We start from the raw sequence: 55213 nt of genomic DNA on the forward strand, positions 1-55213 counted from the left end.
CACCTCCGGGGCGTGCCAGGAGCACCCGAGCGCGTAACGCTCAGGTCCTCGAAAGGAATCTTTGACAATCCCTTCCTGACACCCCCGGAGGCGTTTGTGAAGGACTACCTCAACTCATATCAACGCGCCGCGGCGTGTGCACCCGCGCGTCTGGCTGCGTGCTCACCCGCCCGCCGCCCGAAGAACGACCCTTCGCCGAGTTGGGTTCCGCTGGCGTAGCCCTTGCCGTCCTGGGCGATGTTGGACGCGCACGCTCCCGCCGCATAGAGGCCTGAGACGGCGGAGCCGTCCTCGCGCAGGACCTCTCCGTCGATCGACACCGCCAGCCCGCCCATGGTGAAACCCGAGTACATCGCGCGCCCCAGCGACAGGTCGAACGCCGCGAACGGGCCGGTGTCCTGGGCAGCGACGTAGTCGGGTTGTTTGTGGAAGTCGGGATCCTCGCCGCGAGCGGCGAATTCGTTGTACCGATTCAGGGTCGCGACCAGGTTGCCCTGCGGAATTCCCAGCGCCGCTTCCATTTCCTCCACGGTCTCCCAACCGTCGATGAATTTGATCAACGGCATCTCGGGCATCTCCATGTGGGCCTCGTCGACGACGAGGTAGGCCGTCTGCTCGGGCTGTTCGAGCACGAAAGCCGAAGTGCGCGAATGATATGAGTCCTCGGCGACGAAGCGGTTGCCGTCCTTGTTGACGATCACACCGGTGAGCAGGATCTCCGGTGGATACGCCGCGGCGGTGATGAAAAGCTGATCCATGTTCTTGGCGACGCCGCCCGCCGAGATGCCCATTCGAATGCCCAGACCGTCGTCGTTCGGATTGCCCAGGATGTAGGGCTCCACCTCGCCGTGGTGCTTGGTCTTGCGCTTCTGGCCGAGTGCCGGCGTGAGCTCGGCGACCATCTCGGTGTTCATCGCGAATCCGCCCGCGGCGATGATCACCGCCTTGGCCTTTATCGCACCCGTGTCGCCGAAGTGCTTCCATCGCACGCCGGCGACCGATCCGTCGTCGACGACCAGGTTGGTCACCCCTGTCTCGTAGCGGATCTGCACACCGAGCTCGGTGGCGCGCTTGACCAACAGATCGATGACCATCGCGGCTCCCCCGAGCTCACCGGGCACCGGCACCGAATGGCCGCGCGGTGCCGGTTTGGCCTGCTCGCAGAACGGCCAGACCTTCTCGTTGCCGGTGTACGAAAGGCCTTCGGTCCCCGGTGGCACCACAACCTTGCCCGGGTAGAAGCTGCGCTCGAACTGAAAACCCAAGTCCTCCAGCCAGTTGAAGTGTTCAACGCTGCCGTCGCAGTAGGCGCGGATCTTGTCGAGCTCGGGATCACAGGACACTGCGACGAGGTAGGAGTACATCTCGTCGGCGCTGTCCTCGTGACCGGTGGCCTGCTGCACAGCGGTCCCGCCACCCAGATAGAAGTGTCCGCCGGCCATCGAGCTGGTTCCGCCGGCGTCGGCGGCCTTCTCCAGCACCAGCACCCGGGCGCCCGCGGCGGCGGCGCTGACCGCGGCACACCCGCCCGCGATGCCGAATCCGACCACTACGACATCGAATTCATCGGACCACGACGCGACATCGGCGGCGTCGACGGTGTCGGGAATCTCACTGGTGCTCACTGCTGCTCCTGTTTGATGTAGTCGAAGAATGCCCTGATCTCTTCGGGGATGTGGGCGATCTCCAGGTACGGCACACCGGCGGCGGCGATGTAGGCGAACTCCATGCCGCCGGGCATCACGCCGCGCTGCACCGCCTCGGCTTTCCGTTCGGTCAGTGCCGCTTCCACGTCGTCGACCTCGATGCAGATGTGGTGTATCCCGGGGCCCGCGGTGTCGAGGAAGTCGGTGTAGATGTTGCGTCCGGAGACCGGTGCGATCAGTTCGAGCTGCATGTCGCCGGCGTAGCTCAGCGAGATGTCCGCCACGAAGTCCGCGGGTTCGCCGCGGTACGTGCACGCGTCCGGGGCGAAGTGCACGCCCGGCATGCGCACCCACTTCTTGGCGCCCAAGATCGAGGTGAGCGCGCCCTCGGTGGCGTCGAGGTCCCGCGTCACCCATGCGATCTGGACAGGTGTCTGGGCAAGCATCGCGTCGAGAATATCCGCGCCCCGTCCGATTGGCTAGAACGTGTTCTAGTTCAGGCCTCGCCGTAGTACGCGCGCAGGCAGCGGTCTGCGGCCTCCCGCGCGGCGGCGGGGTCGGCGCCGGAGGCGATGTTCGCCTCGTACCAGGCGTCGTTGGACAACGCCAGAAAGCGTCGGCCCTCGGCGGTGGTGACCCACTGTGCGCCGAACGCCGGGTCGACCGCCTCGCCGGTGGACAGATGCAGCGCCAGCCCGAGCACCATCGAATCCCAGCCGATGCCCACGGCGCCGGGGCCGAACTGCAGCGACATTTCGTCGCCCACGACAGCGATGTGCTCGATGACCAACTGTGCGCGGTCCGCGCCGTGGTCACCGACGCTGACCTCGATCCAGCTGGTGTTGCCGCCGTACTCCCAGGTGGCGGTGAAGCTCTTCGGCGGGTCGCACGTCAGGATCGTTCCGCCGGCGTTGCCGTGCAATTGATAGCTGCCACCGACCTTCAGGTCGCCCGAGATCGGCATCAACCACCGCGGAATGCGCTCGATGTTGGTCACGGCATCCCACAGATCCGCCTGATCGGTGTCGTAGGTCTGCTTGATGGTGACGACGTGTGCCTCACCCGCGTCGATCGTGCGTTTTCCGACCGTGCGTGCAACGGCATTGATCTGGTGATCCACGTCGATCTCGGTCATGTTGCCTTCTTTCGTCGTTGTCGCTTACCGCGCGCGATCTCGGTGCCGAGCGCGTCGAGCTTCGGCGACCAGAAACGGCGAAAGCCCGCGAGCCACTCGTCGGCATCGCGCAGCGCTGCCCCGTTGACCGCGTAGAGACGACGCTGACCGTCCGGCCGCACCGAGGTGAACCTGTTGTCGCGCAACACTTTCAAGTGCTGCGAGACCGCAGGCTGGGTGATCGCGAACTCGTCGCCGATGGTCTCGGCGATGGCTCCCGCGGGCTGCTCGCCGTCGGCCAACAGTTCGAGGATCCGGCGGCGCACCGGATCGCCGAGGACGTCGAACGCGTGCACGCCTACAAAGTAAAGTCTTTACTTATATAAGTCAATATTTATTCGTTTTGCAGTGCGTCGATCAGCAGCCCGATCTGCAGATCGAAGACCGCCGCGGGATCGGTCAGCGTGTCGGGCCCGTACTGGCCGAACACCTCGAGGCTGATCGCACCGACCAGCGCTGCCCATGCCAGGAAACTCCTGGCGATCGCGCCGTCGTCGCCCGGGAAGTCGAACTCGTTGCGCAACTCCTCGAAATCCGACGACAACGGTTCGCCGACAACCGTTTTCGACAAGGGGATGTCGCCGTCGGCGATACCGGCGGCGACCACGTCGAACAAGGCGCCCACGACGCGGGTCCCCGGGCCGACGGTGCGTTCCCGCGGCGCGCGGTAACCCGGCACCGGGGTGCCGTAGAGCAGCGCCCACGAGGCGGGCCGGTCGACCGCCCATGCGCGCGCGGCGTGCGCCATCGCGCGTAACTGCTCATGCCACGGTCCGCCGTCGCAGCGGGCGCGGTCGACCTGGTCGGCGAGTTCGGAATATGCATCGACTAGCAGCAGCGTCAGCAGTTCGTCGCGGCTGGACACGTAGCGGTACACCGCTGACGACACCATGCCGAGGTCGCGGGCGATCGCCCGAAGCGAGAGCCCGGCCGCGCCGTCGGTCACGAGATGACGCCGACCCAACTCGATGATCTGTTCCTCGATCCTCTGCCGGCTTTCGGCCCGTTTGCCCATATGCCGAGTGTGACAGAAAGCGAGATCACTGCTCTTGATTTCGTCGCGACAAAGTGGCATCCTCGGTAAGAGAGCACCGCTCTCTGATTGAGGAGGTCCCTGTGACGACAACGCACTACGACGAACCGACGCGGGCCGCCCGCGTCGTCAACCACGTCTTCCGCTGGCTGGCCGAGGCCGGTGTCAGTGTCGCCGGGACGACGGCGCTCTCGGTGCGAGGCCGCAAGACGGGCAAGCGCCGAAGCGTGGTGGTCAACGTGCTCACGGTGGGCGGTCGCGACTACCTCGTCTCCCCGCGCGGTCACACCCAGTGGGCCCGCAACGCCAGGGCGGCCGGCGTCGTCGAGGTCGGTCCCCGCTGGCGTCGCCGCGAGGTGCGGATCGCCGAGGTGCCCGATGAGTCGAAGCCCGAGCTGCTCGGCCGCTACCTGAACCGCTGGTTCTGGGAGGTCAAGAGACATGTCGGCGGTCTGACGCCGACGTCCTCACCGGACGAGTTGCGCGCCGCGGCGCCGTCGATTCCGGTGTTCGAGCTCGTGCGTTAAGGCAGGGATACGGAGCCGACGTTGGCGGATGCGGCGGAAATGACGGCCTCGCTGGCCTGCTGGCTCGCCGTCTGCCAGGACACCGCGGCCGGATACTGGCCCCAGGTGCTGTTGAACATGCCGATCAGCACCGCCCGGTTGTCGGGGGTGATCACATACACCGGGCCGCCCGAGTCGCCCTTCTGACTGACCACACCGTTGGCCATCGTGAACCAGCCGTTGTTGACGGCCTCGACGTTGCCGCAACTCTCGCCCGTGACCACGCCGAAATGGCACACTGGCTGCCCGGCCGTAGGCACGACACCGGGGTCATCCACCAGCATCTTGCCGCCCGGAAGCACGTTGTTGACCGCGACGTCGGGTGCGAGCGCGATCGCCTCCCAGTCGGCGATCTGGTGATTGGTGTCGACGGTCGCGCCGTTGGGGGTGTTGTCGCGGTACACCGTCTGCATCCCGATGAGGTTGCCGTTGCGGTCTCGGACCGGTCCGCTGCCTCGGCAATGGCCTGCGGTGAACGCGATGCGGGTTGCCGGATCGACATAACCCAGCGTGCAGACGTTGTTGTCCTGGCGGATCTCCATGCCGGGGTAGACCAGGACACCCGGGTTGGCCTGCGCGGGCGCCGACATCAGCGCGACCGCGGTGATCGGGGCGGCCAGCGCCGCCAGTACCCGTAGCGAATGTCGGCGCACTGTCGTCTCCGCTCGTCGAGCCGATGAAGGTTCGGTACCGGCGCGTTGTGAGCCGCTTACCGGGTCGGGAGAGCTGACAATCACCGCCCGACCAGGAGCAACCACTCGACGATGGTCCCGTCACTTGCCCATCGGTGAAGGTCACAGAGACGTTACGCCCCGGCCGCGGTTTCGGCACGGGACAGCTACGAATCGAAACCGAGGCCTAACGCATCCAGCGTCCGCAGATAGGCGTTCCGTCGTCCGGCGGCGTGGTCGGCGCGGTCGAGCGACCACCGGGTCGCCTGGATACCAACGCTGGCCAGCGGCTCAGGAGGGAACGGCAGCGGGCGCTCGCGCACCATCTGCAGTTCGGTGCGCGGCGTGGGCCGGCCCCCGAGCAGGTCCAGGCACACATCGGCGGCGAACCGGGAAGCACCCACGCCCAGTCCGGTGAAGCCGTTGACGTATGCGACGCGGCCGTCCCTGGCCAGTCCCCAGTGCGCGCAGAACCGGGTGTTGGTGTCGATCGCGCCGGCCCACCGATGACTGAATCGGACGTCGTCGAGTTGCGGAAAGGTCAAAAAGAAGTGCTCGGCCAGCCGGCGGTAGCTCGCGGGCCGGTCCTCGTAGCGGGGCCGCACTTTGCGCCCGAAGTGGTAGACGGCGTCGTACCCGCCCCAGACGATCCGGTTGTCCGCGGTGAGGCGGTAGTAGTGGAACTGGTTGGCGCAGTCGTCGATTCCCTGCCTACCGCGCCAGCCGATGCGGCCCAGTTGGTCGTCGGTGAGCGCTTCGGTGGCCAACACGTAGTCGTAGACCGGCACCGTGTGCAGCCGGTTGCGCTTGAGCAGGCTCGGATAGACGTTGGTCGCGAGCACTGCTTGCCGCGCGGTGACGACGGCCTGGCCGGTCTGCATACGCAACCCGACGCCACCGGAATCCAGCCGGACGGCGTTGGTGTGCTCGTAGATGCGCACACCCGCGTCCTGGCACGCCCTGGCGAGTTCGAACACCAGCTTGGCGGGGTGCACGATCGCGCAGGTGTGGGCGTCGACCAGGCCGGCGAGGTAGGTCGGTGAGGCCACCTCGCCGCGGACCTCGGTGGTGTCGAGGAACTCCCCCTCGCCGTCGGCCGCGGCCTGGCGCAACCACTCGACCTGATGGGGTTCCGTGGCCACTGTCAGGGTGCCGGTGCGCTGCCAGTCGGTGTCGAGGCCCAGCTCGGCGATCTCGGCCTGCATGCCGCCGAGGTTGTCCAAGCCCATTTCCTCGAGAACGTCGAACTCGTTGGGCCAGCGGGTTTTTCCGTTCGTGGCGCCGTGCGTCAGGCTGGCGTCGACGAAGCCTCCATTGCGGCCGGAGGCCGCCCAGCCCACCCGGTTGGCCTCGATGAGCACGATGCGCTGATCGGGGTCGCGTCGCGCGGCGTGCAGCGCGGTCCACAAGCCGGTGTATCCGCCCCCGACGACGATCAGGTCGCAGGTGACGGGCTTCGTCAGGACGGGGAACTGAGGCCGCGGCGGGCCGACGCGCTCGTCCAGCCATACCGAGCCCAACGTGCTTGTCGCCAGCGAACGTTCGACCAGACCGGCGTCGACCGGGGCGTCGAAGACGGTTTCCACACAGCGCAGACTACGGCGCGCAGAGGCGCCGCGTGGCTCAGGCGCTGACGGGGGTCGACCGCTGCTTTGCGACGAGCGGCGGTCGCGCCGGCGCCCACCCGGGCGGGCCGAACATGTAGCCCAGCCTGTCGCGCCACCGCCGCGCCCTTCGGACGTCACGCGCGATCGCCACGTACTCGTGTGTCTGCAACGTCCAGATGTTGTAGGTGTCGACCTGCTTGGTCAGCCCGTAGTGCGGGCGGACCGTCTCGGCCTGGAAGCTGCCGAACAGCCGATCCCACAGGATGAAGATGCCGCCGTAGTTCTTGTCGAGGTACTGCTGGTCCATGCCGTGGTGCACCCGGTGGTGCGACGGCGTGTTGAACACGAATTCGATTGGCCCCCAGAGCTTCCCGATACGTTCGGTGTGGATCCAGAACTGATATATCAGGTTGATGGAGAAGCTGGCGAAGACGATCCACGGCGGTACGCCGAACAGCGGCAGCAGCGCCCGCAGGAACACGTCACCGCTGATGTTCCACTTCTGGCGCAGCGCGGTGGCGAAGTTGAAGTACTGGCTGGAGTGGTGCGCTTGATGGGTGGCCCAGATCAGCCGCACCCGGTGCGCCATCCGGTGATAGACGTAGTAGAGCAGGTCCACCCCGACGATCGCGATCGCCCACGTGTACCACGCGTTCGCGGGTAGCTGCCACGGCGCGACGTAGACGAACAGCGCCGCATAGCCCAGCAGCGCAATGAAGTTCAGCACCCCGCTCGTGCCGATCGAGACCACGCCCATCCAGATGCTGGCCCACGCGTCGGACCGCTGATACGCACCGGCCGGTGCACGATCGGCCTCCTCGTGGGCCAGCTTGCGGGCGGCCGCCCACTCGATGACCAGCAGCAGCAGGAAGAACGGCACCGCGAAGACCACGGGATCGTGCATCAACGGTGGCAAGACGTGCGAAAAGGCGCCATTCACATCCACTTCGAAACCTCCAGGCAAAGCATACGTTTCACCGGAAGCTCAGCACCTGATCGCCCCATGCGGTGCGCAACTCGCGGTCGAGGTCGTCGACCACCTTGTCCTCGGCGTCGATGAGCAAGGTAGCGCGATCGGAGGTGCGGTACGGCCGCCACACCGGGTCGCCAGCGGAACCCGCGGGTGTGCCGTCGACGGCGAAGTTCACCCAGCGCCGCCGGATGCGCGCCGAGACCTTCTTCCCCGCGTTGAGCCCGCCGAGCTTGAAGGTCGGGTCCTTGGGACCGGCGACAAGATTGCCCCAGACATACGGCAATTCAGTCGCGTGCGCGGCGCCGAGCCGCAGCAGCCGCAACATCGGGGTGGCGAAGTCGAATCGGTAGAGGTACACGGGTGCGACCTCGCGATGGCCCTCGGCGAACCAGACCGACGGCATCCGGAAACCGATATCACGCGCGACGCCCATACCGATGGTCTTCCCTCGGCCCCGGTACGCGGCGCGGATCTGCTCTTCGGCGGGCAGCTGCAGGTCGGGTTGTTCGGCCGCGATCTCGGCGAACATCGCCCGGATCGCCTTGGGTGTGATCGGCATCAGCGGCGACTTCATCCAGCGGAAGAGTGCGGCTTCGTGCTTGTTGGTGCCGATGATCAGCGGCACCGGGAGGGTGCGCCCATCCCGGGCGAGCTGCACCGGATGCGCAAGCAACACATCGCCATCGATGATCGGCGCGAACGCCAGTGTGCCCGGGGTGCTCGCCGGGATGTGGTCGAACACGTGCTTGGAGGCGGTCATCAGCGCGGAGGTGGGCACCGAGACCAACTGCTGGGCGTCGCTGGCGCGCAGCCCCAGCTGGTCGAGCAACAGCGCCGCCACCCTTTGCGAGCGCTCGCGGTCGTAGACCGAGGTCGCCGGTGAGCTCTGCGCGATCGCCGCGCCGAACAGGCCGGCTGCGTGCGGGCTGGCCAGCAGCGTGGTGATGATTCCGCCACCGGCGGATTCTCCGAAGACGGTGACGCGGTGCGGGTCTCCCCCGAAACCGGCGATGTTGTCGCGCACCCATTGCAGCGCGAACAGCACGTCGCGCAGGCCGAGGTTGGTGGCGAAGTCGTCGCTCACCGCCGACAGGTCCAGGAAGCCCAGCGCTCCGAGGCGGTAGTTCACCGTGACGATCACGGCGTCGCCGTCGGCGGCGAGCGTGCGGCCGTGATACAGCGGCTGCGCCGACGAACCGAGGACGTAGGCGCCGCCGTGCACCCACACCATCACCGGTTTGCCCGCGCCTGGCTCGACGTTTGATGCCGCCCACACGTTCAGGCTCAGGCAGTCGTCGCCCTGGGGAGCGCCGAGGTCGATTGGGATGCGCGGATCCGTCGGCTGCGGGCACACCGGGCCGACCCTCGTGGCGTCCGCCGGTTCGGACCAGCGCCGCGGCGGTTCGGGTGCCCGCCACCGCAGCTCACCCGCCGGCGGGGCGGCGAACCGGATACCCTTCCACACCTTCACGGTGCCGTCGTCGAGGCCGCGAACCGGTCCGTACGCGGTGTCGACGACGAGCGCGTCGTCGGGGCCCCGGGCCGCTGCGGTCACCGTTGGCCTCCCGGAGCGTGGCGGCGCGCCGAATGAACGGGCATGGAACTCCTCAATCGATGAAGGCAAGCGATATCAGGCTACGCGCGCGCCCATCGGGTGGTATACATGTTGGTATGAGTGTCACATCTATATCGGTACGACGTCTCAAGGCCCGCATTGTCGCGGATTTCGAGAAGTCGGCGGGTCGCCACGACGACCCCGCCGTCTACGGCGGCCCGCCTGGCGACCCAGGGCTGCTCGGCCCTGACAGCATCTCGTGGGAGATTCACGCAGATCTGGCCTCGGTGTCGCAGGCCGGACTGCCCGCGATCGTGCTCGAGATCCTGCACCCGTCGGTGGTGGCGGGCGTCCAGGACCTGTCGAACTACCGGCAGGATCCGTTCCAGCGGGCGCGGGCCACACTCGGTTATGTACTGACGACGACGTTCGGCAACACTGCCGCCGCCACCGCGGTCATCGACCACGTCAGACATGTTCACTCCTTCATCACCGGCACCCGTCCCGACGGGTTGCCGTACCGGGCGCTGGATCCGGAGCTCATCGCCTGGGTGCACACCTGCATCCCATGGATGATCCTGCGGGCCTTCGAGCACACCAAAAGGCCGCTGTCACAAACAGAGCGCGACCGCTATCTCGCCGAGCAGGCCGTCATCGGACGGCTGGGCGGCGCCGACTGGGTGCCCGAGACCGAGGCCGAACTCGACGAGTATGTGACGACGATGCGGCCACGGCTGGCCGTGAACGCTCAGACCCGCGAGTTCCTCGACTTCCTGATGACCTCACCGTTCTTCCCGGATCTGCCGGCGCCGGTCGACCGTCGACTGCATCGATTCGCGATCTACGCGGGTATGAGCCGGGCGCCTCGGTGGGCACAGGAGCTGATCGGGTACGACCGCCCGCCCGCGGTCATGCGCCGATTGATCGAGCCGTCCCTGCAACTCGACGCGCGGCAGCTGCGGTGGGCGCTCGGCACTCCGCGGTACGTCCAGATCGCCCGCGCCCGCGCGGCGGCGGCGACGGATCTTGCCGAGGTCGCGGTCTCGTGATCGACGGGCAGTTGCTCGAAGTGGTCGGCGGTGCTGCGGCCGTCGACAGCGTCGACGAGGCTGCCGATCGGACCAGTCGGCGGATCCTGGACGCGGCCCTGCAGGAGGCGGCCGCCGTCGGCTTACAGCGACTCACCGTCGAAGACGTCGTCCGGCGCGCCGGCGTGTCGAGGATGACGGCGTACCGGCGCTACCCCCGCCGCGACGATCTGGTCGAGGCGTTGGTTCGGAGGGAGACCCAGCGCTTCCTTGCCGCGGTCGCCGACGCCATCGACGCGGCCGAGTGTCCACACGAGGGAGTCGCGGAAGCATTCATCGCGGCGGTGGCCTTCGCCAGGGAACACCCGATGCTGCGGCGCGCAGGCCAGGTGGAATCCGATCCGATCGATGACTCGACAGAACTGCTCGCGATGGGTTCGGCGTTCATCGCCAACTACATCCACGGCGAGACGCCGGGTACCCCGTCTCAACCGGTGCGCTGGGTCGCCGACGTGTTCGCCCGGTTGTTCTTCACCTACATCTCGAAGCCGCCGACCGACCCGGACTTCGGCGACGACAGGGAATTGCGCCGGTTCGCACACGAGGTGCTCACCCCGATGGTCGAACGCGCGGCGGGTTCTGTCGGCTAGCTTGATCGCGTGCGGAAGTGGGCCCTTTTGGCCGGCGCGATCGTCGTCGAGGTCGCCGCGACGCTGTCACTGCGGGCGTCCCAGGACCATTCGGCGTGGCTTCTCGTCGTCGTCGGGGGCTACCTCGCCGCCTTCACATTCCTGACGCTGGTGTTGCGCGCTGGAGTGCCGGTCGGGGTGGCGTACGGAATCTGGGGTGCGGTCGGCACGGCCGGTACCGCGGCTCTCGCCGCTGTCCTGTTCGGCGACCCGTTCACCTGGCCGATCGTCGCCGGCATCGGTCTGATCATCGCCGGTGTGCTGCTTATCGAGTTCGGTTCGCACCGGGCGGTCGAACAGCGGTGATGTACTGGACACTGGCCGCTGCGATCCTCTTCGAGGTGTTCGCGACGCTGTCGCTGCGGGCTTCGGAGGGGTTCCGCAATAAGGCCTGGATCGCACCGATCGTCCTGGGCTACCTGGCGTCGTTCTATCTGCTGTGGTTGACGCTGACGCTCGGGATGCCGGTCGGCATCGCCTACGGCGTGTGGACCGCCTGCGGCGTGGCGCTGGTCGCGGTCATCGCGCGCTTCATGTTCACCGAGCCATTGACCTGGGTGATGGCTCTGGGCATCGCGCTCGTCGTCGGCGGTGTGCTCACGATCGAGCTTGCCGGGGTCGCGCACTGAGCACGCCCGACAACACCACGACCACGATGCCCGCGATCGGCACCACGAGCAGGCCGATGCGCAGGCTCGTCGCGTCCGCGATCACTCCGATCAACACCGGGGCAACGAGGAACCCGATGCGCATCAGCCAGGTGAGGATCGTCAGACCGCTGCCCGGTCGCAGGTCCGGCAGCTGATCCGCGGCGTGCATGGCCGACGGCACCAGGGTGGCCGCGCCGAGGCCGGCCATCGCGAAACCGGCGATCGTGCCCGGAACGGACGGGAACGCGAGCGCGAGGCCCATACCGATCGCGGTGATCGCGCCGCCCGTGCGCACCACGGCGCGTTCTCCGAACCGGTCGACCAGGCGGTCGCCGACCAGTCGCCCGATGAAAAGGAACGTGACGACGGCGATGTAACCCGACACCGCGATCGGCCCGGGCGCACCGAGCGCGTCACGCAGATACAACACGGCCCAGGAGTTGCCGGCGTCCTCGACCATCGCACCGGCCACGGCGATCAGCACCAGCCCGAGCAGCGCGGCGTACACCGCACTGCCGGCACCGCCCGCTCGGTCGGCGCGCCCCTGCCGGTGGACGTCGTGATCGTTCCCGGGCAGCAGGAAGCGGTACGCGACGATCACGACCACGCTGCACAACACCGCCGAGAAGCCGAGATGCAGCACGCGCGGAATGTCCAGCGCGAGCGCCGTCCCGCCCATCACACCGCCGATGATCGCGCCCGCCGCCCACACCGCATGCAGCGAGTTGATGATCGAACGGCCGTAGACGCGTTGCACCCGCAAGCCGTGTGCGTTCTGGGCGACGTCGGTCACCGCATCGCAGGCGCCCGCCGCGAACAGCCCGGCGGCCAACAACACCGGAGACGTCGCCAAGCCCGCGAGCGCCACGAAGACACCGATTCCGATGGTGCCGACGACAGCCACCCGCGACGAGCGGTAACGCCGGATGAGTGCGGCCGCGGTCAGCCCCGCCGCCAGCGCCCCCGCCGAGAACGCCGCGACCGCTGCGCCGTACGCCGAATTGGACAGAGCCAGATCGGTCTTGATCTCGGGGTAGCGCGGCAGCAGGTTCGCGAACACGGCACCGTTGGTCAAGAACAGCGCTGCCACCGCGATACGGGCCCGTCGACTCTGCGCCTCGGCCGTCTCCTGTCGGTCGGGCGCCATACCGGCCGACCCTACCCACCCGGGCCGAGCGCGGATGAGCGCCGGTTGACTTCGCGCAGATCGGGTATGAGCGAGCCTGTGATGAGACGTGGTGACCGATTCCGGGCAAGATTGGCGACATGACAGGGCCCGCAGCGTCGCTAGTGGAGTTGGCGCGACGCTACGGTGTCGCAACCGATTACGAAGACTGGACGGGCACCCGCGTCGCCGTGGCCTCCTCGACGCTGGTCTCGGTGCTGGCGGCGTTGGGTGTCAGCGCGGCCACCGAGGACGACCGCGCCGCCGCACTCACCGCGCACGACCGCGAGTACTGGTCACGCCACCTTCCGCCGACGATCATCGGGCGCACCGGCGCGGCTTCGACGTTCTGGGTGCACGTCACGCACGGAAACCCGGTGTCGCTGCGGATCCGACTGGAGGACGGGTCGGTGCGGACGGACCTACCCCAACTCGAAAACAACAGGCCCCCCTACGAATTGGACGGGCGACTGGTCGGCGAGGCGACCTTCGAGACGCCCGCCGACCTGCCGATCGGATACCACCGCCTGGAGCTGCACGCCGACGGGGCGGACTTCAGCACCCCGATCATCGTCTCCCCCGCGTCGCTACTGCCCCCCTCCGGCAGGAACTGGGGCCTGGCCACCCAGCTCTACAGCGTGCGGTCCGAAAGGTCGTGGGGTATCGGCGATCTGACCGATCTGACCGACCTGGCGGTATGGTCGGCCGCCCAACATGCCGCCGGATTCATCCTCGTCAATCCCCTGCACGCGGCCGCTCCGGTCGCGCCGATGGAACCCTCGCCCTACCTGCCGACCTCGCGCCGGTTCGTCAACCCGATCTATCTGCGGGTCGAAGCGATCCCCGAATACGCCTATGTCCGCCGCCGCAACCGATTACGTAAACTGCGCGAGGCCGTGCAGTCGCGTGCCGCCCGCGCCGAGCAGGTCGACCGTGACGCGGCGTGGAAGGCGAAGCGCTCGGCGCTGGAGGCGGTCTATGAGGTACCGCGCTCGGCGGGACGGGACATGGCCTACGCCGCCTACCGGGAGCGCGAGGGCCGCAGCCTCGACGACTTCGCCACCTGGTGCGCGCTGGCCGAACGGTACGGCGCCGACTGGCACCAATGGCCTCCGAAACTGCAGCATCCTGCGGGTGACGCCGTCGCTGAATTCGCCGCCGAGCACGCCGACTCGGTCGACTTCCATCGCTGGCTGCAGTGGCAGCTCGACGACCAGCTCACCGCGGCGCAGGCCACCGCGCTGCAGACCGGGATGAGCCTGGGCATCATGCACGACCTTGCCGTGGGCGTGGACCCCAACGGCGCGGACTCGTGGGCTCTGCAGGACGTGCTCGCGCTCGGCGTCACAGCGGGCGCTCCTCCCGACGAGTTCAACCAGCTCGGGCAGGACTGGTCGCAACCGCCGTGGCGGCCCGACCAACTCGAGAAGCTCGCTTACGAGCCGTTCCGCGCACTCGTCAACGCGGTGCTGCGGCACGCGGGCGGTGTGCGGATCGACCACATCATCGGGCTGTTCCGGCTGTGGTGGATTCCGAACGGGGCGCGGCCCACCGACGGCACATACGTGCGCTACGACCACGAAGCGATGATCGGCATCGTGGCGCTCGAGGCCCACCGGGCAGGAGCCGTCGTCGTCGGCGAGGACCTCGGCACCGTCGAACCGTGGGTGCGCGACTACCTCAAAGAGCGCGGTCTGTTCGGCACGTCGATCCTGTGGTTCGAGGCCGACCGCGACGGCGCTCACGGACCGGCGGGGGGTCCGCTGGCCGCCGAGCTGTGGCGCGAGTACTGCCTGTCGGCCGTCACCACGCACGACCTGCCTCCCACCGCCGGCTACCTGGCCGGCGAACACGTCCGCCTGCGCGACGAACTCGGGCTGCTGACGCGGCCCGCCGCCGAGGAGCTGGCCGACGACCGCGAGCAGCAGAACAGATGGCTGGACGAACTGCGCCGCGGCGGGCTTCTGGACAGCGACACCGAGGCCGACACCGCCGCGATCGTCGAGGCCCTGCATCGCTATCTCGGCCGCACCCCGTCGCGGTTGCTGTCGCTGTCGCTGGCCGACGCCGTCGGCGAGCTGCGCACCCAGAATCAACCGGGCACCACCGACGAGTATCCGAACTGGCGGGTGCCGCTGGCCGGGCCGGACGGTAAGAAACTGCTGCTCGAGGACGTCTTCGACGACGTTACCGCGGCGCGGCTCGGCGAGGTCATGCGAAAAGCGCTGCGCCCGACGGTGTAACGCCGGCGCCGTCTGCTCCGGTTTCACATTCGTCACGGCTGCGATATGTTCGCACCGCACCGACCTGAGGAGATCACGTGAACAAGCTTGTTGTGCTCAGCGGCGGGCTCGTGGCTGTCGGTTCGGCGGCGCTGGTCGGCGCCGGCATCGCGATGTCGCAACCGAGCAGTCTGAACGTGGTGGGCGAACCGTACAACCGGGCGCTGCAGATCCTGAAGTCCCAGGGCGTCAAAGCCTACTTCGGCGGTTCGGTCGGCAGCGTGCTCCCCCAGGCGGAGTGCCTGGTCGACCAGCAGAAGATCACCTCGGGCGGCCGGATGCTGCTGATGCTGGACTGCAGCCAGAAGGCGGCGGACTTCATCGCCGAGCAAGGTCCCTCGGGCGGTCCGACGGTCGGCCGAAACGGCGTCACCACCGTCACCCCGACCCCGGTGGTACCGATCCAGGGCGCCCCCGGCGCGGGCACCGCGCCGCCGGCCCCGGCGGGCTAACGCGTCAGCCCTCCACCATCTGGCGCAGATTGCTCAGCGTCCGCCCCATCGTGCGGCCGACCTGGCGCGCGGCCACCCGGTCGGCGATCAGGCCCAATAGGTTGCCCGCCGACTCGTAGGACAGCCGGAAAGTCACCTTGGTGCGGCCGTCCCCGGTTTCGCGCAGCCGGAACCGGCCGCGTTGTGAGACCCCGGTGAGCCCGATCCAGGACACCTCACGCGGCGCGTCGAACTCGACGACCTCCACGGTGCCGCCGATCGGCACCGAACCGACCTTCCAGTGCACGGTGTAGCGGGACCCGAGGCCGGCGGGCGGATCGGTCATCGTCTCCCAGCGCTCCAGGCTGGCCATGAAGTCCGGATAGCACTCCGGGTCACTGACCACCTTCCACACCTGGTCGCGGTCGGCGTCGATCACGCACTGGCGTTGAACCCTCATCGTCGTCAGCCCAGAACCGGGAAGCGTCGTGTGGCGGCCAACTTGTCGACTCCTGCCTGCAGGCTGCTCAACACCTTGTCGTTGATGACGTCGTCGTCGCTGGCCGCGATGTCGTCGGCGTCGATCGGATCCTGAACCTCGATCGCGATCTTCGTCGGCAGGGGCAGTCGCGGGATGAAGTCGCTGACGGTCAGCCCCCACGGGGGCGCCAGCAGGATGGGCACGCTCTTGAGGCGGGCCAGCCGGTCGGCTCTCAGCAGGCGCGCCAACCACTGGCCCCGGTCGAGGAACAACGCGGCTTCCTGACCGCCGACGCTGGCGACGGGCACGATCGGCACACCGGCGTCGCGGGCCAGCTTCACGTAGCCCTTGCGGCCGCCGAAATCGACCTCGTGCCGGTGCCACGACGGCCGGAACACCTCGTAGTCGCCGCCCGGGTACACCAGAAGCGCCCCGCCGGACTCCAGCGCCAGCTTGGCGTTGTCGTGGTTGGCGGCCACGGTGCCGAACTTGCGCAGCGAACCCAGGCCCGGCATCGAGACGACGAGATTGTGTGCGAGTTGATAGAAGGGCCGCTCGACGCCGAAGTACGAGCTGAACGCCAGCGTGAACACGAACGTGTCGGGCGGAAGGTTGCCACCGCTGTGGTTGCCCACCAACAGCACGGGGCCGTCGGAGGGGATGCGGTCCAGGCCGCGGACGTCGGCACGGAAGTACAGCGACGCCAACAGCCACAGCCCCGGAAGCTGCTCACGGATGTAGTCCGGATCGCGCTGGTCCAGGTCGGCTTTCGGAACCCGGTCGGCCACCTGCTGCTTGGCCCATCCGAGAACGTCATCGATCGCAGCCATGAACGTGTTATAGACGCGCGCTGCGTACCGCAAACCTCCGTTCCCACCTATCGCACGTAGACTGTGCGGCACGAAGGAGGAGCCGAGATGGCACTATCGCCGGCCCGCCCTGGGGGCCATTTGCCGGCCCGGCCGGCTGGGGCCTTACGTCCACGCCGTTTCGCGCACGAGGTCGACCCCGGCCCCGTCCAGATCCAGGCCCGCAAGGTCCATTTCGACCTGTCCGGAGTACCCCTCGAGTGGATCCCCGGCCACCCGGTGGCCTCGACCATGATCAACCTGTTCAACGTGGTGCTGCCCGCCGCCGAGCACTGGTTCGTGCGCACCTACAACGAGGCGCTGCCCTTGGTGAGGGATCCCAAGCTCGCCGACGACATCCGCGGCTTCATCGGCCAGGAGGCGACGCACGCCGCAGCCCACGACGACGTGATCTCGGACTTCCTCATCGGCAACGGGGTCGACCCGAAGCCGATGCTGGACCTCGTCGGCTACATGTTCGAAAAGGTCTTGGCGCCAAAACATTTCGACGACCCCGAGCGGCACCTCAGCAACCTGTGCGAGCGGCTATGGCTGATCGCGGCGATCGAGCACTACACCGCGGTGCTCGGTGACTTCGCGCTGAACTCCACCTGGGACGACCACGGCGCCGACCCGACCCTGGTCGACCTGTTCCGCTGGCACGGCAGCGAAGAGGTCGAGCACCGCTGCGTCGCCCACGACGTCGCGGTCTACTTCCACGACAGCTATCCCGACCGGATCCGGGCGATGACGGTCGCCGCGACGGCGATATTCACGTTCTTCCAACGCGGCACCTGGTACCTCCTGAAGTCCGATCCCAGCAGTGACATCGGCTGGTTCCAGATGCAGCGCCTGCGGATGCGCGACTCCGAACTGGGTCTGCTGCCGAAGTTCCGGACCCTGTTCGGGGCGAACACGCTGTCCTACTTCCGGCCCGGTTACTCGCCCGAGGACATGGGGTCGACCGCCCAGGCCGTGGCCTACCTGGCCACCTCACCCGCCGCGCGCGCCGCGCACCGTTGATGGGTCTGCGCGAGCGCTACCGGCAACTGCCTGCCCATCCGCTGCGGCCGGAACGGCGCTACGCGATGATCGGCATCGCCGACGTCGTGATCAACGGGATGGAAGCGTTGGCCGGCGCCGTCCGCAAGGTCACACCTCCGCGCGAGCTCGACCGCACCCTGGTCCTTCGGGTCGCCGACCGCGAGGTGGTGGCCCGCGACGAGAACGTCGTGGCGCTGACGCTGGTCGCCGCCGACGGCCAACCGCTGCCGCGGTGGCATCCCGGCTCGCACATCGACATCACGCTGCCCAGCGGGCTGGTGCGGCAGTACTCGCTGTGCGGCGATCCCGCGTGCGCCGACAGCTACCGCATCGCGGTACGGCGCATCCCGGACGGCGGCGGCGGTTCGATCGAGGTGCACGAGGGGTTGCACCGGGGCGCGACCGTGACCTCACACGGGCCCCGCAACGCGTTCCCCCTGACCGTTCCCGGCTACGGCTCTCCCACCCGGCGGTTGCGGTTCGTCGCCGGCGGCATCGGCATCACCCCGATCCTGCCGATGCTGCGGCTGGCGCAAGCGCTCGGTGTGGAGTGGTCGATGGTGTATACCGGCCGCAGTCATGACAGCCTTCCGTTCGTCGACGAAGTCGCCCGGTTCGGCTCTCGCGTGCAGATTCGCACCGACGACGTGGACGGACTTCCCAGCGCCGACGACCTGCTCGGCACCTGCCCCGACGGCACCGCGGTCTACGCGTGTGGTCCGGCGGCGATGCTGACCGTCATCCGCGAGCGGCTGGTCGGGCGCGACAACGTGGAACTGCACTTCGAACGGTTCGCCGCCCCGCCCGTCGAAGACGGCACGAACTTCTCGGTGACGGTCGCCGCGCGCGGGCAGACCATCGATGTCGGCGCCGAGGAGACGCTGCTCGCAGCGCTGCGCCGATCCGGTGTTCAGGCGCCGTATTCGTGTCAGCAGGGTTTCTGCGGTACGTGTCGCACCCGGGTGCTGGCCGGCGCCGTCGATCACCGCGACACGCTGCTCACCGACACCGAACGCGACGGCGGGCTGATGCTGATCTGCATCTCCCGCGCCGCCGAAGGTTCCCATCTGACACTCGATCTGTAGTCGTCTCGTACTATTCGCCCATGCCGTTGGCCGAGGGGGAGACTTTCGCCGGATACACCATCGTGCGACTACTCGGCTCCGGCGGGATGGGCGAGGTCTATCTGGCCGACCATCCGCGCCTGCCCCGACGCGACGCGCTCAAGGTGCTTCCCGCGTCGGTGTCGGCCGACGACGAGTACCGCAAACGGTTCCAGCGCGAGGCCGACATCGCGGCCACGTTGTGGCACCCGCACATCGTCGGGATCCACGATCGCGGCGAGGCCGACGGCCAGATCTGGATCTCGATGGATTACGTCGACGGCACAGACGCGGCACAACTGCTGAAAGAGCACCATCCCAACGGCATGCCTCCGAGGGAGGTCGCCGCGATCGTCGCCGCCATCGCCGACGCCCTCGACTACGCCCACCACGGCGGCCTGCTGCACCGCGACGTCAAACCCGCCAACATCCTGCTCGCTCGGCCCGAGGCAGACGATCGGCGAATCCTGCTGGCCGACTTCGGGATCGCGCGCTGGGCGGACGACGTCAGCGGTCTCACCGCGACCAACATGACGGTGGGCACGGTGTCCTACGCCGCACCCGAGCAGTTGATGGGTGAGACGCTCGACGGCCGAGCCGATCAATATGCGTTGGCCGCCACCGCATTTCACCTGCTAACCGGGTCGCCGCCGTTTCGCAACTCAAATCCGGCCGTGGTCATCAGCCAGCACCTGTCGGCGGCGCCGCCGGCGATCGGCTCCCACCGACCGGAGCTCGCGAACCTGGACCCGGTGCTGGCCAAGGCGCTGTCGAAGAACCCCAAGGACCGGTTCGAGCGGTGCGCGGACTTCGCCAGGGCACTCAGCCACCACCTCGGTGTCGACTCGTCGGACCCCGACAGCACCCGACTCGCCGTGGCCGCCGCTCAACCGACAAGGTCATGGCTGCGGCCGGGGGTGCTGGTGCCCGCGGTGCTTGCGGTGCTGCTGCTCATCGCGGTCGTGGTGGCGGCCTTCCTGTTCGGCGAGGAACGCGCGAACGCCCCGGGCAGGTCGGCGACGGCTGCGTCGTCAACGCCGCCATCCGCACCTCCTCCTCCGCCGCCACCCCCGGCGCCGACGACGACCACCACGGTGACCGACACTCCCACGACCACCGCGACCGATGACGACGCCACCACCACAACAGCGCCGTCCTCGCCCGCCGACGACTCCGCCGCGGTGATCGGCGCCAACTGCTCCCCCGAGGGCGCGACCGCCCAAACCGCCGACGGCTCGACCGCCTACTGCTCGACGCTGCAGAGCACGGGCGCCACGATCTGGTCACTGACCGAGGGCGACGTCCCGAGCCCGACGGTCACCACCGAGGTGACCGACCCACCGCTGCCAGTCGCCGAGGAATCCCCCGTCCGGGTGTGCATGGAACAGACCGGCCAGACCCGCCGCGAGTGTCGCAGGGACATCCGGGAAAGCAACGGTTTGCCGCCGCTGCCATGAAATACGCCGTCGTCGCGCCCGTTGCGGCGGGCGTCACCGCAGACCCCGCCTTCATGGCCGCGTTCGCCACGCATTTGGAGGCCTGCGGGTTCGAGTCACTGGTCGTGGTCGAGCACACCGTGTTGATGTCGGAGTACACCAGCGTCTACCCCTACGACGAGTCCGGCCGGGTCGAACTGCCAGCCGACTGCGACGTGCCCGATCCGCTCGACCTGCTCGCCTTCGTGGCCGGTCACACCCGGCGACTGGGGCTCGCCACCGGCGTGCTCGTGCTGCCAAACCATCACCCCGTCGTGTTGGCCAAGCGGGTGGCGACCGTCGACGTGCTCTCGGGCGGACGACTGCGGTTGTGCGTGGGAACGGGTTGGCTCAAAGAGGAGATCGAGGCGTGCGGAGCTGACTTCGGCAGCCGGGGTCGGCGCGCCGACGAGCAACTCGCCGTGCTGCGGCTGCTCTGGGAGGACCATTCCGACGGAGCCGACTTCCACGGCGAGTTCTTCGATTTCGACAACGCCATGTGCTATCCGAAACCCATGTCGCACATACCAATTCACATCGGCGGACACAGCAAGCCGGCGGCGAGGCGAGCGGGCAGGCTCGGCGACGGGTTTCAACCGCTCGGCGTCGGCGGCGCAGAACTGGCCGGGCTTGTCTCGTTGATGCGCGAGGAGGCCGAACGGTGCGGGCGTAACCCCGATGCGTTGGAACTCTCGCTCGGGCATCTCGTCACCAAGATCGACAGTGAGCGGGCGGCCAAACTGGAGGCGCTCGGTGCGGACCGCTTGATCCTGGCCATGCCGCCGATGGCCAATATCGACGAAGCGCGCGACGCGTTGTCTGCGTGCGCGCAGCGGCTGGGGCTTGGCGGATGAGGCTGCGCACCGCCGATCGACTGGCGCTCGCCGACCTGGTGCACATCTACGCCTCCGCTGTCGACGACCGTCGCTTCGACGATGTCGCCGAGCTGTTCACCGAGAACGCCGAGCTGCGGCTGCCGGACCCGCCGCGGGCGCTGGAGCCGGTGCGCCGCCACCAAGGTCGCGACGGGGTGCGGGCGGCGATGGCCTCACTGGCCGCGGTGGCCAGGACCGAACACGCGATCGTCGGCGAGGTGTACGCCGGGGCCGACGAACCCGACTATGCGCTCGGTCGCATCACCTGTATCGCCCACCACTGGACGGTCAGCGGCGGTCAGGCCTCCGATCTGGTGTGGCATCTGCGCTATGACGACGAGTATCTGCGGACACGGGCCGGCTGGCGGATCCACGGCCGGGCGTTGACGATCAATGCGATCGAGACTCGGCCGGTGCGTCGTCTGCGATTGCCGCCAGCAGATGGTCCAGCAGGACCCGCTGACCCTTCAACAGCTTGGACCGAGCCTGCGCCACGGAAAACCAACCCGCCCGGTCGATTTCGGGAAACTCCCTGATTGTGCCCGACCCTTTCGGCCACTCCATGGCGAACGTGTTGGAGAAGGTGCCGTCCAGGTCGAGGTCGCCGCGCACCGCGAATGCGGTGACGATCTTGCCGCTCGGCTGTTTGACGGGTGCGAACTCGATGCGGGGACCGTCCGGCGGCCGCTTGCCCAGTTCCTCTTCGAATTCACGGCGCGCGACGGCCCACGGGTCCTCGCCCTCGTCGTATTCGCCCTTGGGGATCGACCAGGCCCCGTCGTCCTTGCGCGCCCAGAACGGTCCGCCCGGGTGGCCGATGAGCACCTGGACTCCGCCGTCACGCACCCGGTAGAGCAGCAACCCCGCACTCAGCTTCGGCACGCCCTCATTTTTCCTTCCGCGAGCGACCGTGTCTGCACCGCGACACGCCGCGCCCAGGCGTACAAAAGCGGTCGGTCGCCCACTGCGGGTGGCACGAGACTGTCAGCGCTCACGAGACTGTCAACGGTCAGTACTTGCGGTCGCCTTCGCTGCTGTCGAAGAAGTCCCAGTCACCATCGTCGTTCTTTACCTCCATGCGCCAGCCGAGCTCGGGGTCGGCCTTCTGGTCGACGAACCAGGCGTGTGCGTCGTCGGCGCTCTCGATGTCCTTGGTGTCGACGACCTCGCCCTTGGGATTGAGCACGCGATAAGTAGCCATGCCGACACAGTTCCCCGGTTCAACGGGTTTGAATCAGCCGGCTTTCGGCGTCGGAATGCCCTCACTGGCCGAGAACTGCGCGTCCTCCTGTGTGGACAGCCCGAACGAGACGACAGGCCGGTCGAAGAACAGGTCGGTCAGATACGCCAGTGTCACCGCCCAGCGGTTGACGAACCGCGGAATCGCATAGACGTGGTAGGCCCGGGTCACGATCTTGGCGGGAAAGCCGGACAACTGGACGTTGAGCGGATTGGCCACGGCGTAGCGCGGGCCCAGGTCGACGACCAGCCCCATGTTGCGGTGCTTGTAACGCTTCGGCTTGCCGACGCCGAGACTGGCTGCGACGTTGCGCGCCAACACCTTTCCCTGCCGCGTGGCGTGCTGGGCGGTCGGCGGCGTGATCTTGCCCGGCTGTGTGACGTCGGGCACCGCGGCGGCATCGCCCGCGGCGAATACCCCGGAATGGCCGGGAACCTGGAGCTCGGTGGTCACTTTCAGCCGCCCGCGCTCGGTCGGCAGCCCGAGCTTTTCGATCAGCGGTGCACCCGTCACCCCGGTGACCCACGCCACGGTATGGGTCCGGATCAGCGAATCATCGCTGAGTACAACGTGTTCGGCATGCACTTCCTTGAGTGTGACCCCCAATCGGACATCGATGCCGCGCTCTTTGAGCACGCGCTGCGCCGCCTCGCCCAACTTCTCCCCGACTTCCGGCATCACCTGCTCGGCGAGGTCGAGCAGCAGGAAGTTCACCTCGCTCGGGTCGAAGCTCATCTGGTTGGCGGCCGAATCGGCAAGCGCCCGCAGTTGCACGGCCAGTTCCGTCCCCGAGTACGACGCGCCGACCACGACGATCGTGCGCCGCGCCCGACGGCGGCCGGGATCGTCGTCGACGTCGGCCAGTTCGAGTTGCTGGATCACGTGATCGCGCAGATACAGCGCCTCGGCGGTCGACTTGAGACCACGCGCGTGCTCGGCCAGGCCGGGCACGTCGAACAGCTTGGTGACCGAACCGGGGGTCAGCACCAGCCGATCCCACTGCAGCGCCCGCGACCGTTTTTCGGGATCGGTGAACGTGACGGTGCGTCCTTCGAAGTCGACCTCGTCGACCCGGCCGCGGATCGCCTGCACCCCGCGCAAGGCGTTGGCCAGCGGGATCGCGACGAAACGGGCGTCGACCAACCCGCCCGCGACGTCCGGCAGCAGCGGCGTGTACAGCATGTAGTCGACCGGCGAGATGAGCGAGATCTCGACGTCGGGGCGCTGTTTACGCAATTTCTTGGCCAGTGTGCGCGCACATTCGAAACCGGTGAAGCCGCTGCCGACGATTACCACGGAGGTCATGGGCCCGACTGTACGGAACCGGCCCCGGCGGGGAATGCTGGAGGCATGACGCGCCCGGAACCTCTGCGCCGATTCGATCCGTTCCGACCCATCGACATGTTGACCGCGTTGTGGTCGTCGGCCGCGGTGACGCCGGTCACCACAGGGGCGGCCGCGGCGTACCGCACGCTGTTCATGACGGTGCGCAGGCTCGTGGTGGGCAGGCGGCTCAGCGTCAAACTCGACGAGGCAGACCTGACCCTGACGGTCACCGAGTTCGACTCGCACCTCGACTCCCGCGGCCTCTCGGTCGGCCAGCTCAACGACGTCCGGCTGGCCGCACGCGACATCCGGTGCAACGAGGCGCGGTTCGACCATGCCACCGCGGTGTTGCACAACGTCCATATACGGCCGACGGCACCACCGGTCCTGGTCGCGGCTCCCGTCGAGCTGATGTTGGAGATTCCGGCGCCGGTTCTTGACGACGTGTTCCGTTGGGCCGCGCCGCGGCTCGCGGGCGCGATCGGCACCGACGGTGTGGCCCGGTTGCGCCTTGCGCGACGGCCAGGGGCCGGCCACCTCGAGGTCGACGCCCACCTGGACGGCTCGACGCTGTGGCTCAAGCCACGTTGCATCACCTTTCGCCGGACCCGCTGTCCGCTGCCGGCGCGGACCCCGGCCTATCCCGTGCGGCTGCCCGACCTGCCGTACGGTGTCAGACTCACCGCAATCAGCTTCGCGCCGGGCGTGGTGCAGCTGTCGGCGTCGGTGGCGGAGTGGCGGATGGACCTGCCCCTGACCAGGCTCGAGGACATCCTCGGACAGTTGAGCGTCGTCGGCCGTCCGCTGCAACTGAGCCGGTTGGGCCGCCTGCTCTGACGTTATTGCGCATACCCAAGAACGTTGCGCCGCTTAAAATCTGCCATTCTTTCGGTCATTTCCTGCCATGGAATTAAGCCGGACCCTTCTTCGTTGCCGCCTGTGAGCCGTCCGAACACGCTCGAAGCCGAAATTAATTGGTGGAAAATCGATTTCGGCGGCTCGTGGACAGGGAAAAGAGGCAGTATATGAAGAAGATAGGAATCGCAGCAGTAGCGAGCGGACTGGCCGCCGGCCTGATCGGGCTGGCCGCACCGGTGGCCGCCGCACCTTCGGGTTCGCAGAACGCACAGGACACCATCAACCAGCTCAGGTCTGAGGGGTACCGGGTCGTCGTCACTCAGGTGGGTACCGCCCCGCTGAGCGAGGCCGAGGTGGTCGCGGTCCGCGAGGGCCCCACCTTCACCCGGATCGATGCGGGCAGCCCGGTGATCGGGAGCAGCGATAACTACATCACGCATCAGGATCGTCTCGTCTACGTAGACGTCAAGTAGGCAGCATCTGTCGAGAGGGGCACCCGCAGGGGTGCCCCTCTTCGCGTATGGGCACAATTTTGGGCGTGGCCGAACTCGCCCGGTATCAGGACGGGCCCGCACGGGTCGTCATCCTGTCAGACGCCGCCGATGTGGTCTTCCGCACCGACTACGCAGACGGCCAACGGCCGAAGTTCACCGAAACCCGAATGTCGGTCTCCGATTTCGTCGCCCGAGGCGAAGGCCCGTGGCCCTGGTACGACCTCGGTCCTAAACGCGAGGGTGCGTCAAGGGCGCTGGCCGCGCTCGGCGTCGACCCACCGGACTGGACCGAGCCGTTAGAACCGGACGTCCTTGACCTGTTTCGCCGGGCGCAGCGCGGCGACTCGGCGGTGATTGAACTGCTCGCGATGGGTGCCGATCCCGATCCGGTGGACGCGTGTGGTGCATCACCGCTCTGGTATGCGGTGCGCTCACCGGGGCTGGGTATCGCGGTGGCGTTGATCGATGCCGGCGCCGACGCGGGACGCCGCATCGAGTTGTCGGCCCACGGTGAGCACTACACCACGATCCTGCACGAGATCGTGCGCAGGGGCCGCACAGTGGCGCTGAACCATGCACTGGCCAACGGCGTCTGCCCGACGGTGCTCGACTCCGAGGGCGCGACACCTCTGCACGTGCTCAGCAGCGACGCCGACAACGTGAACCCGGAAATGGTGCGCGCCCTGGTGCGTGCCGGTGCGCCGGTCCACGCCGCGCTGCCCGACGGCGCTCAACCCATCGACCGGGCCGCGCGCCTCGTGCTGCCCGCGACCGTCGCGGCGCTCGTCGACCACGGCGCCGACCCCGGGCGCGGCCTCGACGCGCTGATGTCGTGGTGGGCTATGGGGGGAAAAGTCAGCGCCGACCGGGCCGGTGTCGTCGCCGACGTCGTCGATGTGCTGCGCACTGGCGGCGCCGAGGTGACCGCGCGGCACCGTGAGCTCGCGACGGGTGCCGGCGTCACGCAGGTGACGGCGGCGCTGCGTCCTTAAGCAGACCTTGGCGGTCTAGATCCCGAGGAACGGCAGCGGGATCGGGGAGTTACCGCTGCCGATCGACGACACCATTGCGGGGCAGAACATCGAGATGGCGATGCCGGTGAACATGGTCGCCGGGCCCAGTGACATGCCGCCCATGTCGGCGACCTTGGCCGCGACGTTGGCGGCGTTCTGGCCCGGATCGGCCAGCATGGGACACACCTGCTGGCCCACGGCGACCGCGCTGCTCGGGTCACTCATGACGACGCCGGCTTCAGACACCGCGTTGAGGAACGCGTCGTCGACGGGGTCGGCCTGCGCGGGCGCGGCCACCACGGCCGCTGCGGCGAGAAGTCCGGAGGTCAGCGCGAGCGCCGACACGGGTTTGCTAAGCACCCGGGAAGCCTACGCTGTGGAACCCTCAGACGCCCGTCCAGGTGGTGTCGATGGTGGAGCCCACATCAATCACCTTGGCCTTCTGGGAGGCCGGGCTGTCGATCTCGCCGGCGACGTGGGCGGCGATGAACCGCCGGATCTCGGCGTCGATGCCTCCGAGGATCCGGACCAGCTCCCCTCGTAGCGACTTGGACGTGACATGGATGGAGATGTCGGAGGCCCGCGGTTTCTCGACGTCGAGGATCAACAGCAACGGTTCCGCGGCGCGTGCGGTCGCGTTTAGCGCGATCTCGCCGAAAACCATGAACTTCGGCTTGTCGATGCGCAGATCGACCATCATGTCGATCTCCAGCGGGATGCGGATGGCGAACGTGATCATCGGCCCCACGTGGCGGGTCAGTCGCGGTTCCTGGATCCGCACCTTGGCGGTGACCTTCGCGATCTTGCCCGGACCCTGAGCGATCGGGCCCATCTCGAACTCGTCGCCGGCGATTTCGGCGATGGCGCTGCCGACGCGCTGCTCGGTCACGGCGACCTCGAAGAATCTACGGCCGAATTCCTCGTAGGTGATCTCGGTGGGCTCATCGTCGACAGGCATGGTGCTCATACAGTCTCACGCGCCCACTTCACGCTGTACGCGACGCGACTGCCGCGACCGAATCGAGACACCTCGTACACGCCTCTCGCGACGTTCCCGCAACCGTTCCGCGATCCGTGCTTTCCCGTCAACGACCGTCGTTGCTGCGCGCCTCGGCTCCGCTCTCCTCCGCGTCGATAGCGTCGTCGGAGAACGTCTGGCCGACGTAGGTGCCGTCGTCGTCGCCGTTGTCCTTACCGGCGCGGGAGGCTGCCACGTGGTCGTCGTCGGTGACGCCCTCTTCGCTGGTGTCGTCGTCTTCGCGCGGAGTCATGCGGCCGGGTTACCCGCAGTGGATGTTGTCAAACGGTCCGTGGAGGGAGACCGGGGAGGCACCAGCTTGAGCGCCAAGAGCCCGAGCGCGGCCACGATGAGGGCCGGTGTCCCGTACAGCAGGACCCCCATGGCCAGGGTTGTGGTCGAACCGCTCATCGCGGCGGCCACCACGTAGATCGAGAACACCCAGCTCGCCATCAGGGCGACGCTCATCACGACCACCGCGACGGCCATGCTGCGGGCTGCCCCGTAGTGCCGGTAACCGGTGACAGCGAGCACCGCGACGGTCGGGATGCCCAGGATGGCGGCGGCCGCCCATATCTGGTCGAGCGTCGCGAGCCGTCCGATCGTGGGCAGGATCAGGCAGGACGCCAGCACCGCGGCCACGACCACGCCCACAACGGCGACCTCGCGTGAATCAGTGTGTCGCATGGTTGCCGGGTTGCCCCGGGCCGAGGAGGCGAAACGTCGGGTGGTTCAGCCCACCGGGGCGGCGTAGTAGCGGATTCGCCTGATCGCGAACGGCTTCGCCGCCACGTCGGCGATGAGCACATCGCAGGACCCGGCGCCCTCGATGCCGCACACCAGGCTGTGACCCGAACCGATCAGTTTGCGCGAGCGGGCGCCGGTCAGCCGGGACAGCAGCTCGGTGCTGCCCATCGGTGTGTGCTCGCCCGCGGTGATCTGTGCGCCGCCGCCCAACCAGCGCCGCACCCCCACCTCGTCACCGGCATGAGCGGCCGCCAGGAACTCGTCGAACCGACGCTTACCCTGGGGGCCGATCCCACGGAAGCCGCCGAGAAAGCCGAGCGCCCCGACGATGCCCTGGTTCGTCAGCAGCCCCCGTGACAATTGCAGCCCGGCGGGCACCGATCGGATCCCGCCTCTGAGGAACTGCCCGACCATCGCCGGAAGCTCCCAATAGGCTGACAGCTCAGCGATTTTCAGCTCGTTCGCGTCGTCTTCGAGGTGGTAGCGCAGGTAGGCGGGAATCCGCATCGTCAAACCGGCCGCCATCTTGACCTCGAGCTTCAGATCGCGGACCACGGTCGAGCCCACGACGATGTCGACGTCGCGGTGGAACGTGATGTCGCGCGGACCGACGAAGGTGTCGTAGAAGCGGGTGATGGCCGTCGTCCCACGGTGCGGTTGCGAACCCACCGGGTCTTCGATGATCGCGTCGAAGGTGAAGGCGGCGACCCACGCCTCGCGGTCGTGGACGGCGACCGCGGCCGGGGATCGCTCGACGGCGGCCAGGGCGTCGGCCCGGGAGATGGCCATAGAGGTTGCCTACCACTTCGGGATCGCTTCAGTCGACTACTTCCCCGCATGCGGGCACACTGGAAGAGACACCGCGCACAGGTGCGGGCGCCCCAGGAGGAGGCACGATGAGCAGCAACGGCCCGTTCGGGTTCGACCCCGAGGAGTTTGACCGCGTCGTGCGCGAAGCCGGTGAGGGCCTGCGCGACGCGCTCGACGGCTTCGGCAGGTTCTTCAGCACGTCGGGGGAACGCGCGGGCTGGGCCAACCTGGTCGACGAGTTCACCCGCTCGTCGCGGCCCCGACGCGAACCGGAGACCACCGGGGAGACCGGTGACGGGGTGTGGGCGATATACACCGTGGACGACGACGGCGGTGCGCACATCGAGCAGGTCTACCCCACCGAATTGGACGCGCTGCGGGCCAACAAGAACAACACCGATCCCGCCCGCAAGGTGCGCTTCCTGCCGTACGGCATCGCGGTCAGCGTGTTGGACGCATCTGACCCCGAATCCACCCCGAGCGACGACGCCTAGCGCGAAACCGTCTACGCCGCTTCACTGTTGGTTGGTCGGCTGAACTTCGAGCACTCGCTGGATATCGGGCTTCATCTGCTGTAGCTGCTGGCCTGCATAGCCCCAGCTGTGGATGCCCGCGGGGAAGTTGAAGACGCCGTTGTTTCCGCCGGCGGCGATGTATGCGTCGACGAAAGCCCGGTTCGACTCGATCGCGAAGCCCTCGAGGAAGCCGAGCCCTGCGATGGGCGCGTCCGGATTGGTCAGCGCGGGGTCAGTGAGTGTGCCGTCGCCGCAGTAGATCCAGACGCGCGTTCCGTTGGCGGCGAGCCGACCGGCCTGCACCGTGGGATCGTTGCGGGCCCACGCCGGATCGCCGGGCGGGCCCCACATCGCGGCGGGATCGAAACCGCCGTTCCACATCTGGGCCACCCTGACCTGACCTGGGCCGTTGGGTGCGGACAGGTTCAGAAAGCCCGACAGCGATCCGGCGTAACTGAACAGCTGCGGGTGGTAGGCCGCCAGGATCAGCGCCGCCGAACCGCCCATCGAGAACCCGACCACGGCGTTGCGGGTCGGCCGGACCCCTTTGGAGGCCAGCCACGCCGGGAGTTCCTGGGCGAGGAAGGTTTCCCACTTGTAGGTGTAGGTCGTGCCGTTGCCGGCCGCGGGCGCATACCAGTCGGAGTAGAAGCTCGACTTGCCGCCGACGGGCATCACCACCGAGATGCCTGAGCCGGCATACCAGTCGAAGGCCTGGGTGTTGATGTCCCAGCCGTTGAGGTCGTCGCCGGCCTCCATGCTGTCGAGCAGATACAACGCCGGTGAATCGGCGCCGGCGTCGAGAAACTCGACACGGACGGTGCGGTTCATCGCCGCCGACGGCACTTCCAGGTGTTCGATCGGAAGGCTCGGATCCGAAAAGGCCTGTGCGGTTGGGCTGGCACCGCCGGCAGCGACGGCCGGCAGCATCGCGGCAGCCACCGTTGCTGCAACCCATCGCGTAGCCCGGCGGAGTGACGGCCAATTCACGAGCGCCATCGATGACCTCCCTATCATCGCCGACCCTTTGCGGACCATACGCCCGCGAAGAGCCATCACCCGCGCTTTTCGCAACACTCGCCCCTCTTTCGCGAAATGGCATTCCGGCAGGGAAAGTTCGAGTGGACGCCTGCCGGAAAGCAGTTCGACGACGGAATCGACGCACGATCCCGGAGCGCCGTTTTGCTAAGTTTGTATAAATAGCGACTTGGGCGGGCGTATGGTGCGCTCGACGCGGACCTCGCCCGTTGGTCGACGAGGAGGCGCGCCGTCATGAGACCCCTGACATACGAACGGCTTTTCATCGGCGGCCGATGGGAGGCGCCGGCCACCGGGCAACGTATCGCGGTCATCTCGCCGCACACCGAGGAGCAGATCGGCGAGACGCCCGAGGCCGCCGCCGGCGATGTCGACCGCGCGGTGCAGGCCGCGCGCAAGGCGTTCGACGAGGGCCCGTGGCCGTGGATGAGCGTCGACGAACGCATGGAGAAGGTCGAGAAGCTCGCGACGGTCTACGCGGCGCACACCGACGAGATGGCCGACCTCATCACCGCGGAAATGGGCTCGCCGCGCAGCTTCAGCCGGTTGGGGCAGGCCACCGGTGCGCTGGCCCAGATGCATCTGATCCTGGCCACCGCGAAGGAGTTTCCGTGGATCGAGCGCCGCCGAGGGTTGTTCGGCGACGTACAGATTCGGCGCGCACCCGTCGGCGTGGTTGGGGCGATCGTGCCGTGGAACGTACCGCAGTTCCTCATCATGCCGAAGATGATCCCGGCGCTCATCGCGGGCTGCGCGGTCGTGGTCAAACCGGCTCCCGAGACGCCCATCGACGCGCTGTGGCTGGCCGAGATGCTCGAGGAAGTCGACCTTCCCGAAGGTGTCGTCTCGGTCCTTCCGGGCGGACGCCACACCGGTGAGCACCTGGTGCGTCACCCCGGGGTGGACAAGATCTCGTTCACCGGTTCGTCGGCCACCGGACGCCATATCGCCGCCGTATGCGGGGAGCAACTCAAACGCGTCAGCCTCGAGTTGGGCGGTAAGTCGGCGGCGATCATTCTCGACGACGCCGACATCGAGCGCACCGTCGAGCATTTGAAGACGGCCAGCCTGATGAACAACGGGCAGGCGTGCGTCGCGCAGACGCGGATCCTGGTCAGCGAACGCCGACACGACGATGTGGTGGATGCGCTGAGCGCGATGATGTCGGGGCTTCAGGTGGGTGATCCCGCCGACGATTCCACCGACATCGGCCCGCTGGTGGCGCGGCGTCAACAGCAGAGGGTGCAGGGCTACATCGACGCCGGGCTCGCCGAGGGGGCGCGAATGGTGTTGGGCGGCAACGACTCACCATGTGAGCGCGGATGGTACGTCCAGCCGACGCTGTTCACCGACACCACCAACGCGATGCGCATCGCCCGCGAGGAGATCTTTGGGCCCGTGCTGACCGTGCTCACGTACTCCGACGAACGCGACGCGATCCGGATCGCCAACGACAGCGACTACGGGCTGGCAGGCTCGGTCTGGACGGCCGACGTCGCGCACGGGCTGGAGATCGCCGCGCAAGTTCGGACCGGCACCTACGGGATCAACATGTACACGCTCGATACGACCATGCCGTTCGGGGGGTTCAAGCAGTCCGGAATCGGTCGCGAGTTCGGCGCGGAGGGACTGTCGGAGTACGTCGAGTTGCAGACGACCATCAGCGCGGACAAGATGCCCGACTTAACGTGACAGCTCGAGCGTCAGCTCCGCCGGGCAGCACAGCTCTCCGCGTTGGTTGGTCACGGTGATCTGCAGATCGACCAGGGCGCTGTCCCGCTTGGCCACGACGCGACCGCGACCCACCATCGAGTCGCCGGCGTAGATGGAGCCCAGCAGGGTGATCTTGCGGCGCACCACGCGGCTGTAGGGGCCGGCCCAGTCGGTGGCGATCCGGTCGACGAATCCGGCGATGTGCATCGTGTTGACGAAGATCGTCGGGTACCCCTGCTGTTCGGCGTAGCGCGGGTCGTAGTGTGCGGGAAAGTAATCCCACGTCGCGCCGGGGTTCATCACGACGCGCTGGTAGTCGATGTGGTCCACCAGTTCCGGCAGGTCCGTAGGGACAGTCACCCGATCCCATTGCACGCCGAGGTCTGCCCTCATGTCTGCGCTCCGGGAGTGAACCGAAACAAGGTGTTGCGGTTGACGGCGACCAATGTGCCGTCGTCGCGGTGGAACTCGTCGCACGTTTGCACGAAGTGGCCCACCCCGAGGCGGGTGCGCTTCTGAGGCGAGACCGAGACGACCTCCTCGATCAGGTGCAAGCGATCCCCTTCCACGATCGCGCAGGCGAACTCGGCGTCGTTGGCGGCGTTGATGAATGTGGTCCCGGGCAGCGGCACGCGAATCGCAATCGCCGCGATCGGCGGCCGGCCGTTCGGCAGCCACGGCGGCGGGATCAGCCACCCCATCAGCAGCCCGGGTGGGGCCAGCAACCCGCCCCACTGGCGGCGGGCGAAATCCTCGTCCCAGTAGCCCGGATTGGAGTCGCGGACCATGGCCGCGAAGTGCTGGATGCGGGCCGCGCTCACCGCGGTCCCGGCGTACCGCGGCTCGGTGCGCGTACCGACCATCTGCAACGCGTCCTCGTACGTGCCGAACGCCAGCTCGTAGCGCACAGTCTCGGTCACCCCGGTAGCGCGCTCTCTCGCGGAGCCGCATCCCAGGCCAGTCGGCGCGAGGCGAAGTACCACCCGCCGCGCTCGTAGACGAGACGGTCGGTGTAGCTGCCGGTGGTCTGGAGTTCGTTGTCGCAGAACAGCAATGCGACGCACTGTTGAGTCGCTTCGACGCCGTCGACGGTGATGTCGTGGTCGACGGTGACCAGCCGCCGTCCGTTCCCACCGTCGAAGGCGTCCGCAAGGGTGGTGAACGACTCCTCGCCCCTGGTGTAGGTCGCACCGGAATGCCGGAAGGTGGCGAGCCAGCCGGCCAGGTCACCGCTGGAGAACAACCGGTTGTGCCTGGCGTCCAGGTTGAGGATTCCTGCCCGCCCCGCCAGCCCGTCGAGCACGTACTGCTGTTGGTAGCTCAATGACATCGTCTGTCTCTCCTTCACCGACTCAGCAGGTAGCCGTGGGCTTCTCGGTCCCACACCGCCGCGCTCAGGCCCCGTTGCCGCAGAAGATCCTTCCGCACCCGCCCGACGACGTTTTTCGGAATCTCGTCCAGCACTTCGAGATACCGGGGCACGCAGAAGTACGGCATGCGCGCCGCGCAGAAGTCCAGCAGCTCGGGAAGATCGACCGTCGCGCCGGGACGAACGGTCACGACGACGAGGATGTCGTCCTCACCCAAATCGCTCGGGACGGCGACCGCGGCGGCTTCCGCGACCGCCGGGTGCTGCATCACCACCTGCTCGAGCTCGACCGAGGACACGTTCTCCCCGCGCCTGCGCAGCGAGTCCTTGGCGCGGTCGACGAACGTCAGATTGTGGTTGTTGTCGAGGAAACCCAGATCGCCCGTCCGGAACCACTCCGGGTGGCGTTCAATGCGCAGGCCGCGGTGCCCGGGCGCGGACGACACATACCCCTCGCTCATCACATGCGCTGTCCGCGGCCGGCACGCGATCTCACCCGTCACGCCGACGGCGACGGGGCGACCGTCCCCGTCGACGACGCGTACCTCGAAGGCCGGGTTGACTTGTCCTGACGTACCCGGGACCCCGTCGTCCGAAACCGCCTTGTACGCGATCGGGAACGCTTCGGTCAGCCCGTACATCGTCACGACGCGGCACCGGTACCGATCCTCGATCGCGCGGTACAGCCTGGCTGAAATGGGTGCGGCCGAGATGAAGCGGATCCCGAGCTGCGCGTCGCGGGGATCGGGCGGCAGAGTCCACAGCATCGACACCATCGCACCCGCCCCAGCGAACCCCGCTGCGCCACAGGCGCGCAGCTCGTCGCACACCTCGGCGGGGTGGAACGCGCTTGCCAACACGCTGGTACCACCGACGAGCATCGGCGCCAGCACCGTCGGGGCGGCGCTGAGGTGGAACAGCGGCATTGCCGTCCAGATCACGTCGCCCCGGCCGTAGTCCCATGCCGACGCGACGGTGGCGGCCGCGACGAACAGGTAGTGCCACGTGGTCGCCACCGCCTTCGACGGACCGGTGGTTCCCGAGGTGAAGAACAGGGCTCCCACGTCGTCGGCGTCGGTGTGCACCGTCGGGCAGGTGGCGCCGTCCGATGCGTTCAACTCCGCGGCGACCAAACCGTCGATGGACAGGGTCGCCGCCGAGGCGTCGAGGTGGTCGGTCACCTCGGCGAGTCGAGCGCGACGGGCGTCGTCGGTCACCACCAGCCTGGCCTGCGACGCGTTCAGCGCGTTCCCCAGGAAATCGCCCTTGTTCGCGGCGTTGACCGCCGCACTCACCGCGCCCAACCGGGCGGCACCGAGCCAGAAGTACACCCACTCCGGACAGGTGCCGGCGAACAGCGCGACGGTGTCACCGCGGCGCACGCCGCGGTCGGCCAGCATCGCCGCGGCGGCGCAGGACCGGTCGCGCATCTGGGCGAACGTAATGGGCGTACCGTCGATCGACATCATCACCTGGTCGCCGAACTGGTCGACACGGCGGTCGAGAACCGAAGCGACCGTGAACCGTTCGACGCCGAAAGCCGCGGGCTCGACGGGCCACGTCCGGTCCGCGGGCATCAAACCTGCGCCGCGGACGGGTCGGGTTCGCCGGTCGCCGTGTATCCGAAGTCGGTCGCCGATGGTTGGATACCGGGATAAAACCGGTGCGCCCAGCGGCGCAGCGCGGCGTAGTCACGGGCTTCCTCGGGCGCAAGGTTCGGTTTCTCCAGGTACTTCATGTTCTCCCAGGTGAAGAAGTCCTGTTTGATGACCTCCTGCTGCAGCTGCAAGAACTTCGCGGCGCGGCCGGTCGGCTTGTCGCCGCGGTCGCCGTGTTCGCGAATCGACGCCTGGGTGTAGAAGTAGTCGGTGTAGTCCTCGTCGACCGGGGTTTGGCCCGTCACCTGCACGGTGGCGACCAACTCCGAGGGGAAGCGCACCACGCCGAGGCCCAGCGAGTAGTTGTCGTAGATGATCTTCGCGTCGACGGGCCCGTTGGGCGTGAGCCACGTCTTCGCCCGCCCCCCACCGAAATTCGCGTTGACCGTCGCGTGCAGGTGATAACCGGACACCTCGAACGACGCGGTGTGGGCGGGGTTGGCCGCCTTGTGCACGTACTGCACGTGGTAGGGGTCGGCCGCGTTCTCGATGATCATCTGCGCATGCACCTTGACCCTGTTGACCATCCGGGTGTGGGGGTGCAGCGGGTAGTACTCGCCGGTCTCGAGCTCGGGCAACACCGGCGGCTGCCAGTACGGCGCGCGGCCGTGGCGTTCGTGCCAGACGAGGATGAAGCCGTACCACTCGGTGCACGGGTAGCGCTTGATCCGCACGTTCTGCTTGCAGCCGATCTTGCTGTACGGGATCAGCGCGTTGGTGCCCTCGCCGGTCCACTGCCAGCCGTGCCACGGGCAGACGATGTTCTCGCCCTCGACGGTGCCGCCGACGCCCATGTTCGCGCCCAGGTGCTGACAGTAGGCGTCGAGCACGTTCACCCGACCCGATTGCGTCCGGAAGATCACCAGCTCCTCGCCGAAGTAGTGGGCGCGTTTGACCTGACCCTCGACCAGGTCTGAGGAGAATCCGACGATGAACCATCCGGTCGGGAACCGGTAAGTCGACAGGCTGATTCCGCTGGGCCCGAATTCGCGCTCCGACGGGTCGAGGGTGGGATCGTCGACCGTGTCCGTCATCGCACAACTCCGTCCGCGCACGCACCAGCCGAGGTCAGCGGCGCTGTCCGTTGCCTATTTTTATTATTTTAGGCATTCTGGTCAAGAACGGCGAAGGGAACGGCGCATGGTCACGACCACTCCGGTGGACCTGTCCGATCCTGCTTTGTGGCAGAACGGCTTTCCCGACGCGCTGTTCGCGGAGCTGCGGCGCGAGCGACCGATCTTTCGGCACGAGCTCACCGACCGGGTGGCGGCGACGCTGAAACGCGACTTCTGGATGACCACCAAGGTGCACCACGCGCACCGCATCCACCGTGACACCGAATCGTTCACTGCCGCCGAGGGACCGTTGATCCAGGGCGTCGGCGCCGTGGGCGCCTTCCCGACGATCATCAACATGGATCCACCCGATCTGATCAAGCGGCGCCGGGTGATGTCACACGCGTTCACCCCTAAGGCGATCGGGAAGCTCGAGCAGGACATCCGCACGCGGGCCGTCGGCCTGATCGACCACTTGCTGGAGCGCGGCGGCGGCGACTGGATCGCCGATGTCGCCGATGCTCTGCCCATGTCGGTGATCGGCGACATCGTCGGGATACCCGACGAGGACAGACCGGAGATCTTCGACACCTTCGACCTGATCCTGCAGGCGAATTCGGCTTCGTCGGGACAGGAGGCCGAACAGCAGCATCTCGAGCTGTTCGGCAAGGTCTTCACCTATGCCTCGGAACTGACCGCGGCGAAGCGCCTGCAACCCACCGACGACATCTGGAGCACCCTGGCCACGGCCGTCGTGACCGACGAGAACGGCGAGCAGCTGTCGATTCCGGCCACCGAGCTCGACATCTTCTTCTTCGTGATCGCGTTCGCGGGCAGTGACACCACGAAGAACGCCTTGGCCTACGGGCTCCGGGCGTTCGTCGACAATCCCGAACAGATCGAGCGTTACCGCACGGATCCGTCGGTGCGCCAGTCGGCGGTCGAAGAAGTGCTGCGATGGTCCACACCGGTGGCGTTCTGGAGCCGGGTCACCAAGGTTGACGTCGAGATCGACGGCATCACAATCCCCCGAGGCGAGCGCGTGGTGTCGATGTTGCGGTCGGCCAACCGCGACGAGGACGTGTTCGTCGATCCGTTCGTGTTCGACATTGCTCGCGCGGACAACCCGCACGTGGCGTTCGGCGGCGGCGGACCGCACCACTGTCTCGGTGCGATGCTGGCCCGGGCGGAGATCCGCGCTGTGCTCGACGAGTTGTTGTGCCGGGCCGAGGACATCACGCTCGGACGGGTCGAGGTCACCTACCCGACCCTCACCAACAACATGACGATCTACCACTCGATGCCGATCTCGTTGCGGCGCCGCTGAATTCACAACCCCTTCGGTCGAAACCCGATGACACCCTGGGCTTCGAGCCGTTCCAGGTCGCTTGCGGTCAGACCGCACAGTTCGGTGAGGACCTCGGCGTTGTGCTCACCAAGTGTCGGTGGTGGGCGCCGCAGCCATCGTTCGCTGTCGGGCAGCCGGGTGAACGGCGGGCACGGGTAGAGGTTCTCCCCGGTACGGGAATGGTCCAGCTGCTCGAAGAACCCGCGGTGACGCAGTTGGGGGTTCTCGGTGACGAGGGACGGCGACACCACGACCGCGGCGGGCACGCCCGCGCGCACCAGTTCCTCGGCGGCGACTTCGGCGTCGAGCGCCGCAAGCCAGGTCTGGAGCTCCGCACCTCCGGTGACATCGGCAAGTGCGGTCAGTTCGTCTTCGGTGCGCGCGGCGAGTGCGATCCAGCTGTCGTCCCCTGCACACCGATAGACGTCCTGTACGGCCGCCCCGAGCCCCCGGTTGCCTCGTCGTTCCAACACCCGCCCGAACACCTCGTATTCGATTGTCTGAACGGCCGTTACGTTGAGTACCGCCTCGATCATCGGCACCTCGACGAGCTGCCCCTCGCCCGTACGGTCGGCGAACTCGAGCGCAGCGAGCGTCGCGAAGGCGGCGTGGGCACCGGCGAGCGGATCACAGGCTCCGCGCGGGGCGATCGGCGGGCCGTCGGGCATACCCGTGACCCAAGCCAGGCCGGCGATCTGCTCCATGGTCGGAGCGAAACCGACACGGTCACGCCAGGGGCCGGTCAACCCGAACGCGGGCATCCGCACCACGACCAGGCGCGGATTGAGTGCGAGCAGCGCGGCAGCGCCGAGGCCGAATTGCTCCATCACGCGCGGCGAGAAGTTCTCCACCACGACGTCCGCCTGACCGATCAGGCGCCGAACCAGCCGAAGCCCTTCCTCGGACTGCAGATCGAGGGTGACCGACCGCTTATTGGTGTTCATCGCGTGGAAGACCCAGCCGTACTCCCACCAGTCGTCGACGTCCTTGCGCATCCCGCCCGAATAGCGGATGCCGTCCGGGCGCTGGATGGATTCGATTTTGATGACGTCCGCGCCGAACGCGGCCAACGAATGGGTGGCAGCCGGACCGGCCCAGAACGCGGTGAAGTCGACGACCCGCACCCCCGCGAGCGGCATGCGCCCGGTAGCTACCGATTCGGCACGCAGTTCCCGTGGTTCCCAGAGTGTTTCATCGTCACCGTCACCGACGGCGGGTGAGGTGCGGACCGGAGCGGGACGCGCGCTCGACATCAGCCACGGCGGTCGCGGCTGGCGAAACCCGGCCGGGTTGTCGACGTAGACCTCCCGTTCGCGAAGGTGATCCATCGACGGGATCGTCGCGCCGTTGCCCAACGGCGCCAACGGCAACCGGAACAGCTGTCCCAGTTCGACGATGTCGGCGACCGTGCGTTCCCTCATCCACGGGTCGATGCGTTCGCGGATCCAGTCGCGGTAGTCCCATCGGCCGATCTGGAACTGCAACTGCGCGATCTCCGTCAACTCCGGGCAGTCGACCATAGCGGCGAAGTCCAGCCACTGCTGGCCGGTCACCATGCTGATCCCGACGTAACCGTCCTTGGCGGGTTCGATGGACGGTACCTCCACCGACCGCCGCACGGGCGGGACTTGCAGGAGCGCCGAATGCAGCCATTCCCCACTCTGCATCAGCGTGATGGCCTCGAGCATCGACATGTCGAGGTGGCCACCCGCTCCGCCGTCACGTACGCGCCGCCGCAGAGCCAGCGCACCGTAGGCGGCCCACGTTCCACCCATGTACTCCCCCAGATCTCCGCCGATCGAGATTGGCGGACCCGCCGGATCGCCGCGGAACCCGGTGAGCCCCGACGCGGCCTGCAGCGTGAATTCGGTGGCGGGCCGCCGAGACCACGGCCCCGTCCAGCCGAAGTCCGAGATCGAGACGACTATGCATCCGGGCGACGCCGCCAGCAGCGCTTCGGGGTCGACACCATTCCGTCGGGCAGCGGCCTCATCCGCGGTCACCACGATGATGTCGGCGCACGACAGCAGATGTTCTGAAACGCGTGTGACGCAGCGCTTTCCGGCGTTGAGATAGCAGAACAGCGGCGAGTCGGCGTCGTCACGGAGCGTGCTGTCGGTGACTGTGACCCGGCGCAGCGGATCGCCGTCGGGCGATTCGATCTTGACCACATCGGCGCCCGCGTCGGCCAACAGCTTGCCGCAGTACGCCCCGGCGATGCGGTCGCTGATCTCGAGGACCCGCACATCGTTCAGCGGGGTGGGTACCGTGCCACTCACACCGCCGCCCACGCGCACCTCCCGGTCCGCCGTCATCTTAGTGACAACTGGCACATGGCAGGGCAACGCTGCAGGTGGCCGGGCTATCACTGTTAATATTGCTAAGATATGACAACACTGGGAATCGGGCCCGAGGCACGTCGCCGCCTCGGCGCGCGCCGCACAGCGGAGATCGTGGCCGACGAGCTGCGCCGGCAGATCATCGAGGGTGAACTCAACGACGGCGACCTACTGCCGCGTCAAGAAGTGCTCGTCGAGCAGTTCAACGTGAGTCTGGTGTCGCTACGAGAAGCCCTGCGAATTCTGGAGACTGAAGGCCTCGTCTCGGTGCGTCGAGGTAACCGTGGCGGAGCGGTCGTGCATGCGCCCGCCAAAGCCAGCGCCGCCTACATGCTGGGCCTGCTGCTGCAGAGCGACTACGTGCCGCTTGCCGACCTCGGCACGGCGCTACAGGAACTCGATCCGATGTGTGCGGCGCTCGCCGCGCGCAGACCCGACCGCCGTACGACGCTAATCCCCACACTCAGGGAACTCAATGCGGCGATGGCCGAACACATCGACGACGGAGCACGGTTCACCGAGATCGGCGGGCAATTCCACGATGAGATCGTCCGCGGTTGCGGTAACCACACGATGATCGCGGTCGTCGGCAGCCTGGAGACACTGTGGACCGGGCACCTGAACTGGTGGGCCGAGGAGAGCGCCGCCAAGGGCGAGTACCCGGCGATGAACAAGCGCCGCATCGCGCTGACCGTCCACACCAAGATCACCGACGCGATCGAGTCGGGCGACGGCGAACGCGCCCGCAAGCTGGCCGCCAAGCACGTCGCCGACACTCAGACCTACCTGTTGGCAGGAAATCCCGAACAACGGATCGTCGCACTGTCACCGCAGGCGCTCGCGCAGCGGAAGCGCTAGACGGCTTGAAAGGCAATGCGTGCGAACGGCTTTGATCACCGGCGGTAGCGGTGGAATTGGCAAGGCGTGCGGGTGCAAGCTCGCCGAACTCGGTTACGACGTGGTGTTGACGGCACGGCGTGAGGCGCCGCTACGGGCCGCCGCCGAGGAGATGGGCGCGCGCTACGTCGTCGCCGACGCGAGCCTGCCGTCAGGGTTCGCCCCCGCCGTCGAGGCGGCAGGCACCATCGACCTGCTGGTGCACGCCTCGGGGATCCTCGGTGGAACCTACGCCCGCAAACAGACTTTCGAGCAGTGGCGCGCGACGATGTCGGCGAACCTGGACTCCTGCTTCGTGGTGACGTCGGCCGCGCTGCCACGGATGCGGGCCGGCTCCCGGTTCGTGTTCATCTCGTCGTCGGCGGCTCATGAGCCGATGCGGGCCCGCACCGCCTACTCGGCGGCGAAGGCGGGCATGAACGCGTTCGCCGGCGCGCTGGCGCAGGAGGTCGACCGCGACGGGATCAACGTGCACGTGGTCACTCCCGGGCCCGTCGAGACCGAGATGCTTCAAGACGTACCGTTCGAGATGTATGCGATCCGGGCCGCCGATGTGGCCGACGCCGTCGCCTGGCTCGACACCGTCGACCCCGCAGTGGACGTGCCGGAGATCAGGTTGCATGCGATCACGCGCGGGCCGTCGGCCCGTCCGCCCGTCGTCCCCCTCGAGGCACAACGCCGCGCCAACACGTGATTTCGGTGGCTCCGCAGCCCCTGCGCTTACCTTGACCTAGATTACCTAAAATAGTAAAGATGGGCGGGTAGAGCGCCAACCCCGCTGCCGGGAGGCAAGGTGACGATCAGCACCCGTTCGGATGACCAGACCGCTCCCGATGTGGCCAGCGATCCCTACGGTTTCTTCGAGCGCATGCGCAGGACGGAGCCGGTGTGGCGCGGCACCATCATGGACACCACCGACATCCCGCCGGAGCTCCTGCCACCAGAGGAATGGACGGTGTTCGACTACGACAGCGTGTACAACGCCTTCCGCGACAGCGACGTCTACGGCTCGGAGGTGTACCACCGCACCATCGAGTTGGTGTTCGGTCCGACCATCCTCGGGATGCGCGGCAAACAACATCACGACCACCGCAGCCTGGTGGCCAAGGCGTTCCGGCAGACCGCGCTGGCCCAGTGGGAACCCGAGGTGATTGTCCCGATCTGCGAGAAGCTGGTCGACGAGTTCATCGACGACGGCGAGGTCGACCTGGTCAAGGCGGTGACCTTCGAGTTCCCGACCCGCGTCACCGCAGAGCTGTTGGGGCTCCCGCAAGACGATCTGGAGATGTTCCGCCGCCTCTCACTCGAACTGATCTCGATCACCGAAGACATCGAGGCGGGATTGACCGCTTCGGTCGAACTCGGCGCGTACTTCCAGCAGCAGGTGGACCAGCGGCGCCGCCGGATGACCGACGACGTCATCGGCGACTTGGTCGGCGCTGAGATCGACGGTGAACGGCTGACCGACGAGGCGATCATCTCGTTTCTGCGACTACTGCTGCCCGCCGGGCTGGAGACCACCTACCGGTCGTCGGGCAACCTGCTGTATCTGCTGTTGACGCACCCTGATCAACTCGAGGCGGTCCAACGCAACCGCGAGCTGATCGGAGCCGCTTTCGAGGAGGGGTTGCGTTTCGAGACACCGCTGGTGAGCGTTCCGAGGTCCACGACACGCGACGTGGAGGTGCACGGTATTTCCATACCGGAGGGCGCACAGGTCAACCTCTGTATCGGATCGGCAAACCGCGACGAAAAGCGTTGGGACAACGCGAATGTATTCGACATCCACCGTCCGCGGCGTGCTCACACCTCGTTCGCCGGCGGGCTGCACAGCTGTCTGGGAATGCACTTGGCCCGAGTGGAGACCAGGGTGATGTTGACCAGTTTGTTCGACCGTGCAACGGATTTCGAGTTGCAGGTCGATGACGACACCCGGCTCGCCGGTCTGCCGTTCCGCTCCCCCATCCATCTGCCGGTCACGTTCCGCCCGACACGATGAGGAGCCGCGCGGCGATCGTGCACGACGTCGGCGGTCCATGGTCGGTCGAAGAGTTCGAACTCGACCCGCCGCGAGCGGGTGAGGTGCTCGTCGAGATGGCTGCGGCCGGGTTGTGTCACTCCGACGATCACATCCTCAAGGGCGACATGTCGGTCTCCAACGAGATCGCCCGCCAGTACGGTCTGACACCGATGTTCCCGATGATCGGGGGCCACGAGGGGTCTGGCAGGGTGCTCGAGACCGGCGAGGGTGTGACCGAATTCGCGGTCGGCGATCACGTCGTGATGTCGTTCGTCGCGGTGTGCGGCCAGTGCCGCTGGTGCGCCTCCGGGTTGGAGTACCTGTGCGACGAGGGCGCCGGGACGATGGTGCCAGGCATGCCGACCGATCTGACGTTTCGCCACCACACCACCGACGGCCGTCCACTTGGGCACTTGTCGAAGGTCGGTGCATTCGCCGAGCACACCGTGGTGTCGGCGCACTCGCTGGTCAAGATCGACCCGCACCTGCCGCTCGTCACGAGCGCGCTGCTGTCCTGCGCGGTTCCGACCGGCTACGGTTCGGCCGCCAACCGCGCGAACGTGCGCGGCGGTGACACCGTCGTGGTGATCGGGGCCGGTGGCATCGGAACCGCGGCCATCCAAGGCGCGCGGATCAACGGCGCCGCACAGATCGTGGCCGTCGACCCAGTCGAGTTCAAACAGAAGGCCGCGCTGCAGTTCGGCGCCACACACAGTGTTTCGACCCTCACGGAGGCGCTCGACCTCGTACGCGACCTCACCAACGGCGTGATGGCCGACAGTGTCGTGGCCGCGCCGTCGCTCATCGCGGGCGAGGACGTCGAGGCCTACCTGAAGCTGACGCGCAAGGGCGGCACCTGCGTGCTGACCGGGATGACGGCCCAGACAACACGATCGGCGAAGATCGCGCTGCAGGACTTCATCCTGTGGAACAAGAACCTCGTCGGCACCGTCTTCGGTTCCTGCAACCCGCGAGCCGACATCAGCCGGCTGGCCACCCTCTACCAGTCGGGCCTACTTCGGCTCGACGAGATGATCACCCGCCGGTATCGGCTCGACGACATCAACCGCGCGTACGACGACCTGCTGGAGGGCGAGATCATCCGAGGCGTCATCGATTTCGCGCTCGACTAGAGCGCGGGCAGCCCGGCCGGATCGCGACTAGTACTGGCCCAGTGGGCGACACACGTTGGAGATGGGATTCCAGTACTCGCCCGGTGCGCATGCCAACGGGGCGGTCGCCACCGGACCGCGACACACGTTCGCGACCGGATCCCACCACCCGTTCGGGCAGTCGAGGGGTTGCGCCGCACCGGTTGCCGCGGTTGCGATCGAGAAGGCCGCGATCGGGCCGGCAGCGGCGGCGAGGACCATCGCACGAGAACTGATCTTGCTCATGCGACGAGCTTGCCCCGAATGGTGCCGTCGCAAACCGCCGGCTCCGGAGAAAACCGCTTAACCGGTTGATCACACGCATCAGGTGCGTGCGATCAACCCGTTAAGCCCCAAAGTCGCCCGTGTCAGGGCAATACGACGTCGAGCCGCTCCCAGCCGCGGACCGTCGACGTCGGCGCGAGCCGCGCGGTCGCGGTGTCGATGTCCCACTCCGGCCAGCGGTTGAGCAGCTCGTCGAGCGCGACGCGTCCCTCCAACCGGGCGAGGTTGGCGCCCAGGCAGTAGTGCACCCCTTTGCCGAATGTGATGTGGCTGATGTTGTCCCGATGGATGTCGAACGTGTCCGGATTGTCGTAGCGGCGCGGGTCCCGGTTGGCGGCGCCGAACATCAGCAGCATCGCGCTGCCGGCCGGCACGGTCCGCCCGTGCGCCTCGAAATCCCTTGTGACCAAACGGGCCACGTTGTGGCCGGTCGGCTCGTACCGCAACGTCTCGTCGACCACCCGGTGTAACAACGACCGGTCCTGCACCGCCTCGCGACGCTGATCGGGGTGCTCGGCGAGCACTTTCGCCAGCCAGCCGATGAGCCTCCCGGTGGTCTCGTTGCCTGCGCCCGCGACCACCTGCGTGTAGTGCAGGATCTCTTTGCGGGTCAGCTTGCGCGTCACGCCGTTCTCGTCCTCGAACTCGACGTTGAGGAGGGCGGTCATCAGGTCGTCAGAGGGGTTGTTCGCGCGCCAGTCAACGTATTCGGCATAGATACTGCCGTCGGCGATCTTGTCCGCGCGTACCACTTTCATGGGTGAGCCGGGTTTGGTGCGCAGGCTCGCGTCGTTGGCGTCGCGCACCGACACCTGTTCCGATTCGGGTATGCCGAGCAGCATCCCGATGACGCGCATTGGCATCATCGACGCGAGCTCGGCGATGATGTCGAACCGCTCGGCGCCGACCAACGGATTGAGGCAGTTGACGCAGTACTGGCGGATCTGGTCCTCGAGCTCGGCCATCCGGCGAGGGGTGAACACCCGCGACATCAGGCCGCGCAGCCTCGTGTGAACCGGCGGATCCTCCATCATCATCACGCCTTTGGGCATCTCGAACTCCGACTGGATGAGTTCGAGGATGTCGCCGCGGCTGTTGGAGAACGTCTGCCAATCGAGCAGGGCCCGCTCGACGTCGTCGTGGCGCGACAGCGCCCAGAAGTCGTAGGACTCGTTGTAATAGAGCGGCGCTTCCTCCCGCAGGCGGGCATACGTCGGATACGGGTCGGCGACGATGTCCACCCGGTACGGGTCGTAGTAAACGGCGCTGCCGTGGGCCTTCTCGTCAACAGCGGTCATCGGTCTCCCCTACTTCAGGAGGCTGCCGGCGTCGACGGGCAGAGTAACGCCGGTGATGTAGCGGGCTTCGTCGGAGGCGAGGAACAGCACGGCGTTGCTGATGTCGACCGGCTCCACCCACGGGATCGGAAGGAAATGGAACGACTGGCAGATCGGCGCGAGATCGTCGGGTCCCGGGTTCTCCAGGTCCGGACGAAACAGTCGGTAGGTCGGTTCGTTCATCAACAGCGGGGTGCACACATGGGTCGGGTGCACGCTGTTGACCCGGATCGAGTGCGCTCCGAGTTCGACGGCGAAGGTGCGCATCAACCCGACGACACCATGCTTGGCGGCGATGTAGTGGCCCACCTGCGGGTAGGCCTTGGTGCCGCCGACCGAGCTGGTGAGGATGATCGATCCGCCGCGGCCGCCGGCCAGAAGATGTGGGACCGCCGCTTTGACGGTCTTCCACACGCCGCCGAGGTTGACGTCGATCGTCTCGTCGAAGCGGTCCTCGGCCATCTTGTGCAGCTTCACGCCGGTCGTACCGATGCCGGCGTTGGCCACGACGATGTCGAGACCACCAAGTTGTTCCACGCCGTCGTCGACGGCGGACTTCAGCGCGTCGAAGTCGCGGACGTCGACTTCGGCCGTGACGATGCGTCGGTCGAGGTTCTTGACCATGTCGGCGGTCTCGGCGAGGTCCTCGGGAGTGGCCGCCGGTGCGGTCGAGTCCTCGAAACCGCGGCAGATGTCGACCGCGATGACGTCGGCGCCCTCCTGTGCCAACCGCACCGCGTGGCTGCGTCCCTGACCGCGTGCCGCACCGGTGACGAATGCGACCTTGCCTGCTACCCGACCCGCCATCGCCGCAGCTCCCCTCACTTGTTGGGCGATCGCCCAACATCTAGGCTGGCGCCATGTCTAGCAGCCCCGTCGGCGAGCGGTCAAGGGGCGGACGCGAGTCTTCCGCTCGCTCGGCCCTGATCGAGGCGACCGCCCAGGTCATGCTCGAAGAGGGCTACGCCGCCGCCACGTCCAGAAGGGTGGCCGCGCGGGCAGGGGTGAAGCCCGCGCTGGTGCACTATTACTTCCCGAGCATGGACGATTTGTTCCTTGCCGTGCTGCGCGAAGGCGCCGAGGCCAACCTGTCCCGTCAGCGTGAAGCCGCCGATGCCGACGAACCCTTGCACGCGCTGTGGCGCCTGAACAGCACCCATGGGGCGCGCCTCTTCATGGAGTTCATGGCACTGGCCAATCACCGCAAGGACATCCGCAGCGAGATCGCGGCCTACGCCGAGCGGTTCGGAGGCGTCGAAGAACGCGTGGTGGCCGCAGCGATGAAGGCCCATGGCGCCGACGTCGAGGCATTCCCGCCCGTGGTCATGTCTATGATCGTCACCAGCTTGGCCCGCATCGTCCTTCTCGAACGGGGGCTCGGCATAACCCGAGGTCATGCCGAGGCGGAAGCGTTCATCGAGGGCTACCTGAACCGCTTCGAAATCAAGTCGTCGTGACCTGGCTCACACCGTTGCTGAACGGGTGACCAGCAGCACTCTGACTTGAGTTAACCTAGGGCTCAATGAGAACTTATACGGGCTAAGTTACGCACAGACGCATGCACAGCGACGAATACGACTTGAGGGCGGATATGGGTTTCATCGGGCGGACGCGGTAATGCTCCGGAAGGCGAGAAAGGTCTGGCTGCCCATCGTCATCATCGTTGTGGTGGCCATCGCGGGTTTCACGGTCAGCCGCATCCGGACCTTCTTCGGCGCCGAAGGCGTCATCGTCACTCCTCGGGTGTTCGCTGACGACCCCGAACCGTTCGACCCGAAGGTCATCAAATACGAGATCTTCGGTACCGGCTCGTATGCCGACATCAACTATCTGGACCTCGACGCCAGGCCGCAACGCATCGACGGCGCGTCGTTGCCCTGGTCGCTGACACTTCAGACCACGGCGCCGTCGGCCGCGCCCAACATCGTCGCGCAGGGCGATGGCCAGACCATCACCTGCCGAATCACCGTCGATGACGAGATCAAGGACGAAAGAACCTCCACTGGCGTGAGCGCCCAAACCTTCTGCTTTGTGAAATCCGCATGACCTCACCGACGAACGAGGCCCCGACGGACGCTTTCCCTCCTGTTCGCCGCGCCAAGCGGCCCCTCATCCCACGAACGATCCGCACGTTCGCAGTCCCGATCATCCTGGGCTGGATCGCGATCATCGCGGTGCTCAATGTGACTGTGCCGCAGCTGGAAACGGTCGGCCAGGAGCGCGCGGTCTCGATGAGCCCGGACTTCGCGCCGTCGATGATCGCGATGAAGCGCGTCGGCCACGTCTTCCAGGAGTACGACTCCGACAGCTCGGCGATGATCGTGATCGAGGGCGAGCAACCCCTCGGCGAGGACACCCGCGCCTTCTACGGCGAGATGGTCGCCAAGCTCGAAGCCGATACGAAGCACGTGCAAAGCGTCCAGGACTTCTGGAGCGATCCGCTCACCGCCTCCGGCGCGCAGAGCAGCGACGGCAAAGCCGCCTACGTGCAGGTGTATCTGTCCGGTAACCAGGGCGAAGCGCTGGCCAACGAGTCGGTCGAGGCGGTCCAGGACCTGGTCGATGGCATGCAGCCACCGCCGGGCGTGAAGGTGTTCGTGACCGGTCCGGCGGCACTGGCCGCCGACCAACACATCGCCAGCGACCGCAGCATGCGGGTCATCGAGGCCCTCACGTTCACGGTCATCATCACGATGCTGCTGCTCGTGTACCGGTCGATCATCACCGTGATCCTGACGTTGGTGATGGTCGTCCTGCAGTTGGCCGCCGCCCGCGGCATGGTGGCGTTCCTCGGCTACCACGAGATCATCGGGCTCTCCCCGTTCGCGACCAACTTGTTGGTGACGTTGGCGATCGCCGCGGGAACCGACTACGCGATCTTCCTGACCGGCCGCTATCAAGAGGCGCGCGGTACCGGAGAAGACCGAGAGACCGCGTACTACACGATGTTCCACGGCACGGCGCACGTGGTGCTGGGGTCCGGTCTGACCATCGCGGGCGCGCTGTTCTGCCTGAGTTTCACGCGGCTGCCGTACTTCCAGACGATGGGTGTGCCGCTGGCTGTCGGCATGGTGACCTCGGTGATCGCGTCGCTGACGTTGGGGCCGGCGATCATCAGCGTCGCGAGCCGGTTCGGCAAGGTGCTCGAACCCAAGCGGGCGATGCGGGTGCGCGGCTGGCGCAAGGTCGGCGCCGCGGTCGTGCGGTGGCCCGGACCGATCCTGGTCGCGACGGTGGCCCTGTCGCTGGTCGGCCTCCTCGCGCTGCCGGGGTACCGGACCAACTACAACGACCGCAACTACCTGCCGGCCGATCTGCCGGCCAACGAGGGATACGCGGCGGCCGACAGGCACTTCTCGCCGGCGCGGATGAATCCCGAGCTGCTGATGATCGAGAGCGATCACGACCTTCGCAACTCTGCCGACTTCCTGGTCATCGACAAGATCGCCAAGCAGATCTTCCGGGTGCCCGGAATCTCGCGCGTGCAGGCCATCACCCGGCCCGACGGGAAACCCATCGAGCACACGTCGATTCCGTTCCAGATCAGCATGCAGGGCACCACCCAGCAGATGAACCAGAAGTACCTGCAGGACCGGATGGCCGACATGCTGGTGCAGGCCGACGAGATGTCCAAGACCATCGCGAACATGGAGCGGATGTCCAAGCTCACCGAGGAGATGGCCGCGACCACGCACAGCATGGTCACGAAGATGAAGGACATGACGGTCGACGTGGCCGAGTTGCGCGACAACATCGCCAACTTCGACGACTTCTTCCGACCGATCCGCAACTACTTCTACTGGGAACCGCACTGCTTCAACATCCCGATCTGCTGGGCGTTCCGGTCGGTCTTCGACACCCTCGACGGCATCAACACGATGACCGACGACATCCAGGACCTGCTGCCCGATATGGAGCGGCTGGACCAGCTGATGCCGCAGATGGTCACGCTGATGCCGCCGATGATTGAAACGATGAAGACGATGCGGACGATGATGCTGACGATGTACTCGTCGCAAAAGGGTCTGCAGGACCAGATGGCAGCCATGCAGGAGAACTCGACTGCCATGGGTGATGCCTTCGACGCGTCGATGAACGACGACTCCTTCTACCTTCCGCCAGAGGTCTTCGACAACGAAGAGTTCAAGAAGGGCATGGAGAACTTCATCTCTCCGGACGGCAAGTCGGTGCGCTTCATCATCGCCCACGACGGTGACCCGATGACCCCAGAGGGCATCGCGCGCATCGACGCGATCAAGCAGGCCGCCAAGGAGGCCATCAAGGGCACGCCGCTGGAGGGCTCCACGATCTACCTGGCGGGCACCGCGGCGGTCTACAAGGACATGTCGGACGGCAACAGCTACGACCTGATGATCGCGGCCATCCTCGCGCTCGCCCTGATCTTCACGATCATGCTGCTGCTGACCCGCGCGGTCGTTGCGGCCGCAGTAATCGTTGGCACAGTGGTGATCTCGCTCGGCGCGTCGTTCGGGTTGTCGATCCTGATCTGGCAGCACATCCTGGGCATCGAGTTGCACTGGATGGTCATGGCGATGGCGATCATCATCCTGTTGGCGGTCGGCGCGGACTACAACCTGCTGCTGGTGTCGCGGATGAAAGAAGAGCTGCACGCCGGCATCAGGACCGGGATCATCCGGGCGATGGGCGGCAGCGGTTCGGTCGTGACATCGGCGGGTCTGGTGTTCGCGTTCACGATGATGTCGATGGCCGTCAGCGAATTGACAGTGATCGGACAAGTCGGAACGACCATCGGACTTGGCCTGTTGTTCGATACTCTTGTCATCCGGGCATTCATGACGCCGTCCATCGCGGCGCTCATGGGTAAGTGGTTCTGGTGGCCACAGCGGGTGCGAGAACGTCCAGTGCCTGTACCGTGGCCGAAACCGAGGGAACTGACGCCGTCAGGGGGGGAAGGAGCACAGTCATGAAACGACTGATCAGTGGGGTTGCTGCCGCAGCGGCGGCGCTGGTGCTGGCCGCACCCGCCCAAGCGCAGGACATCGACACCGATTTCAGCAACGAGCTGCACACGTACGGCATCTACGGGCAGAAGGACTACAACGCCTGGATCGGCAAGATCACCTGCAAGCGGATACGCAAGGGTGTCGACCGCGATGCCTTCGCTTCGGCAGAGTTCGTCCAGAAGCAATTGGCGCGGGGTCAGAACAGCACCGAGCAGTCGTGGAAGTTCCTGGCCGGGGCGTTGCGCTTCTACTGCCCCGACCTCCTGCACACCCTCGACCAAGCCCGTGACCGCGAGAGCTAGGAGTCCGAAAGTGTTTCGTAAAGCCACCATTGCGCTGGCGTCCTTCGGCTGCGCGGCGATGATCTTCCCGGCCACCGCAGCCGCGGACGCCACCGACGACTACCCGATCCCGAACCGGATCATGAGGACCACCTGCACGGTCGACCAGTACATGGCCGCCGTTCGCGATGAGGACCCGTTCTACTTCGAGCGCTACATGATCGACTACCGGAACCGGCCCGCGGACGTGCAGAAGGGTGCCCGCGACCGGATCTACTGGTTCTTCTCGCTGGACTACGCCGGTCGCCGGCAGTACTCGGAGAACACCGCGACCAACGTGTACTACGAGCAGATGGCCACCCGGTGGGGCAACTGGGCCAAGCTGTTCTTCAACAACAAGGGTGTCGTCGCGCACGCGACCGAAGTGTGCATGAACTACCCCCCGAGCCAGCCCGAGATCTGGAACTGGACCACCGCGCCGTAGCGCGGGTCAGGGCAGCCCGCCGAACAGCGGGCTCAACGCCGCCTGAATCGGATCCGGAGGCGGCACGAACGCTGGCGGCGCCGTAGTGGAATGCGCAGCGGGCGCCGGGCTTGACGCTGCCGGAGCTGTTTGCGCCACAACGACTGTCGCGGTCGGCTCCTGATGTAGGCCGGCCTTCGGTGCCACCGCTTCCGTGGCCGGTTGCTCGGTGCCCTCTGCCGCGATGGCGATATGCGGGGCGACGCCCGGTACCGCTTCGGGTGACCCGATCGCGGCCGGTGCCGGTGCCGGTACCGGAACGGGAATCACCTGTTTCACCACGATAGGGACGACCGGCGCCGACGGCACCGCATGGACGCTGATCGACGGGCCGACGTCCGACACCGCGGCCGCCGGAATCATCGGCGCCGTCTCGGCCGAAGGGTCGACCCCGGCGTCCGGCGAATCCCAGCGGGCGAGTTCCGGACCGAAGGCGAACAGGGCGATCACGCCCGCCGCGAGGACCATCGTGGCCCGGCCGTGCGAACCCAACCGGCGCCGGGAGCGCAGCCGCGTCGACTTCCTTGACGGTGTGGACGGCGCGGCAGCACTGAGTACCGGTCCGGACAGCGCGGCGCCGCGGGCCAGCGCGAGTTGGGTGTCGCCGTCGAATTCATCGGCGGGCTCGAGCGTGCGGGCCCACGTTCGAGCGGCGTCCGCCATCCGTACCGTCGCCACCTTCGTAAACCCCAAGTCGGACAGCGACTTCCGGAGCAGTTCGGCCTTCGCGCCGACATCGGCGCTCCACGTCATGTAGACCGCGTCGACCCGATGGCCGCTGGCGGACGCGATCGCCCGCGCGCCCCGCACCGCTGCTTCGTGGGTGGAGATGTCGCCGTCGGTGGCGACGTCGGCGACGACGGTGAAGTGGTCGTGATCCACCGTCTTCGCCTCGGCGTCCACGCCTTCGAGCAGGACCCACGCGATACCGGTCGATGTCATCGACAGTCCGAGCACCGTGTCCACGCCGCCTCCCTTCTTGCCCGGATTCCGCCGCACCCGCGCTGCGCAGTCAAGATCGGCGAAGCGAGCATAATTTGCTTCGCCGCGCTCGGCATCTTGAAAGCCTGCGGGCACCTAGCGACCCGTCATTGGAGTGCGTTTGCCGGGTCCGCTCCGTTGACTTCTCGTTAACGGCGTCCGGCGTGATGTCACGTATTGGCCCCGCGCGGCGAAATACCCGTATGAGCGCATTCGCCGGTCGCGCGGCCCTCCTGCCCGCCGCGATCACGCTGTCCGCACTGATCGGTGTCCCCGCTGCCCAGGCGGCCCCGTGCCCGGAGGTCGAGATCGTCTTCGCGCGCGGGACCACCGAGCCGCCGGGTGTAGGCGGAATCGGACAGGCCTTCGTCGACTCGGTGCGGTCGCGGTTGGGTGACCGGTCCGTGGGTGTCTACGCCGTCGACTATCCCGCCAGTCGCGACTTTGCGGTGAGCACCCGTGCAGGCGCCGAGGACACCCGTGCGCACGTGCAATCGATGGCCGCGGGCTGCCCCGCGACCAGGATGGTGCTCGGTGGCTACTCCCAGGGTGCGGCGGTGATGGACGTCGCCACCGCCGAGATGGCGCCGACGGTCGTTCCGCACGTCGCCGCGGTCGCCCTGTTCGGCGGTCCGCGCAGCAGCTTTGCCGATCGGCTCTCGCCGGGACCGCTGCCGTCTGTGGGGCCCGACTACGCGGCCAAGACGATCGACCTGTGTGTCCCGAACGACCCGATCTGCTTCGAGGGGGGACGCGACATGGGCGCACACGTCGCCTATGTCCAGGCCGGATTGGTTAACCAAGCTGCAGAGTTCGCTGCGGGGCGGATCTGACTACCGTTTCAAGGCCCATATCTGGTAGGAACTAAGGCGGTCCTAACACCCCCTAGGGAGGAGCTCCGCCGAGGTGAATTCCTGGTGAGCGCTCCCACCGCGCCTTCAACCGAACACGCCGCGCATTCTGAACGGTCTGCCCTGGCCAAGTGGATCCGGCGGCTTGCCCTACCCATCATCGTCGGGTGGATCGCGCTGATCGCGTTGCTCAACGTGACCGTGCCGCAACTCGAGGTCGTCGGCCAGATGCGCTCGGTGTCGATGAGCCCTTCGGAGGCTCCGTCGGTGATCGCGATGCAGCGCGTCGGCCAGGTCTTCGAAGAGTTCGAATCCGACAGCTCGGCGATGATCGTCCTCGAGGGCGAGCAGCCGTTGGGCGACGATGCGCGCCGCTACTACGACGAACTCGTCGACAGGCTCGAAGCCGACGACAAGCACGTCGAGCACATCCAGGACTTCTGGGGCGACCCGCTGACAGAGGCCGCGGCCGTGAGCGCCGACGGCAAGGCCGTCTACGTCCAGGCCTATCTGGCCGGCAACATGGGCGAGGCGCTGTCCAACGAGTCCGTGGAAGCCGTCAAGAGCATCGTCGACAGCATCCCGCCTCCGCCGGGGGTGAAGGTCTTCGTCACGGGCGGGTCCGCCCTGGTGGCCGACCAGCAGATCGCCAGCGACCGCAGCATCCGCATCATCGAGTACGCCACGTTCGCCGTCATCATCACGATGCTGTTGCTGGTCTACCGGTCGATCGGCACCATGCTCATCACACTGGTGATGGTCTTTCTGGCGCTGGCGGCCACGCGCGGAGTGGTGGCCTTCCTCGGGTACCACGACCTGATCGGGCTGTCGACATTCGCGACGAACCTACTCGTGACGCTCGCGATCGCGGCGTCCACCGACTACGCGATCTTCCTCATCGGGCGCTACCAGGAAGCCCGCACGCTGGGTCAGGACCGAGAGTCGGCGTTCCACACCATGTTCCGCGGCACCGCCCATGTGGTGTTGGGCTCGGGTATGACGATCGCCGGCGCCACCTTCTGCCTGTCGTTCACCCGGCTGCCGTACTTCCAGTCACTGGGTGTGCCGCTGGCGGTGGGTATGACGACGGCGGTGTTCGTTGCGCTGACGCTCGGTCCGGCGATCATCACGATCGCGACCCGTTTCGGTCTGCTGGAACCCAAGCGCGCCATGCGCATCCGTGGTTGGCGCAAGATCGGCGCCGCGATCGTGCGCTGGCCCGGGCCGGTCTTGCTCGCGACCGTCGCATTGTCACTGGTCGGATTGTTGACGCTGCCCGGGTACCAGCCCAACTACAACGACCGTTTGTATCTGCCCGCCGATCTGCCGGCGAATCAGGGCTTCGCGGCCGCCGAACGGCACTTCTCCCCCGCGACCATGAATCCTGAGTTGCTGCTCATCGAGACCGATCACGACCTTCGCAACTCGGCCGATTTCCTGGTGATCGACAAGATCGCCAAGGCGGTATTCCGGGTGCCGGGCATCTCACGGGTCCAGACCATCACCCGCCCCAACGGCAAGCCGATCGAATTCAGCACGATCCCAGCGCAAATGAGCCTCGGCGGGGTCGGCCAGGACCTAAACCGCAAGTACAGCCAGGACCGCATGGCCGACATGCTGGTGCAGGCCGACGAGATGCAGAAGAACATCGACACCATGACGCGGATGATGGCGTTGATGGGCGAGATGAACGCGACCACGCACAGCATGGTGCAGAAGACCAAGACCATGGCCGCCGACACCGCCGAACTGCGAGATCACATCGCCAATCTCGACGACTTCCTGCGCCCGATTCGCAACTACTTCTACTGGGAACCGCACTGTTTCAACATCCCGGTGTGCTCGTCGATACGGTCGATCTTCGACACCATCGACGGCACGAACAAGCTGACCGACAACGTCCAGGACCTGATTCCAGATCTAGAGCGCCTCGATGCGCTGATGCCGCAGCTGCTGGCGCTGATGCCCGAGCAGATCGAGTCGATGCGCACCATGCGGACCATGATGCTGACGATGCACGCTTCTCAAGGAGGCATGCAGGATCAGCAAGCCGCCATGAGCGAGA

General features: G+C 67.0%; 59 protein-coding genes and 1 pseudogene (1 of these 60 running past the window's edge). 29 read left to right on the forward strand and 31 right to left on the reverse strand.

Annotated elements, in window-relative coordinates:
- Positions 1 to 119 precede the first annotated feature (119 nt).
- From AAHH99_RS20280 to AAHH99_RS20300, 5 genes are read right to left on the reverse strand one after another with little or no spacing between them, the layout of a single operon-like run.
- The gene (locus AAHH99_RS20280; protein ID WP_418770308.1) at positions 120 to 1625 is read right to left on the reverse strand and encodes an FAD-binding protein; all 1506 of its coding nucleotides are present in this window, start codon (positions 1623 to 1625) and stop codon (positions 120 to 122) included.
- Positions 1622 to 2092 (reverse strand): VOC family protein, encoded by a 471-nt coding sequence (locus tag AAHH99_RS20285; RefSeq protein WP_418770309.1) that lies wholly within the window; start codon positions 2090 to 2092, stop codon positions 1622 to 1624. Before AAHH99_RS20285 ends, AAHH99_RS20280 begins: the two co-directional genes overlap by 4 nt.
- 50 nt (positions 2093 to 2142) lie before the next feature.
- Complete coding sequence (locus AAHH99_RS20290; protein ID WP_418770310.1) at positions 2143 to 2781, reverse strand: SRPBCC family protein; 639 nt, start codon at positions 2779 to 2781, stop codon at positions 2143 to 2145.
- Positions 2778 to 3116 (reverse strand): ArsR/SmtB family transcription factor, encoded by a 339-nt coding sequence (locus tag AAHH99_RS20295; RefSeq protein ID WP_418770311.1) that lies wholly within the window; start codon positions 3114 to 3116, stop codon positions 2778 to 2780. The genes AAHH99_RS20290 and AAHH99_RS20295 overlap by 4 nt, the downstream gene beginning before the upstream one ends.
- Positions 3117 to 3154: 38 nt before the next feature.
- Entirely contained in the window at positions 3155 to 3835 is a 681-nt protein-coding gene (locus AAHH99_RS20300; RefSeq protein WP_418770312.1) for a TetR/AcrR family transcriptional regulator, read from the reverse strand.
- A gap of 101 nt (positions 3836 to 3936) precedes the next feature.
- Between AAHH99_RS20300 and AAHH99_RS20305 the strand changes: the two genes are divergently transcribed.
- Positions 3937 to 4380: a nitroreductase/quinone reductase family protein gene (locus tag AAHH99_RS20305; RefSeq protein ID WP_418770313.1), complete on the forward strand. Its 444-nt coding sequence runs from the start codon at positions 3937 to 3939 to the stop codon at positions 4378 to 4380.
- On the opposite strand, the gene AAHH99_RS20310 is transcribed toward AAHH99_RS20305, so the two are convergent.
- The 4 genes from AAHH99_RS20310 to AAHH99_RS20325 all read right to left on the reverse strand — a co-directional run bounded on the left by AAHH99_RS20310 (position 4377) and on the right by AAHH99_RS20325 (position 9225).
- The gene (locus AAHH99_RS20310; protein WP_418770314.1) at positions 4377 to 5072 is read right to left on the reverse strand and encodes a hypothetical protein; all 696 of its coding nucleotides are present in this window, start codon (positions 5070 to 5072) and stop codon (positions 4377 to 4379) included. The two genes, AAHH99_RS20305 and AAHH99_RS20310, sit on opposite strands and share 4 nt — an antisense overlap.
- A gap of 185 nt (positions 5073 to 5257) precedes the next feature.
- The gene (locus AAHH99_RS20315; protein ID WP_418770315.1) at positions 5258 to 6676 is read right to left on the reverse strand and encodes an NAD(P)/FAD-dependent oxidoreductase; all 1419 of its coding nucleotides are present in this window, start codon (positions 6674 to 6676) and stop codon (positions 5258 to 5260) included.
- A gap of 37 nt (positions 6677 to 6713) precedes the next feature.
- Positions 6714 to 7601: a sterol desaturase family protein gene (locus AAHH99_RS20320; protein WP_418770711.1), complete on the reverse strand. Its 888-nt coding sequence runs from the start codon at positions 7599 to 7601 to the stop codon at positions 6714 to 6716.
- Positions 7602 to 7671: 70 nt separating this feature from the next.
- Positions 7672 to 9225 carry a carboxylesterase/lipase family protein gene (locus AAHH99_RS20325; RefSeq protein ID WP_418770316.1) on the reverse strand — a complete coding sequence of 518 codons (1554 nt, stop codon included), beginning with the start codon at positions 9223 to 9225 and terminating at the stop codon, positions 7672 to 7674.
- A gap of 116 nt (positions 9226 to 9341) precedes the next feature.
- On the opposite strand from AAHH99_RS20325, the gene AAHH99_RS20330 reads away from it, so the two are divergent.
- The 4 genes from AAHH99_RS20330 to AAHH99_RS20345 are packed head-to-tail and all read left to right on the forward strand — an operon-like array spanning position 9342 to position 11571.
- The gene (locus AAHH99_RS20330) at positions 9342 to 10274 is read left to right on the forward strand and encodes an oxygenase MpaB family protein (protein WP_418770317.1); all 933 of its coding nucleotides are present in this window, start codon (positions 9342 to 9344) and stop codon (positions 10272 to 10274) included.
- The gene (locus tag AAHH99_RS20335; protein ID WP_418770318.1) at positions 10271 to 10903 is read left to right on the forward strand and encodes a TetR/AcrR family transcriptional regulator; all 633 of its coding nucleotides are present in this window, start codon (positions 10271 to 10273) and stop codon (positions 10901 to 10903) included. The genes AAHH99_RS20330 and AAHH99_RS20335 overlap by 4 nt, the downstream gene beginning before the upstream one ends.
- A 9-nt stretch (positions 10904 to 10912) precedes the next feature.
- Complete coding sequence (locus AAHH99_RS20340; protein ID WP_418770319.1) at positions 10913 to 11248, forward strand: DMT family transporter; 336 nt, start codon at positions 10913 to 10915, stop codon at positions 11246 to 11248.
- Complete coding sequence (locus AAHH99_RS20345) at positions 11248 to 11571, forward strand: DMT family transporter (protein WP_418770320.1); 324 nt, start codon at positions 11248 to 11250, stop codon at positions 11569 to 11571. Before AAHH99_RS20340 ends, AAHH99_RS20345 begins: the two co-directional genes overlap by 1 nt.
- Here AAHH99_RS20345 and AAHH99_RS20350 read toward each other — a convergent pair.
- A complete protein-coding gene (locus tag AAHH99_RS20350; protein WP_418770321.1) occupies positions 11540 to 12739 on the reverse strand; it encodes an MFS transporter in 1200 nt (399 codons plus the stop codon). The two genes, AAHH99_RS20345 and AAHH99_RS20350, sit on opposite strands and share 32 nt — an antisense overlap.
- A 119-nt stretch (positions 12740 to 12858) precedes the next feature.
- Here AAHH99_RS20350 and malQ point away from each other — a divergent pair, with 119 nt between their 5' ends.
- Both malQ and AAHH99_RS20360 read left to right on the forward strand, forming a co-directional pair.
- Positions 12859 to 15000, forward strand: a complete 2142-nt coding sequence (malQ, locus tag AAHH99_RS20355; protein ID WP_418770322.1) for a 4-alpha-glucanotransferase — start codon at positions 12859 to 12861, stop codon at positions 14998 to 15000.
- Positions 15001 to 15077: 77 nt separating this feature from the next.
- On the forward strand, positions 15078 to 15491 hold the full coding sequence (locus tag AAHH99_RS20360; RefSeq protein WP_418770323.1) for a hypothetical protein: 414 nt from the start codon (positions 15078 to 15080) through the stop codon (positions 15489 to 15491).
- 4 nt (positions 15492 to 15495) lie between these two features.
- Here AAHH99_RS20360 and AAHH99_RS20365 read toward each other — a convergent pair whose 3' ends face one another.
- Together AAHH99_RS20365 and AAHH99_RS20370 are read right to left on the reverse strand one after the other, a co-directional pair.
- A complete protein-coding gene (locus AAHH99_RS20365; protein WP_418770324.1) occupies positions 15496 to 15930 on the reverse strand; it encodes an SRPBCC family protein in 435 nt (144 codons plus the stop codon).
- Between the two features lie 5 nt (positions 15931 to 15935).
- A complete protein-coding gene (locus AAHH99_RS20370; RefSeq protein WP_418770325.1) occupies positions 15936 to 16781 on the reverse strand; it encodes a lysophospholipid acyltransferase family protein in 846 nt (281 codons plus the stop codon).
- Between the two features lie 87 nt (positions 16782 to 16868).
- Here AAHH99_RS20370 and AAHH99_RS20375 point away from each other — a divergent pair, with 87 nt between their 5' ends.
- The 5 genes and pseudogenes from AAHH99_RS20375 to AAHH99_RS20395 all read left to right on the forward strand — a co-directional run.
- Positions 16869 to 17822 (forward strand): metal-dependent hydrolase, encoded by a 954-nt coding sequence (locus AAHH99_RS20375; RefSeq protein WP_418770326.1) that lies wholly within the window; start codon positions 16869 to 16871, stop codon positions 17820 to 17822.
- Positions 17822 to 18928 (forward strand): PDR/VanB family oxidoreductase, encoded by a 1107-nt coding sequence (locus tag AAHH99_RS20380; protein WP_418770327.1) that lies wholly within the window; start codon positions 17822 to 17824, stop codon positions 18926 to 18928. Before AAHH99_RS20375 ends, AAHH99_RS20380 begins: the two co-directional genes overlap by 1 nt.
- A gap of 20 nt (positions 18929 to 18948) precedes the next feature.
- Entirely contained in the window at positions 18949 to 20403 is a 1455-nt protein-coding gene (locus AAHH99_RS20385) for a serine/threonine-protein kinase (protein WP_418770328.1), read from the forward strand.
- Positions 20400 to 21275 (forward strand): LLM class F420-dependent oxidoreductase, encoded by an 876-nt coding sequence (locus AAHH99_RS20390; RefSeq protein WP_418770329.1) that lies wholly within the window; start codon positions 20400 to 20402, stop codon positions 21273 to 21275. The genes AAHH99_RS20385 and AAHH99_RS20390 overlap by 4 nt, the downstream gene beginning before the upstream one ends.
- Positions 21272 to 21664 (forward strand): annotated as a pseudogene (locus tag AAHH99_RS20395) (nuclear transport factor 2 family protein); the annotation flags it as partial. The gene AAHH99_RS20390 and the pseudogene AAHH99_RS20395, both read left to right, overlap by 4 nt.
- Before the next feature lie 22 nt (positions 21665 to 21686).
- Here AAHH99_RS20395 and AAHH99_RS20400 read toward each other — a convergent pair.
- The 3 genes from AAHH99_RS20400 to AAHH99_RS20410 form a co-directional block, all read right to left on the reverse strand.
- Positions 21687 to 22178: an NUDIX domain-containing protein gene (locus AAHH99_RS20400; RefSeq protein ID WP_418770330.1), complete on the reverse strand. Its 492-nt coding sequence runs from the start codon at positions 22176 to 22178 to the stop codon at positions 21687 to 21689.
- 127 nt (positions 22179 to 22305) lie between these two features.
- Positions 22306 to 22497: a hypothetical protein gene (locus tag AAHH99_RS20405; protein WP_064348755.1), complete on the reverse strand. Its 192-nt coding sequence runs from the start codon at positions 22495 to 22497 to the stop codon at positions 22306 to 22308.
- A gap of 33 nt (positions 22498 to 22530) precedes the next feature.
- Positions 22531 to 23841 carry an NAD(P)/FAD-dependent oxidoreductase gene (locus tag AAHH99_RS20410; protein WP_418770331.1) on the reverse strand — a complete coding sequence of 437 codons (1311 nt, stop codon included), beginning with the start codon at positions 23839 to 23841 and terminating at the stop codon, positions 22531 to 22533.
- A 45-nt stretch (positions 23842 to 23886) separates the two neighbouring features.
- On the opposite strand from AAHH99_RS20410, the gene AAHH99_RS20415 reads away from it, so the two are divergent.
- The 3 genes from AAHH99_RS20415 to AAHH99_RS20425 all read left to right on the forward strand — a co-directional run bounded on the left by AAHH99_RS20415 (position 23887) and on the right by AAHH99_RS20425 (position 26206).
- Positions 23887 to 24699 (forward strand): hypothetical protein, encoded by an 813-nt coding sequence (locus tag AAHH99_RS20415; protein ID WP_418770332.1) that lies wholly within the window; start codon positions 23887 to 23889, stop codon positions 24697 to 24699.
- Between the two features lie 188 nt (positions 24700 to 24887).
- A complete protein-coding gene (locus AAHH99_RS20420) occupies positions 24888 to 25193 on the forward strand; it encodes a hypothetical protein (RefSeq protein WP_418770333.1) in 306 nt (101 codons plus the stop codon).
- A 65-nt stretch (positions 25194 to 25258) separates the two neighbouring features.
- Positions 25259 to 26206 (forward strand): ankyrin repeat domain-containing protein, encoded by a 948-nt coding sequence (locus AAHH99_RS20425; RefSeq protein WP_418770334.1) that lies wholly within the window; start codon positions 25259 to 25261, stop codon positions 26204 to 26206.
- Between the two features lie 15 nt (positions 26207 to 26221).
- Here AAHH99_RS20425 and AAHH99_RS20430 read toward each other — a convergent pair whose 3' ends face one another.
- From AAHH99_RS20430 to AAHH99_RS20450, 5 genes are all read right to left on the reverse strand, one after another.
- A complete protein-coding gene (locus tag AAHH99_RS20430; RefSeq protein WP_418770335.1) occupies positions 26222 to 26587 on the reverse strand; it encodes a DUF732 domain-containing protein in 366 nt (121 codons plus the stop codon).
- A gap of 25 nt (positions 26588 to 26612) precedes the next feature.
- Positions 26613 to 27194: a hypothetical protein gene (locus AAHH99_RS20435; protein ID WP_418770336.1), complete on the reverse strand. Its 582-nt coding sequence runs from the start codon at positions 27192 to 27194 to the stop codon at positions 26613 to 26615.
- A gap of 118 nt (positions 27195 to 27312) precedes the next feature.
- Positions 27313 to 27498: a hypothetical protein gene (locus tag AAHH99_RS20440; protein WP_418770337.1), complete on the reverse strand. Its 186-nt coding sequence runs from the start codon at positions 27496 to 27498 to the stop codon at positions 27313 to 27315.
- Positions 27495 to 27932, reverse strand: a complete 438-nt coding sequence (locus tag AAHH99_RS20445) for a hypothetical protein (RefSeq protein ID WP_418770338.1) — start codon at positions 27930 to 27932, stop codon at positions 27495 to 27497. Before AAHH99_RS20445 ends, AAHH99_RS20440 begins: the two co-directional genes overlap by 4 nt.
- Positions 27933 to 27977: 45 nt before the next feature.
- Entirely contained in the window at positions 27978 to 28781 is an 804-nt protein-coding gene (locus AAHH99_RS20450; protein WP_418770339.1) for a nuclear transport factor 2 family protein, read from the reverse strand.
- A gap of 107 nt (positions 28782 to 28888) precedes the next feature.
- Here AAHH99_RS20450 and AAHH99_RS20455 point away from each other — a divergent pair, with 107 nt between their 5' ends.
- The gene (locus AAHH99_RS20455) at positions 28889 to 29296 is read left to right on the forward strand and encodes a hypothetical protein (protein ID WP_418770340.1); all 408 of its coding nucleotides are present in this window, start codon (positions 28889 to 28891) and stop codon (positions 29294 to 29296) included.
- 21 nt (positions 29297 to 29317) lie between these two features.
- Here the strand turns inward: AAHH99_RS20455 and AAHH99_RS20460 are convergent, their stop codons facing one another.
- Positions 29318 to 30316, reverse strand: a complete 999-nt coding sequence (locus tag AAHH99_RS20460) for an alpha/beta hydrolase (RefSeq protein WP_418770341.1) — start codon at positions 30314 to 30316, stop codon at positions 29318 to 29320.
- Between the two features lie 273 nt (positions 30317 to 30589).
- Here AAHH99_RS20460 and AAHH99_RS20465 point away from each other — a divergent pair, with 273 nt between their 5' ends.
- Entirely contained in the window at positions 30590 to 32047 is a 1458-nt protein-coding gene (locus AAHH99_RS20465) for an aldehyde dehydrogenase (RefSeq protein ID WP_418770342.1), read from the forward strand.
- Here AAHH99_RS20465 and AAHH99_RS20470 read toward each other — a convergent pair.
- The 5 genes from AAHH99_RS20470 to AAHH99_RS20490 are packed head-to-tail and all read right to left on the reverse strand — an operon-like array spanning position 32039 to position 36129.
- Positions 32039 to 32461 carry a MaoC family dehydratase gene (locus AAHH99_RS20470; RefSeq protein WP_418770343.1) on the reverse strand — a complete coding sequence of 141 codons (423 nt, stop codon included), beginning with the start codon at positions 32459 to 32461 and terminating at the stop codon, positions 32039 to 32041. The genes AAHH99_RS20465 and AAHH99_RS20470 overlap by 9 nt on opposite strands.
- Positions 32458 to 32931, reverse strand: a complete 474-nt coding sequence (locus AAHH99_RS20475; RefSeq protein ID WP_418770712.1) for an FAS1-like dehydratase domain-containing protein — start codon at positions 32929 to 32931, stop codon at positions 32458 to 32460. The genes AAHH99_RS20470 and AAHH99_RS20475 overlap by 4 nt, the downstream gene beginning before the upstream one ends.
- 53 nt (positions 32932 to 32984) lie before the next feature.
- Complete coding sequence (locus AAHH99_RS20480; protein ID WP_418770344.1) at positions 32985 to 33398, reverse strand: nuclear transport factor 2 family protein; 414 nt, start codon at positions 33396 to 33398, stop codon at positions 32985 to 32987.
- A gap of 14 nt (positions 33399 to 33412) precedes the next feature.
- Positions 33413 to 35014 carry an AMP-binding protein gene (locus AAHH99_RS20485; protein WP_418770345.1) on the reverse strand — a complete coding sequence of 534 codons (1602 nt, stop codon included), beginning with the start codon at positions 35012 to 35014 and terminating at the stop codon, positions 33413 to 33415.
- Complete coding sequence (locus AAHH99_RS20490) at positions 35014 to 36129, reverse strand: aromatic ring-hydroxylating oxygenase subunit alpha (RefSeq protein ID WP_418770346.1); 1116 nt, start codon at positions 36127 to 36129, stop codon at positions 35014 to 35016. Before AAHH99_RS20490 ends, AAHH99_RS20485 begins: the two co-directional genes overlap by 1 nt.
- 106 nt (positions 36130 to 36235) lie before the next feature.
- Here AAHH99_RS20490 and AAHH99_RS20495 point away from each other — a divergent pair, with 106 nt between their 5' ends.
- On the forward strand, positions 36236 to 37477 hold the full coding sequence (locus AAHH99_RS20495) for a cytochrome P450 (RefSeq protein WP_418770347.1): 1242 nt from the start codon (positions 36236 to 36238) through the stop codon (positions 37475 to 37477).
- A gap of 2 nt (positions 37478 to 37479) precedes the next feature.
- On the opposite strand, the gene AAHH99_RS20500 is transcribed toward AAHH99_RS20495, so the two are convergent.
- Positions 37480 to 39813, reverse strand: coding sequence for a CaiB/BaiF CoA transferase family protein (locus AAHH99_RS20500; RefSeq protein ID WP_418770348.1), 2334 nt, complete (start codon positions 39811 to 39813; stop codon positions 37480 to 37482).
- Between the two features lie 72 nt (positions 39814 to 39885).
- Here AAHH99_RS20500 and AAHH99_RS20505 point away from each other — a divergent pair, with 72 nt between their 5' ends.
- The 4 genes from AAHH99_RS20505 to AAHH99_RS20520 all read left to right on the forward strand — a co-directional run bounded on the left by AAHH99_RS20505 (position 39886) and on the right by AAHH99_RS20520 (position 43887).
- Entirely contained in the window at positions 39886 to 40695 is an 810-nt protein-coding gene (locus AAHH99_RS20505; RefSeq protein WP_418770349.1) for a FadR/GntR family transcriptional regulator, read from the forward strand.
- A gap of 19 nt (positions 40696 to 40714) precedes the next feature.
- Positions 40715 to 41428, forward strand: coding sequence for an SDR family NAD(P)-dependent oxidoreductase (locus tag AAHH99_RS20510; RefSeq protein WP_418770350.1), 714 nt, complete (start codon positions 40715 to 40717; stop codon positions 41426 to 41428).
- 99 nt (positions 41429 to 41527) lie between these two features.
- Positions 41528 to 42733 carry a cytochrome P450 gene (locus tag AAHH99_RS20515; protein WP_418770351.1) on the forward strand — a complete coding sequence of 402 codons (1206 nt, stop codon included), beginning with the start codon at positions 41528 to 41530 and terminating at the stop codon, positions 42731 to 42733.
- Positions 42730 to 43887, forward strand: coding sequence for a Zn-dependent alcohol dehydrogenase (locus AAHH99_RS20520; protein WP_418770352.1), 1158 nt, complete (start codon positions 42730 to 42732; stop codon positions 43885 to 43887). Before AAHH99_RS20515 ends, AAHH99_RS20520 begins: the two co-directional genes overlap by 4 nt.
- A 27-nt stretch (positions 43888 to 43914) precedes the next feature.
- On the opposite strand, the gene AAHH99_RS20525 is transcribed toward AAHH99_RS20520, so the two are convergent.
- From AAHH99_RS20525 to AAHH99_RS20535, 3 genes are all read right to left on the reverse strand, one after another.
- Complete coding sequence (locus AAHH99_RS20525) at positions 43915 to 44151, reverse strand: hypothetical protein (protein WP_418770353.1); 237 nt, start codon at positions 44149 to 44151, stop codon at positions 43915 to 43917.
- A gap of 122 nt (positions 44152 to 44273) precedes the next feature.
- Complete coding sequence (locus AAHH99_RS20530; protein ID WP_418770354.1) at positions 44274 to 45488, reverse strand: cytochrome P450; 1215 nt, start codon at positions 45486 to 45488, stop codon at positions 44274 to 44276.
- A 9-nt stretch (positions 45489 to 45497) separates the two neighbouring features.
- Positions 45498 to 46334 (reverse strand): mycofactocin-coupled SDR family oxidoreductase, encoded by an 837-nt coding sequence (locus AAHH99_RS20535; protein WP_418770355.1) that lies wholly within the window; start codon positions 46332 to 46334, stop codon positions 45498 to 45500.
- A 53-nt stretch (positions 46335 to 46387) separates the two neighbouring features.
- Here AAHH99_RS20535 and AAHH99_RS20540 point away from each other — a divergent pair, with 53 nt between their 5' ends.
- The 5 genes from AAHH99_RS20540 (at position 46388) to AAHH99_RS20560 (ending at position 51277) form a co-directional block, all read left to right on the forward strand.
- A complete protein-coding gene (locus AAHH99_RS20540) occupies positions 46388 to 46984 on the forward strand; it encodes a TetR/AcrR family transcriptional regulator (RefSeq protein WP_418770356.1) in 597 nt (198 codons plus the stop codon).
- 160 nt (positions 46985 to 47144) lie between these two features.
- Positions 47145 to 47573: an MmpS family transport accessory protein gene (locus AAHH99_RS20545; protein WP_418770357.1), complete on the forward strand. Its 429-nt coding sequence runs from the start codon at positions 47145 to 47147 to the stop codon at positions 47571 to 47573.
- On the forward strand, positions 47570 to 50476 hold the full coding sequence (locus AAHH99_RS20550) for an RND family transporter (protein WP_418770358.1): 2907 nt from the start codon (positions 47570 to 47572) through the stop codon (positions 50474 to 50476). The genes AAHH99_RS20545 and AAHH99_RS20550 overlap by 4 nt, the downstream gene beginning before the upstream one ends.
- Positions 50473 to 50814, forward strand: coding sequence for a DUF732 domain-containing protein (locus AAHH99_RS20555; protein ID WP_418770359.1), 342 nt, complete (start codon positions 50473 to 50475; stop codon positions 50812 to 50814). Before AAHH99_RS20550 ends, AAHH99_RS20555 begins: the two co-directional genes overlap by 4 nt.
- A 58-nt stretch (positions 50815 to 50872) precedes the next feature.
- Positions 50873 to 51277 (forward strand): DUF5078 domain-containing protein, encoded by a 405-nt coding sequence (locus tag AAHH99_RS20560; protein ID WP_418770713.1) that lies wholly within the window; start codon positions 50873 to 50875, stop codon positions 51275 to 51277.
- 6 nt (positions 51278 to 51283) lie between these two features.
- On the opposite strand, the gene AAHH99_RS20565 is transcribed toward AAHH99_RS20560, so the two are convergent.
- The gene (locus AAHH99_RS20565; protein ID WP_418770360.1) at positions 51284 to 52282 is read right to left on the reverse strand and encodes a DUF7159 family protein; all 999 of its coding nucleotides are present in this window, start codon (positions 52280 to 52282) and stop codon (positions 51284 to 51286) included.
- Positions 52283 to 52500: 218 nt separating this feature from the next.
- On the opposite strand from AAHH99_RS20565, the gene AAHH99_RS20570 reads away from it, so the two are divergent.
- On the forward strand, positions 52501 to 53130 hold the full coding sequence (locus tag AAHH99_RS20570) for a cutinase family protein (RefSeq protein ID WP_418770361.1): 630 nt from the start codon (positions 52501 to 52503) through the stop codon (positions 53128 to 53130).
- 84 nt (positions 53131 to 53214) lie between these two features.
- A protein-coding gene (locus tag AAHH99_RS20575; protein WP_418770362.1) for an RND family transporter crosses the window boundary here: on the forward strand, positions 53215 to 55213 show its 5' portion. Its footprint extends 869 nt past the window's final position; the window shows 1999 of its 2868 coding nt (coding positions 1-1999); the start codon lies at positions 53215 to 53217; its stop codon lies off the right edge, out of view.

Origin of the sequence: Mycobacterium neumannii, from assembly GCF_048452905.1 — a bacterium.
Lineage (GTDB): Bacteria > Actinomycetota > Actinomycetes > Mycobacteriales > Mycobacteriaceae > Mycobacterium > Mycobacterium neumannii_B.

Excerpts from the sequence above, each read along its gene's own strand:
- AAHH99_RS20285 (WP_418770309.1), bottom strand. The coding sequence starts at position 2,092 with ATGCTTGCCCAGACACCTGTCCAGATCGCATGGGTGACGCGGGACCTC.
- AAHH99_RS20290 (WP_418770310.1), bottom strand. The coding sequence starts at position 2,781 with ATGACCGAGATCGACGTGGATCACCAGATCAATGCCGTTGCACGCACG.
- AAHH99_RS20300 (WP_418770312.1), bottom strand. The coding sequence starts at position 3,835 with ATGGGCAAACGGGCCGAAAGCCGGCAGAGGATCGAGGAACAGATCATC.
- AAHH99_RS20320 (WP_418770711.1), bottom strand. The coding sequence starts at position 7,601 with ATGCACGATCCCGTGGTCTTCGCGGTGCCGTTCTTCCTGCTGCTGCTG.
- AAHH99_RS20330 (WP_418770317.1), top strand. The coding sequence starts at position 9,342 with ATGAGTGTCACATCTATATCGGTACGACGTCTCAAGGCCCGCATTGTC.
- AAHH99_RS20345 (WP_418770320.1), top strand. The coding sequence starts at position 11,248 with ATGTACTGGACACTGGCCGCTGCGATCCTCTTCGAGGTGTTCGCGACG.
- AAHH99_RS20350 (WP_418770321.1), bottom strand. The coding sequence starts at position 12,739 with ATGGCGCCCGACCGACAGGAGACGGCCGAGGCGCAGAGTCGACGGGCC.
- malQ (WP_418770322.1), top strand. The coding sequence starts at position 12,859 with ATGACAGGGCCCGCAGCGTCGCTAGTGGAGTTGGCGCGACGCTACGGT.
- AAHH99_RS20365 (WP_418770324.1), bottom strand. The coding sequence starts at position 15,930 with ATGAGGGTTCAACGCCAGTGCGTGATCGACGCCGACCGCGACCAGGTG.
- AAHH99_RS20370 (WP_418770325.1), bottom strand. The coding sequence starts at position 16,781 with ATGGCTGCGATCGATGACGTTCTCGGATGGGCCAAGCAGCAGGTGGCC.
- AAHH99_RS20375 (WP_418770326.1), top strand. The coding sequence starts at position 16,869 with ATGGCACTATCGCCGGCCCGCCCTGGGGGCCATTTGCCGGCCCGGCCG.
- AAHH99_RS20380 (WP_418770327.1), top strand. The coding sequence starts at position 17,822 with ATGGGTCTGCGCGAGCGCTACCGGCAACTGCCTGCCCATCCGCTGCGG.
- AAHH99_RS20385 (WP_418770328.1), top strand. The coding sequence starts at position 18,949 with ATGCCGTTGGCCGAGGGGGAGACTTTCGCCGGATACACCATCGTGCGA.
- AAHH99_RS20390 (WP_418770329.1), top strand. The coding sequence starts at position 20,400 with ATGAAATACGCCGTCGTCGCGCCCGTTGCGGCGGGCGTCACCGCAGAC.
- AAHH99_RS20405 (WP_064348755.1), bottom strand. The coding sequence starts at position 22,497 with ATGGCTACTTATCGCGTGCTCAATCCCAAGGGCGAGGTCGTCGACACC.
- AAHH99_RS20410 (WP_418770331.1), bottom strand. The coding sequence starts at position 23,841 with ATGACCTCCGTGGTAATCGTCGGCAGCGGCTTCACCGGTTTCGAATGT.
- AAHH99_RS20415 (WP_418770332.1), top strand. The coding sequence starts at position 23,887 with ATGACGCGCCCGGAACCTCTGCGCCGATTCGATCCGTTCCGACCCATC.
- AAHH99_RS20420 (WP_418770333.1), top strand. The coding sequence starts at position 24,888 with ATGAAGAAGATAGGAATCGCAGCAGTAGCGAGCGGACTGGCCGCCGGC.
- AAHH99_RS20435 (WP_418770336.1), bottom strand. The coding sequence starts at position 27,194 with ATGAGCACCATGCCTGTCGACGATGAGCCCACCGAGATCACCTACGAG.
- AAHH99_RS20440 (WP_418770337.1), bottom strand. The coding sequence starts at position 27,498 with ATGACTCCGCGCGAAGACGACGACACCAGCGAAGAGGGCGTCACCGAC.
- AAHH99_RS20445 (WP_418770338.1), bottom strand. The coding sequence starts at position 27,932 with ATGCGACACACTGATTCACGCGAGGTCGCCGTTGTGGGCGTGGTCGTG.
- AAHH99_RS20450 (WP_418770339.1), bottom strand. The coding sequence starts at position 28,781 with ATGGCCATCTCCCGGGCCGACGCCCTGGCCGCCGTCGAGCGATCCCCG.
- AAHH99_RS20455 (WP_418770340.1), top strand. The coding sequence starts at position 28,889 with ATGAGCAGCAACGGCCCGTTCGGGTTCGACCCCGAGGAGTTTGACCGC.
- AAHH99_RS20460 (WP_418770341.1), bottom strand. The coding sequence starts at position 30,316 with ATGGCGCTCGTGAATTGGCCGTCACTCCGCCGGGCTACGCGATGGGTT.
- AAHH99_RS20465 (WP_418770342.1), top strand. The coding sequence starts at position 30,590 with ATGAGACCCCTGACATACGAACGGCTTTTCATCGGCGGCCGATGGGAG.
- AAHH99_RS20470 (WP_418770343.1), bottom strand. The coding sequence starts at position 32,461 with ATGAGGGCAGACCTCGGCGTGCAATGGGATCGGGTGACTGTCCCTACG.
- AAHH99_RS20475 (WP_418770712.1), bottom strand. The coding sequence starts at position 32,931 with ATGGTCGGTACGCGCACCGAGCCGCGGTACGCCGGGACCGCGGTGAGC.
- AAHH99_RS20480 (WP_418770344.1), bottom strand. The coding sequence starts at position 33,398 with ATGTCATTGAGCTACCAACAGCAGTACGTGCTCGACGGGCTGGCGGGG.
- AAHH99_RS20485 (WP_418770345.1), bottom strand. The coding sequence starts at position 35,014 with ATGCCCGCGGACCGGACGTGGCCCGTCGAGCCCGCGGCTTTCGGCGTC.
- AAHH99_RS20490 (WP_418770346.1), bottom strand. The coding sequence starts at position 36,129 with ATGACGGACACGGTCGACGATCCCACCCTCGACCCGTCGGAGCGCGAA.
- AAHH99_RS20495 (WP_418770347.1), top strand. The coding sequence starts at position 36,236 with ATGGTCACGACCACTCCGGTGGACCTGTCCGATCCTGCTTTGTGGCAG.
- AAHH99_RS20500 (WP_418770348.1), bottom strand. The coding sequence starts at position 39,813 with ATGACGGCGGACCGGGAGGTGCGCGTGGGCGGCGGTGTGAGTGGCACG.
- AAHH99_RS20505 (WP_418770349.1), top strand. The coding sequence starts at position 39,886 with ATGACAACACTGGGAATCGGGCCCGAGGCACGTCGCCGCCTCGGCGCG.
- AAHH99_RS20520 (WP_418770352.1), top strand. The coding sequence starts at position 42,730 with ATGAGGAGCCGCGCGGCGATCGTGCACGACGTCGGCGGTCCATGGTCG.
- AAHH99_RS20525 (WP_418770353.1), bottom strand. The coding sequence starts at position 44,151 with ATGAGCAAGATCAGTTCTCGTGCGATGGTCCTCGCCGCCGCTGCCGGC.
- AAHH99_RS20530 (WP_418770354.1), bottom strand. The coding sequence starts at position 45,488 with ATGACCGCTGTTGACGAGAAGGCCCACGGCAGCGCCGTTTACTACGAC.
- AAHH99_RS20535 (WP_418770355.1), bottom strand. The coding sequence starts at position 46,334 with ATGGCGGGTCGGGTAGCAGGCAAGGTCGCATTCGTCACCGGTGCGGCA.
- AAHH99_RS20540 (WP_418770356.1), top strand. The coding sequence starts at position 46,388 with ATGTCTAGCAGCCCCGTCGGCGAGCGGTCAAGGGGCGGACGCGAGTCT.
- AAHH99_RS20545 (WP_418770357.1), top strand. The coding sequence starts at position 47,145 with ATGCTCCGGAAGGCGAGAAAGGTCTGGCTGCCCATCGTCATCATCGTT.
- AAHH99_RS20550 (WP_418770358.1), top strand. The coding sequence starts at position 47,570 with ATGACCTCACCGACGAACGAGGCCCCGACGGACGCTTTCCCTCCTGTT.
- AAHH99_RS20555 (WP_418770359.1), top strand. The coding sequence starts at position 50,473 with ATGAAACGACTGATCAGTGGGGTTGCTGCCGCAGCGGCGGCGCTGGTG.
- AAHH99_RS20560 (WP_418770713.1), top strand. The coding sequence starts at position 50,873 with ATGATCTTCCCGGCCACCGCAGCCGCGGACGCCACCGACGACTACCCG.
- AAHH99_RS20570 (WP_418770361.1), top strand. The coding sequence starts at position 52,501 with ATGAGCGCATTCGCCGGTCGCGCGGCCCTCCTGCCCGCCGCGATCACG.